This window comes from Pseudomonas sp. B22(2017), from assembly GCF_002113105.1.
GTDB classification, from domain to species: Bacteria; Pseudomonadota; Gammaproteobacteria; order Pseudomonadales; family Pseudomonadaceae; genus Aquipseudomonas; species Aquipseudomonas asiatica.
Genome location: NZ_NEJN01000018.1, coordinates 54,927 through 102,418, shown reverse-complemented (window position 1 = coordinate 102,418; position 47,492 = coordinate 54,927). Strand labels below are relative to the sequence as shown.

Below are 47,492 nucleotides of genomic sequence, written 5' to 3'. Positions count from 1 at the left end.
TCGCAGCGCAAGGCTGCTCCTACATCTGTTTCGGGCCAGTAACGCCTGTGCCAATGCGCGCGACCGCCTTGTTTGTCCGGCCCGATATCGAGGTGGACGCCAAGGGGCCGCGCGCCTTTGCCTCAGGAATAATTGGCCCGAAACAGATGTAGGAGCAGCCTTGCGCTGCGAAGCGCCGCGCGGGCGGCGCTCAATCCCACAGGCACTGAAAATGTAACGGCAAGCACCTGCAAGCCACTACACCTCACTGCACCCGAACCCGCCAAAACCGCCTCTGCCCCCGCACACCCTCCACCTCCCCCAGCCTCCCCAGCACCAACCGCAACGCCCCCTGCTCCGCCGTGTCATGCATCACCACCCCATGCCGCCGATAACGTTCGACCACCTGCGCATGCGGGTGCCCGAAGCTGTTGTTGCGCCCCCGCGAAATCAGTACCCCGCCCGGCGCCGTGGCGCGGATGAAGGCCTCGCTGGACGAACTGCGGCTGCCGTGATGCGGCGACTGCAACCAGTCGATCCGCGGTGCTTCCGTGGCCGCCAGCCAGGCCCGTTCGGCACCGGCCTCCATGTCTCCCGCCAGCAACAACCGCTCACCCTGCGCCTCGACCAACAACACACAGGAGCGGTCATTGCTGCTCTGCCCATCGGCCCAGCGCCACATCGAAAAGCGCACGCCATCCCACATCCACTGCTCGCCACTTACGCAAGGTTGCAGTTGCAGGTCATCCAGCAATTCGCCGCCGATCACCCGTTCGACCGGCAGGCCACGCATGATTGCGCCAGCACCACCGGCGTGGTCGGCATGGGCGTGGCTGACCAGCATCAGGTCCAGGCTGCCCACCCCCAGCTTGCGCAAGGTCGGCAACACCACCCGCTCGCCCAGGTCGCTCTCGCCCCTGGCCGGCCCGGCGTCGTACAGCAGGTTGTGATGCCGGGTGCGCAAAAGCACTGCCAGCCCCTGGCCGACGTCCAGCTGCCAGACCTCGACCTGGCCGAACGGCACCGTCTCCCGGGGTACCCACAGCGCCAGCAGCATTACGCCACCCAACCCGCGCAGTGGTACGCCACGGGGCATCAAAACCAGCAACGTACCCAGGCACACCAGCAGCCAGGCCCACAACGGCAGAACTGCTGGCAGCCACGCCGACTGCTGTTGCGCCACCAACTCCAGCAGCCGGAAAAGCACATCGAGCAAACCACCCGCCAGCCAGAGCAGCGCCTCCCCTACCCCGCCCAACGGCAGCAGCAAAGTGCCCAGCAATGCCAATGGCAGCACGGCCAGGCTGACCCAGGGCACCGCAACAAGGTTGGCCAGCGGCGCACTCAAGCTCACCGGCAAGCCCGTAGCCAGCAGTACCGGCAGCAAGCCGATCGCAATCACCCATTGCGCCCGCGTCCAGGCCTGCCAGGGCCGCCAGCTGCCCAGGCGGGCACTGAAGCAATAGACAAGCGTGGCCACGGCCGCGAACGACAGCCAGAACCCGGGCAGCAGCGCGGCCAACGGCTCCACCAACAGTACGGCAATCAGCGCCAGCAACAACGGCAAGGTCGCACCCAGTTGGCGAAAACGCAGGCGCCAGAGCAACACCACGGCCAGCATCAGGCAGGCACGCTGCACCGGTACACCGCCACCAGCCAACCAACCGTAGGCCAGTGCCGCAGCCATGGCCAAGCCACACGCCCAGGGCAGCCACGGCAACCGAGCGGGCCACAGCCCCCAACGCGCCAGCCCGGCAACCAGGCCATACAGCAAGCCGGCAACCAGGCCGATGTGCTGGCCAGAGATCACCAACAGGTGCACCGTGCCGGTGGCCTGCAACGTTTGCCAGTCCTCCCGGGCCAGGCCCGCCCCGTCGCCAAGCACCAGCGCCACCAACGCTGCCTGCCGGCCATTGGCCTCGACTGCCAGCAGGCGCTGGCGCAGCGTGTCGCGCCAGCCGCCGACAACCGGCGCCAGCAACTGCCCGGCCTTGACCGTACCGGTCGCACCGACCCGCCGCGCCAGCAATTGCGCCTCACGGTCCGGTCCATGCGGGTTGAGCAGCCCGGCCGGGCGCTGCAAGGTCACCGCCAGCCGCCACTGCTCGCCCGCGCGCAGCGGCGGGCCGTCGAACCAGCTCAGTTGCAGGCGCTGCGGCAGCTCTGCCCGCCGCGAGCGGGCCGCGTCCAGCTCGAAGCGCACACCCTGCGCAGTCCGGGTCGGCAGGCCGACCACCCGGCCCTCAAGCCACAAGGTGCGGCCATCCAGCCCGGTTGCCAGGCGGTCATCCAGCGCCTGCTGCGCAGACCAGCAGGCCCAACACAGGCCCAACAGAAAACAGCCCAGCGGCCACAGACGGGTGAACAGGCCGAGGCCACCGGCTACAGCCAGCAGCACCAGCCATCCGACCGATGGCAATGCGGGAAGAAAGCCCAGGCACAACAGCCCGAGCGCGAGCGCAAACATCCCTGTGCGCATGAAGTAGAGCTCCAGAAGCGAAATCACCTCCTGAGGCATAGCCCAATTGCCGGCAGCGCTTGCTCAACAATTGTCACAAACTCTAAACGAGGCTGAGCGGGAATCAGGGCATACTGCCCGGATCAACGCTCCGGGAGCCTACATGCCGCGCCGACTTTTCAAACGCTACATGCCGGACCCGATCAGTATTCGGGAACACAAGTCCTTACGCTTTTTCGGCAAGTTGCTGCATGACCCGAACCTCTGGCACCTGAACCGCCACTCGGTGGCGAGGGCCATGGGCGTTGGCCTGTTCGCGGCGCTGATCCCGATGCCGGCGCAAATGCTGCTGGCTGCCGCGCTGGCCATTCCGCTGCGCGGCAACCTGCCGATCGCGGTCAGCCTGGTTTGGCTGACCAACCCGCTGACCATGCCACCGGTGTTCTTCGTCACCTACATGACCGGCGCCTGGCTGATGCAGGTACCGCCGCGCACCCTGCCCGACGAGCTGACTTTCCAGTGGATAACCGACCAGCTGTCGACGTTGTGGCAACCTTTCCTGCTCGGCTCGGTAGTGTGTGGTGTGGTGCTGGGCATCCTTGGCTACTTCACCACCATGCTCTACTGGCGCTGGTGGGTGGGCCGGCAGTGGCGTCTGCGCCAATGCCGGTGCAAGGCTTCAGGCACGCATGCCGCGGCCGCTGACCAGCAGGCGAACGCACACCAGGTAGAGCACCGCGGTGGCGACCAGCATGAAGGTAATCGCCGTACCAATGCTGATATCCGACACCCCTAGGATGCCGTAGCGGAACGAGTTGACCATGTGCAGCACCGGGTTGGCCAACGACACGGTCTGCCAGAACGGCGGCAGCAGGTTGATCGAATAGAACACCCCGCCCAGGTACGTCAGCGGCGTCAGCACGAAGGTCGGGATGATCGAGATATCGTCGAAGTTGCGCGCGAACACCGCGTTGACGAAGCCCAGCAGCGAGAAAATGGTTGCGGTCAGCAGTACCACGACCACGGTCACGCCCAGGTGGTGCACCTGCAAATGGGTGAAGAACAGCGACAGGAAGGTCACGATCACGCCCACCGCCAAGCCGCGCAGCACGCCACCCAGCACATAACCGACGAGGATGGTGTGTGGCGAAACCGGCGACACCATCAACTCCTCGATAGAACGCTGGAACTTGCTGCCGAAGAAGCTCGACACCACGTTGCCGTAGGAGTTGGTGATCACCGACATCATGATCAACCCCGGCACGATGTACTCCATGTAGCTGAAGCCACCCATGTCGCCGATCTGCCGACCGATCAGGTTACCGAAGATGACGAAGTACAGAACCATGGTGATCGCTGGCGGCAGCAGGGTCTGCGGCCAGATACGCAGGAAGCGCCGCACTTCGCGGTAGACGATGGTATTCAGGGCGACCCAGTTGGTGCGCAGTTCCACACTCATACGGCCACCTTCGACAGGTTTTTTTCCACCAGGGACACGAACAGCTCCTCGAGTCGGTTGGTCTTGTTGCGCAGGCTCTGCACCTCGATGTTCTGCAGCGCCAGCTGGCCGAACAGCGCAGTGATGCCGATGTCCTTGTCCACCTGCACTTCCAGGGTGTGCGGGGTCAGCAACCGGCACGGGTAGCCCTGCAGCACCGGTGCAGTGGCCAGGTCCTGCCTGAGGTCGAGCACGAAGGTTTCGACATGCAGCTTGCCCAGCAACTGGCGCATGCTGGTGTTCTCGACGATGGTGCCGTGGTCGATGATGCCGATGTTACGGCACAGCTGCTCGGCCTCTTCCAGATAGTGGGTGGTGAGGATGATGGTGATGCCCTTCTGGTTCAGCTCGGTGAGGAAGCTCCACATCGAACGACGCAGTTCGATGTCCACACCGGCGGTGGGCTCGTCGAGAATCAGCAGGCGCGGTTCGTGGATCAGCGCGCGGGCAATCATCAGGCGGCGCTTCATGCCCCCCGACAGCGAACGCGACTGCACGTCACGCTTGTCCCACAGGCCGAGCTGGGTCAGGTACTGCTCGGCACGCTCCTTGGCCACCTTGGGCGGGATGCCGTAGTAACCGGCCTGGGTCACGACGATGTCGAAGGTTTTCTCGAACTGGTTGAAGTTGAACTCCTGCGGCACCACGCCCAGGCAGCGTTTGAGCGCCGACGGCTCGCGGTCCAGGTCGTGGCCGAACACGTTGACCGTGCCGCTGGTCTTGTTCACCAGGGTGGAGAGGATGCCGATGGTGGTGGACTTGCCCGCGCCGTTGGGGCCGAGCAAGGCGAAGAAGTCGCCTTCGGCAACATCCAGATCGATGCCCTTGAGGGCCTGGAAGCCGTTGCCGTAGGTCTTGGTCAGCTGTCGGATGGACAGGGCGGAACTCATAGCGGGTCACTTACCGAGAAAAAGGTGCAGGACACGCCAGGTAAAGGCACTGGCGCAGTGAGTGCGGCCAATGGTGCTTGGCCTGGCCGCACAAGTACAGTCATGTGTATTGATAATGACTATCGAAGTGGCCGTGGTGTTCGATCAGGTCAGCGCAGTCATTACCGCTGCCTGGTAGGCAGGGCGGGCCTTGAGGCGCTCGTACCAGGCCTCCAGGTGACGCATGGCCGGGCGCTCGATGGGCATTTCGAACCAGGCATAGATGAAGCTACCCAGTGGGATGTCGCCCATGCCGATCTGGTCACCGGAAAGGTACGGTTGTTTGGCCAGGGCTTCGTCGGCAATGGCCAGCAACTGGGCGCATTGCTTGTGCGCAGCGTTGATCGCCACCCAGTCGCGCTGGTCTTCCGGGGTGCGCAACAGGCCCCAGAACAGTGGGCGGAACGGCGTGGCGAAGGACGAGGTGGTCCAGTCCATCCACTTGTCCGCCAGGGAGCGCTGACGCGGGTCTTCCAGGTACCAGCCTTGCTCCGCACCGTACTCGGCGCACAGGTAGCGGACGATGGTGTTGGACTCCCACAGGGTCAGGTCGCCGTCTTCCAGCATCGGCACCAGGCCATTGGGGTTGCGCGCGCGGTAGTGCGGCTCGTTGACCACGCCGAAGGCGCCGCCGGCGTCGATCGACTCGAAATCCAGGCCCAGTTCGTGGGCGATCCATAGCGCCTTGCGCACATTGCTCGAATTCTTGCGACCCCAGATCTTCAGCATGGCAACGTCCTAATGAATGCGGAGGTGGTGCAGTCTACTCCAGACTTTCGTCGCCTGTACCGGCCTCTTCGCGGGTAAACCCGCACGGGGTTCTGCACCAGACCTGAGAGTGATGCAGTACCTGTGGGAGATTGCCCAGCCCTTTGGGCTGCGCTTTCGCGCAGAGAACCAATATCGCTCGTCTGACGCGTCCTTTGTAGGAGCAGCCTTGTGCTGCGAAGAGGCCGGTACAGCCAATAGACAGGCTTTGTCAGCCCCGGCCTCTTCGCAGCACAAGGCTGCTCCTACAGAACCTCGCCGAACCAATGAGTCATGTGTTGTTCTATGAGAGCGGGTTCACCCGCGAAGAGGCCGGCACAGACAAACAATGCCCTGAAACTCCCGCCGCCATACCCTGTCACTGTTCTGACCCGGCCATTCTCAGCATTGCGTCTAAGCTGTCTGGGACGGCTTACCCCCTGGTTCCAAGGAGGACCGATTATGTTGCTGTTGTGGTTGGTAGTGCTGGTGATCGGCGCGGCGTACCTCACGCACCGGCGCCTGGCGCCCTTGCAGATTCTTGGCATCATGGCGGCTTATGTACTGCTGATGGGCATTTTCAGCAGTGCTCCCGGCTGGCTGCTGACCCTGATCTGGATAGTGCTGGCCCTGAAAGTCGCCCTGGTGGCGCTGCCGGAATGGCGCCGCAAGGTATTCACCGATCCGGTGTTCAAGTGGTTCCAGCGCACCCTGCCGCCGATGTCGCAGACCGAGCGCGAGGCGATCGACGCCGGCACCGTGTGGTGGGACGGCGAACTGTTCAGCGGCCGTCCCGATTGGCGCACCCTGCTCGCCTACCCGGCTCCACAGCTGACCGAAGAAGAACAGGCATTCATCGACGGCCCGACGGAACAACTGTGCGCCATGGTCAGCGACTGGCAGATCGGCCAGGACATGGACCTGCCGCCCGAAGCCTGGGCGCATATCAAGCAGAATGGCTTCTTCGCCCTGATAATTCCCAAGGAGTACGGCGGCAAAGGCTTTTCGGCATACGCCCACTCCCAGGTGGCGATGAAACTGGCTACCCGCAGCGGCGACCTGGCTTCCACCGTGATGGTGCCCAACTCGCTCGGCCCGGCCGAACTGCTGTTGCATTACGGCACTGACGAACAACGCAACCACTACCTGCCACGCCTGGCGCGTGGCGATGAAATACCCTGCTTCGCCCTCACCGGCCCGCTGGCCGGCTCCGACGCAGGCGCCATGCCTGACACCGGCGTGGTCTGCAAAGGGCAATGGAACGGCGAAGAGGTCATCGGCCTGCGCCTGAACTGGGAAAAGCGCTACATCACCCTCGGGCCCGTCGCCACCCTGCTGGGCCTGGCCTTCAAGGCCTACGACCCGGACCACCTGCTGGGCGAGCAGGAAGAACTGGGTATCAGCCTGGCGCTGATCCCTACCGACACGCCCGGCGTCGAAATCGGCAAACGCCACCTGCCACTGGGCGCCGCGTTCATGAACGGCCCCAACAGCGGCAAGGATGTATTCGTGCCGCTGGATTTCCTCATCGGTGGCCAGGCCATGCTCGGCAAGGGCTGGATGATGCTGATGAACTGCCTGTCGGTAGGCCGCTCCATCTCCCTGCCGGCAGTGGGCACTGGCGCAGCCAAATACACCAGTCTGGTCACCGGCCAGTACGCCAACATCCGCGAACAGTTCAATGTCCCGCTGGCTGCATTCGAAGGTATCCAGGAGTCGCTGGCACGCATCGGCGGCAATGCCTGGCTGATGGACAGCGCGCGGTTGCTGACCGCCAAGGCCGTGGATCTGGGCGAGAAGCCTTCGGTGCTGTCGGCGATCCTCAAGTACCACCTCACCGAGCGTGGCCGCGAGTGCATCCAGCACGCTATGGACGTGCATGGCGGCAAGGCCATCATCATGGGGCCGAACAACTATCTGGGGCGCAACTGGCAAGGTGCGCCGATCTTCATCACCGTCGAGGGGGCGAACATCCTTTCGCGCAACCTGATGATCTTCGGCCAGGGCGCCATCCGCTGCCATCCGTTCGTGCTCAAGGAAATGGCTTTGGCCGGGCGCGAGGACGGTGACCAGGCATTGAGGGAATTCGATGACCTGCTGATGAAACACATCATGTTCGCCGCCGGCAATGCGGCCAGCACACTCATACTCAGCCTGGGGCTGGGGCGACTGGAATCCGTGCCCGGCGATGCCCTGAGCCAAGGCTATTTCCGTGCACTCAACCGCCAGGCAGCGGCCTTCGCCATGCTGGCTGACCTGTCGATGATGTTGCTGGGCGGCGCACTGAAACGCCGCGAACGGCTGAGCGCAAGGCTGGGGGATGTGCTGAGTTACCTGTACCTGGCCAGCGCCGCGCTCAAGCGCTATCACGACCTGGGCTCACCGGAACACATGCAGCCCTTGCTGCGCTGGGCGATGGAAGAAAGCCTGGGCCAGGCGGAAACAGCCCTGGACCGGCTGCTCGACAACTTCCCTAACCGCTTTGTCGGCTGCGCGTTGCGGATACTGGTGTTCCCCTTCGGCCGCCGTCATACCGGGCCGAGCGATGAACTGGATGCAGAGGTGGCGGCGCTGATCGGCCGCAGCAAGGGCGACCCGGCGCTGGAAGAGCTGCTTGCTGGTTGCTTCAGGCCGCAGGGCGAGGGCGACCCGGTGGCAGCGCTGCAACGGGCTTGCGACTTGCTGGATGAAACCGTGCCACTGTACAAGGCACTTCATCAGGCGATCAAGGAGGGCAAGGTGCAGCCGGCACCAGGGCAGTCGCTGATCGATGCGGCAGTCGAGCATGGTGCACTGCAGCCGACCGAGGGGCAACGATTGCGTGAAGCCGAGCAAGCCCGCCGCGCGATCATCGATGTGGACGCCTTCGACAAAACGCAGTTGCTACTGGGGCAGGGCAAGGTACGTTGACCTGCTGATTGCCAGACGCGATTTTGGAGTACAGCGGTCTTGTGTTTCGACGGGGCGCAAAGCGGCCCCGTCTCTTGGGAAATGTCCCACACCTTGGCGACACGTAATACAGCGCGTGTGCCTGAGGGCTGCTCAGGCACTGGGTGGGAACTTGGAAAGCTGAACTTCACAATCTATTTGATGGTTCGCTTTCATATCAGCCTGGAGGAGAGCTGAGCCCGTTTTGGCAATCACCTTCAGGCCCAGGCCTTCGCTGACGAAGTCGCCAACGGAATAGGTTCCCTGCAGATAGCTGTATTGGGTCCGGTCGAGCGACGCTGGCCTGTGAGTGGTCAAGAATGTGATGGATGAGTGCACAACCCAATCGTCTGGGGCCTTTCTATACTTCAACGTAATGGTCGAGGCAGAAGGGATGTCGCTCATCGCAATACCGCTGTTGGTCGCATCAACCGTCTTGTTGGCCCTTTCGCCACTGCCCTCTGCTGGCAAGGTCAGGCCATGGCTGACGTTGGACTCGTGCCAGAAGATGATGGCACCGTTCTGTGCCGGGGTGTTGCCCTTTTCCATGATACGCACCTCGCGTGGAAGATTGAGTGCCCTGAACGCCTATCACCGCCAGCAACGGTGCAGTGTCATTGTGTGGGCTTGAATCTAGATCAATACCCGTGCGTGCGCACCTGGCAGAATTGACAGGTCCATGGTTCGCACGCGGTGCTCGCCGACCATGCCGCATCGGGTAATCACAAGGCGCAATGGAGCGGAGCAGCCACCACCGTCCCCAACCCGCCCTCAACCGGCGTATACTCCGCCCCCGTTTCAACTACCCCGAGGACCGCCCCCATGGCCAACCCCCACCTGGAATACCACCTGCAACTGCTGAACCACCTGCGTACCATTCTGGTGGCTCTGGGTGAAGCCGAGCAGGTACCGGAGGAAAGCCACACCCTGTTTCTCGAGCGTTTCGACGAATTGCTGACCCTGCTACCGCAAGACCCGCTGGAAAGCCAGTACCTGGGCCAGGACCTGATCTGCCAGGTGATCCAGCGCTACCCGCAAATCGCCCACCTGGTGCCACGCGACCTGCTGTGGTTCTTCGGGGGTGACTGCCTGCACTACATGCCCGACGAAGAGCTGGACCTGTACCAGCAGCTGGAAGAACGTCGTTACGAAGCCGAGCAGAGCGGCGAAGCGTTCGACTGGCACCAGCAGAAGCGATTGATGAGCCAAGCTCATGGCGACAATACCCAGCACTGATATGCACAGCACACCACACGCTTGCGAGCGCGCCTTGCAATGTCTCCAATTACCTCACCAAAGGTAGACTTCGCCTACAGCTTCACCCCGCCCCCCTTTCTATCCTGCACGCCGAACAGTTTTTGTCTGTTCGGCCCGTTTTTTCGCCCCCAGGATCAGAAAATGAAAAAAACCCTTCTCGCCATCGCCTTTGGCCTGGCAAGCAGCACAGCATTTGCAGATACAGGCACGATCACCTTCGCCGGCTCGATCAAACCCGGTGGTACCTGCCCTATCGACCTGGTCATCCCAGGAACCGGAACCAGCATCCCCAGGCTTGAAATGGGCAGCCTGCGAGCGGAGGACTTCCCAGCTACAGGTAGCAAGTCCAAGCTGGTTCGTTTCGCCTTGAAGGTCACGCCAGGTGCCGGCTGTGTGGTCGGCACTCAAGATGGCTATGTCACGTACAAGCCCGTTTACGATACAGCAGGTACAAAGCTATATGGCCTTGACAGAATCGACCCGGATGCCGCGAAAGGAATAGCGCTTGCCATCCTGGATAGAGCACAAAACTACGTGGAGCCCAATAAGGAATCCATCGCGTATCCGCTCGACGATACCCTGCCCTCGGAGATGGACTTCTTTGCACACTACGAGTCCACCGCCAACACCGTAGAGCCTGGCCACGCAAACGTCCTGGTCGAATACACGTTCGCGCTCAAGTAGCAACAAGCCCCCAGGCTCGATCAGGGCCTGGGGCGCACGCAACGACCCCTGTAGAGACTCCCCATGCGCCATCCGACTTCAAGCAAGTTCAACCTGACCTCGGCCTATGCCCTGGCCATCTGCATGCTCCTGCTCGCCCCCTTCAGCGCCAATGCCGCCCTGACCATCAGCTCCACCCGTATCATCCAACCCAGTGACCGACAAAGCACCAGCATCGTCGTGGCCAACCCAAGCAACCGGGCCTATGCCGCACAAGCCTGGATCAATACTGAAGCCGATGACAGCACCACTGCGGTCCCCTTGATTGCCTCGCCAGCGCTATTCCGCATCGACCCGGGCAGCGAGCAGACCGTGCAGCTCAACCGCCTGCCGAATGACTTGCCAAAAGACCGCGAGTCACTGTTCTTCTTCAACCTGCAGGAAATCCCGCAAGCCAACGATAAACCTGACAATGTGCTGAACATCGCCCTGCGCACACGCATCAAGGTTTTCTTCCGCCCCAGCCAGCTAAAGGGTCGCCCACAGAATCATCTAAAAAACCTCACTTGGTCCGTGCAATCCATAGACGGCAAGCCGCACCTGGTGGTGGACAACCCTTCTCCCTACTACTTCACCTTCAACCAGCTGACCCTCATCAGCCCCAAGGGCAGCGAAAAAATCGATGCCAGGAAAATGGCCATCCCGCTGGGTAGGCAAACCTATCCGCTGAAAACACTGCCAGCCCAGGGCAACCTGAAGGTCGATTTCACCACCATCAATGACTACGGCGCCATAACGCCAGCAATGTCCAGCCCGGCAAGGCGCTCATGAGCCTGATCAGGCTCTCAGCACAGGGTGATATTCCGGGAAGTCGACCCAATGCGCCCCGTCATCGAAACTCACCTGCACATGCAGGGTGAACTGGGCGTCACGTTTGAGGGTGGCGAGAAACGTCTTCGGCACGGTGACGTCCTGGTTTGCCCCAACGCCCTGACGCACCTGCATTTCGTTTATGGCATGCGCGGTCAGGACATGATGCGGTCCAGCCTCGGCACCGCTCTGCAACACCCCCGTCACCCAGATACTGATGCGCTGCCCAACCGCAATCAATCGCCACGGAGCCAGCTGTACGGGCACCTTGGCCGGTGCACTTGCTAGACTGAAGCCATCGCCGATGACACCTATCAGTTCGATAAGAGGCAGTTTTTCTGTGAGAGCCGTGACTTTGAGATTGCGCGGGGTGGAGGGAAACTCATCGATGCCGTCATCAACCTTGTATGAAACCTTGAGTATCTGGTTACTGTAAGCCAGCAAATTCTTCTCAGGGATCAAGAACCGTTTATCTGTACCCGGCAACACTTCGGATGTTGTGAAATAACCCGCATCACCTGGCTCTCCCCAAATGACGGTCACCCGCTCCTCCGGATAAATCACGGCCTCTTCGGGAACGATGACCACCATCGGAGGCCGGTAGTCATTCAACTGCAACGACAACGCTTCTCCAGAGCCTGTTGCCTGGGGTATTTCAAGCCAAGGCAAGGTCCGGGGAATTGGAGCGGCAGCTATCTGCAACGGCACAGGCCTGGACCGGGCGCTGAGATTGCCCGCGCGGTCACGTATCTGATAGTGGACATAGCGCTCACCATCGCCTCGCGATCTTATATCGTCGCCTTCGATCGGCAGGAAAATCGGCTGAGAAGTGTCCTGCCTGGTAATCGTATATTCGCCAAGCTTGTCATTGGCAAAGGGGCGATCGTCCCAGTAGTAGATAATTACATCGCCTACCGCAACCTTCTGGTAAACAGGTACCTCAGCGAGTAAGCGATCTTCATGTTTTTCCAGATAGCGCGCCGTCACCCCCTCGCGCCCGACTTCCTCATCAAACAGCAAAAGCCCCTCATCGCCGCCGAGTACCGGGGGGACGGTGTCAATCGTAAGGGTCAGCGGACTGGAGTGTGTGACAACACCATTGAACCCATACACTTCATAAGTGACTTCCTGGGTGCCGTGCAGCAGCACTGCTACAGGGGCTTCCACGAAAAGATCGTCCTCGGGAATCTTATCCTCCCAACGCTTTGGCTCACCAACCGCCACTCCGTTCCAGTACAGCGTCAATACCTCTGGAAGACCAGGCATCGGGTTGGACTCTTGCCAGATGGGCACGTCGATCCTCAACGGCCGGCCAAGGGCCGCAACCGGCAACAAATTCAGCTCACCCTCAGGGATGTTCGCGAGCGCCGCCGGCGCAGAAGGAGGGTCGAGCAGGCGCTTGCGAAACAGGCTCGCTAACTTCTTTTGCAGCCAGAACAGAAAGCCCGCGGGTTTGATGTACATATCACCTCCTCTTTGAATCCGACCCACAAAAAAGGAAGGCCGAGGCCTTCCTTCCTTAGTGATCACCAGCTGTACCGGAACCCGACATTAGCCCCCCACGGCTGCTCGATCTTTTCTCCGTTGGCGTAATCGAAATCGGCATGCAGTTGCATGCGCTCGTTCAAACTGATGGCGACACCCATGCCGAATTCGGCGCGCGAGCCCGACAGATCGTTATCGAACCGATTGTCGTTGACCTTGACCTCATTGCTGCCGACGAATTCGTGGGCGTAGGCAAGACGTACGTAGGGCTGCACCTGCCGCCCTTTGCCAAGCTGCACGGTACGCCCCACTGTTGCCCCGGCCTTTCCAAGCAGCGAACGGGTATCGTCACCCTGAGCCTTCAGGCCATTGTCCAGGTGATAATCCTTACCCTGGATCGTGACCATGGCCCATTGGGTGTAGGGCTCGACAAAGTAACCCTGTCCCAGGTCGATGTTGCGCCCGAACTCTGCGGACATGCCCAGGCCCAGGTTGTCATAGTCACCTTTGCTGCGCTGGCCATCACTGAGAGCAACCTTGGCACTGTTATCGAAACGGTTGGCCTTCATCACACCATCGAAGTAGTAGCCACTTTGTGCATCGAGCCAGGTGGCGTAAAGCCCCAGATAATAGCTCTTGATCTCAGCGGAGCTGCCGCGAATCAGGTCCAGGTCAGATGAGCTGTGGCCCGCCATTACACCGGCCAGCCACTGGCCGTCACCGAATGGAAGTGGCGCATCAACCCCGATCGAGAACCCACGCTGCACCTGGCTGTAGGGGCTGCCCGCATTGTCCGAAACCTGGTACTTGTTGCCATAAGCCCTCGCCCATCCCCCTGCCTTGCGATCATCCAGGCGTAATTCGCCCATACGGCTGCGCAAGGTGGTCAATTCACCGTACCAAACGGTGGGCGCGGTATTGAACAGCGCCAGCACCGATGCAGTGCCAGGGCTGATCACTTTACGCGTACCATCAAGGAACCAATCGTTACCACGCTGTACCAACTCGTAGGAAAATGCACCGAGATCCACCGGGCCATTAACCAGAGAGAAGCTGGCATCACCTGCTGCCGCATGCACCAGGTGAAGGGCGTTCTCACTCACGGGGTCCGCACCACTGCTACCCACCAGCAGGCTATGGCTACCGGTAGCGTTGCCTACTTCAAGGAAGTCTGTCGCACCGGTTGTGAAGTCAGCATCCATGATGAAGGTACCGCTACCGGCCAGCGTACCCAGCGTCAAGCGCTGGTACTGCCCTGGCTCACCGAAACGGACCACGCCACCATTCATGGCCAGGCTGCCAACCTGACTGCTCTGTACCATGTTCCAGCGCGCCTGGTTGTTCAAAGTCAAACCGGCCACGTTCTCCAGGTGCCCGGTCAGGCTGGCCTGATTGTCCAGGATCAGGGCCGCACTGGAACCTGCCTCGACCCGTACATCCCCTACCAGGTGGCTATTGTCCACAGTCATGGTGGCCTCGGACCCTCCCACCACTTCAAGCAGGTTACCGTTGCTCGCCACCAGGCTCGAACCACTGGCAACGACGATGTCCGCCTTGGTCGGGCCGATCAGGGAGTGCCCCACGACAATCGCCGAACCATCCTGGCCCTCGACCCGCGAGCCAACCAAGTTGATCCTGGCGGCCCCCGAGAACGTGGGGTCGGCAAGTACCAGCAAGCCGTCAGTGGCGCCAACCACCGAGCTGCCCTGTGCCGAAAGCTCGGCGTTGCCAAACAACTGGGCTGCCGGTGCCGTGCCGTTGCCAACCAGCGTGCTGCCCTGCAGCACCAGACGTGATGCGGCGGACACCAGAGCCCCGGCCCTGCCACCCTCGACATGGCTGTCGGAGACCAAGGCCGAAGCACCTGTGCTGCCATCATGCTGCAAGCGTAAGCCAAAGCGGTCACTGACCACCCGAGAGTTGCCGGCGATGCTGGCAGAGGCGCCCGCCACCAGATCGACACCATCCGCCCGTTGGGCCTCGATCGTGCTGGCTTGCATGTTCAGGTGCGCACCAGTACCGACAGCAACATCATTCATTGAAGCGCCCACCGCATTGAGCCTGGCGTTGGGGTTCAGCCGATAGTTGTCGAGCGGGGTAGTACTGTCTATATCAAGCGTACCCTCGACGGTGGTCACTGCCGATACGCCAGGGGTGACCAAAAGCATCATAGGCGCCATGCAGAGCGCTTGCACTAAAGGGCTCAAAGACAGTTTCCGGCCTTTATTCATTAACTTCAAACCTCGTTCATGTCGGATCATCGTTGCCAAAGGAAAGCGATCACCGACAAGGCTACAAGGGAAATTCCCAAATCTCTGTAGGAAAAATCCTAAGCTCCAAATGAAACCAACGCCGATGCCAAGTTGGTTAGGCACCGCCATATTTCATTCAAGGTCTGAGAGGACAACTACCGGCTGCATTGTGCATGGAAACAACTTGCTCCGCCAACTCTGAATTAACAGTTTTTCCGTCGATAGAAAAACTGTAATAGACACGCCCTCGCCCATAATGAATGGTAGCGTGATAATTATAAATTGGCAGAATATACTCATTATACGGCTGCACACGCCACACCAACTCAGCAAGGTCTGCTTCCGTCAGAGCTATCACCTCGTCTAACACGGTATCGTCAATTTTCTCCTCACCGTTAAGGTTATGCACAGCATACCAATGCATGGTCAATTGGTCGCCTGCCTTCAAACCATAATCACCAAGGCCTTTTATCAATACTCTGATTGCCGGATCCAACGGACTAGGATTGTCATCATCGTACAGGGCTGCGCAGGTCAACCAACCTTCAGGCGGGTTCGCACTGGTATTCCCCCCCAAAAAGGCGGGCGCATCCGGGCGTAGAACAATGGCTTCGACATTGACGATGGTACTTGCAGACTTCGGACGATTGGGCACACCAGGGCGTTCAACCATATAACACACAGGCACACTGCCATTGTTACGCGCTTCGATATAAGCCCAGGGAACATCCACATTTATTTCCGCCCCCAAGTCTTTGGCTGCCAGCGTGTAGTCAATCTCGACGACATGTTCATCATCCCAATAAAAACTGACAATATCGCCCTCTTTGAAAGCCGCATCGATTGTGACTTTCAGCACAGCGTCCTGTTTCTCATCTTCCGGCAGCAATGTATTCAGCGTATCGGAACTTCTGCCAAAAACTTCAGCAAGCGAAAGTTTCGGATTGACTGGGTCTGGCCAGCCAGGGTCAGTGCCTGGATCAGTCGGCCCGATGACCTCCAGGTTCACATCCACATCAATGTCTTTACCGCCCTGCGGCACCGCACCGCGGCGCAGTTCATAACTGACGTTGGTTTCTACGTTGCCCGTGCTCGTAGCGCCATATTGATCCCACAATTGCTTGGGCAGGACCACGAATTCAAGCGGAAACTTGGGAGCGCTACCTATTTCACGCCAGCCGAGCCCCAACGCCCCCCACCTGACCTGCACCCAATCGGTCGATTTCCAGTTGTCAAAGCTCGGAACCTCCACCACTACCCCGGCCCAGGCATCCTCCTGATCAATCAAGCCATCTGCCGCCAACGGCACTGCCGGGTCCTGAAGCCCTGAGGGCAGCGGTCCCACGGCAACACCCACAGCCATCGGCAATGACAGCCTGCTGATATTGCCAGCCTTGTCGACCAGTGCATACAGTACATACACCCCGCCATCCCCCACCGCCTTGATCTCCTCAGCGGGTACCTTCAATGTCTTTGGCAATACATCTATCACATCGGAAGCAACCGGAGATATTGTGGATGGATCTTCCGGAACATGATTCAGCCAGTAAACATAAACCTTATCGCCAACCGCGTACGTGTCATAGTCCGGCAACTCGACCGACACATTGTTAATATTCGCGTCAATAACATCATAGCCCAACGCAGGAAGCGCGACAGGCGTGCTATTACCATAAGGAGGCATACGGTCAAAAATCAGGCTCAGCACTTCAGATTCCGTCGGGTCAGAGCCGTTCCATGGTTTGACCTTGTAGCTAAATAGCTGCGGCCCATCCACCCAACTCTCGACCTTATCTTTATCTATGACTACCGAAAGTGGGAACTTCCCAACATCAGCGCCTGTATACTCTTCACTCGACAGCAATGTAGACACACCGCTCGCGGAGGCATGATAGATTTCCAATACATCAAAAAAACCCGCCGGAGTGCCTTCCAGCAACGGCCACGCCTCGATGCTGAGCAGATTCTTCGTGGCGTCAGTCAAAACAGCGCTGAATACCGTACCATCCCGGGTGTCTGCCAACAGAGTCGGATCTATACCCGGCTTGACCAGCGCCTTGCCTTCCGAGTTCACGGCTCTTGCGCGCCTTACCGTTTGCCGAGTCGACTCAGCTGGTGTATGAATCTTGCTGCTCATTCCGATGGCCCACCCTGTCATGATTGACGTCAATATTAACTTCAAAGCCAATATCACAGGGACTATTCAATCACGCAACGCACACTCGGTGAACTGACAATTTTATCAGTTGACAACAAGTCAACCTGGACATCCAAGATAAGAAAAAGCCTGCGCAAAGGCAGGCTCCGACTACATTGTCGATTTAAAATACCGCTCTTTCGATTACCCGCGTGCTTCAAGCATCCTGCGACGCCAGACGGTCTAACGGGTCATAGCCGTAATTGGCTGTAATACCTTGTGCAGGTACAACCACCTGCGACAGGCGCCCCAGGGCATCATAGGTCAACTGACGCTTCTCTTCGTCAGTTTTCAAATTGCCATCGCCGTCATACTCCAACGGAATGTGTTCCGTTTTCCCATCGGCCCAAATCATGTCAATACCCGTCAACTGTGCCGGATCCGCCTCATTGCCGAACAGGTAAGTAGCGTCAATCTTCCCGCCATTGAAGGTGGTTCGAACCCGGGTGATATTATCGCGGCCATCGAAGCGGAAAAGCTGCTCCTCGATCTTGTTTCCATAGGGGTCGACAGGTACATAGTCAGTTACACCTCGGCAGGTATATTTCCGCAACCTGGCCCTCTCGTCGTATTCGAAGTCTTCGTGGCGCAGTTCCGCATCGCCCTCCTTCAGCGTTTTACTGATGATGCCATCTACCGCGTTGTAGGCTTGTGCCAAAGTCTGAACGGTATCGCCAAAGTCGAAACGTCGCAGGATTTCACGGTCGAAATCGTCATAGAACAGCTCGGTTCGCAGGCTGCGATGTGTCCCGTCCTCATCCTCGGTTTCGGTGAAAATGCTGGCCATCCTGCCCAATGCATCGTAGTCAAAAGTACTGGTGACATTCTCCAGGCTGGTCTGGCGCAACTGCCCTGCCGAGTCGTATTCATAGAACTGGGTCTTGCCAAGCACATCCGTGTACCTCAGCAACCGAGCATCGATGCTGTGCACATAGGCCATCTCATAGAGTTCCTCACCGGTTCGCTGACGCCTTTCCGTTTTCAGTTCGCCAGTGCTGAAATACTCACGCTCAAGCGCTTCGTCGTTCTCGGTGCAGTTAAGCAAACGCGCGTTCTGCTTGTCGTACACGTAGCTCGCGTCGTCACCCGCGAACGTACGACGCAGCGGTTCTTCACTCAATTGCGGCACATATTTGTAGTCGATGCGGTTACCGGCAGGTGTGATCACTACCGCCGGCTGGTGCTGCCCGAGATCATACAACAGAGTGCGCACCCGCCCGCCGGTTACCGACTCGATCATGCGATCCAGGCCATCGAAGGTTTGCGTACCCATCACATAATCCTTGCCATCCGTAACATCTTTCACCTTGATCAACGTCGGCAGATCGCCCTTGGCATGCGGGGCGTAGTCACGGTGCACCACCGATCCATCAGGCAGTATCTGGTCGACAAGCCGATCGTACTCATCGTAAACAGACGACGTTTCATACCCGCGTGCATCCACTTCCCGAACAGTACGCCCCCACCCATCGTAGTAATACCGATGCAAACTCTCGGTTTGTCCCCGGTTATCCACTCGCTCGACATCGACCGGCTGCTCGAACAGGTTCATGCGAGTAATAGTGGTACCACTGCGTAGCAATCGTGACTTGGACTCTCGCCACTCGCGAACAACTGGCCCCAGCCGATCCGGCAAACCGACCGGATCGGTCACTGTGTAGTTGCGTACGCCGTCCGGGCCGATTTCGCAGCTACGCTGGCGCCAATCGTCATACTCGTAACGGGTGGACAATGGCAGGTTCTTCAGCTCCAGCCATTCGTACTGGACCTCTTCCAGCAAATCGCCCAGTTCATCATAATGCGCGGTTTTCCTGAGCCGCGGCGTTGCCCTCGCTTTAGCGGTAGCGCCAAAATCCGGGTCCTGGCGTTCTACCCGCTGAACCCGATTGAGCCCATCCACATAGGTCCAGGTGGTCACCCCCTTCACATCAGTCTCTTCCTGGTAAGCCTGCTGACCATCAGAAGACAGGTAATAGTTGTAGCTGCGCCAAGCTTTGAACTCACCGAACGGGTCGACCGTTTCGCGGATGACACGCCGCAGTTCGTCATACAGATAGGCAATCTGCACCTGATTGTCGTCGTAGTTGAGCATTGGCTCACCGATCAAGAGCGAATGCTGGAGGGTGTTGACCTTCTGCGAATGCCGGCTCGCCCCACCCTTCACATGCGCCTGTTCGCGGGCGAGCAGCGGCTGGCCGTGATCGAACCCGGTCAGGGTTTCAACCGTCTGTACTGCCGGGTGACCTTCGATCGACACCTCGCCATAGACATACTCGGTAAGGGTCTTCTTGCCATTCAGCACTTGTGTCAGCGCCTTCGGCCTGCCATACGCAACTACATCGGTGGGGTCTGCGTAATATTCGATAGTGGTGTGCCACAGTGGCGCTTCATCACGCACCCGGACCTGTTGGTCGTGGTGACGCTGCAGGGTTCCCTTGCCTTGCTCTGCGAGCGACGAAAGCAAGCGGTAGGTGTACAGGTTGCGCAGCGCTTCGGCGCGGCCCTCTCCAACGGCCGGAATAACTTCCTCGGTCTTGATGTGGCGCACGAATTGCTCGGGGTCCTCATGGGCCGGATAATACGTCCATACCGTCGTTTTGCCATTGGCCTCGATCTTTTCCGTCAGGTTGCCATAAAGATCGTAGCGGGTAATTTCCTTCTCTTCCCGGGGGGCGCCCGACAGGCCTTGGCGCCAAGAAGTGATCGTGGTTTCAGCCAACTGGAAATTCGCTGGCTGATCCCCGAATTGCCTGTTCGGTACCTCAGGATAATGGACGGTTTGCGTTTCAATGCAATCGCTTTGCGTAGTGACCTGTTCGATCATCAAATGGAAACGGTTGAACGTGGACTTGACCGTTCGTACCCCTTTGCCGCCTTTGAAATGCGTGGCCGTGGCATTGTAGAGGTACGTCACGTCGGCATTCTTGTACAGGTTGTCCTCACCGTTGTCTTCCCAAGTGATACTTGTGTTGTTACCCAGGAAGTTATTCGAGCTGTAGCTGTAGTCCGTACGCATGTCAGGCTGCTTCGCACCCGGCTTGACCACATGACTTTTTACGCGTGGCAGTGTCCTGCCACCACTGCCGGGAAACTTGTGTCCTGCTTCGTCATAGATGATTTCTTCAGCGCCATTGACAGGCGTCTGCAGTGCTACGAGGCAACGCACCTCGCCCATCACCCTGTACTTGAACTGCCAACGTGCATTATCTTTGGTCGGCAGTATGACCTTCTCCAGTTCACTTCCATTGCGCAGCAGTGTATAACGCGCACGCGCCAGCGTGTCCGGGTTGATATCGATGAATATCCGGTCGCTGAGGGAATAATCGATCTTCAGCAGTTTGCGTCCGGTGTCATCCTCCATCTCGGCCAGGCAGGGCACCCGTTTCGCCGGGATACCTGGCATCGGTGATGGCACCTGCACAATGTCGTACCGCAAGGAAACACCATGCCCGGTCGGTGCCAGTACCTGCGCCGGGAACGCTACCCGTCGGTCCGGCAGCCCTGGCTCGGGAGCAGGAACCGTGTACACCTTGAGCAACTCGATCAAACCTGATTTGTGCGCGACGCGATAACGGGTTTCGCCTTCCACAAGAACATGTTCGAAATGGAAACTATCAATTTTGCGCTCCGGCACCCTACCTTTCCGGCCTGGCCCGTTGTCCACGACCTTGAATTGCTCACCGCTGTGCAGGCTGAGCATCTGGCTATCCAGATCATATTCGCTCAGGCCTAAACGCCAGCCGGCGCCGAACCCCGAGTCTTCCGGGTTCATGGGGTTGAACGTGATGTGTAAAGGCAAGTTGGGGCCGTTCAGGTAGTTGGCCGGCATACCAGGCAGCTCGATAGTCAGGCTATATTGCCCGGTCCGAGAGTCTACGCCACCTTGCACGAAGCTCATGAAGTTGAAAGCATTGGAGTGCACTACAGACTTCGTCGTCATATATATCCCTCAACAGGGCGTGGCTGCCCCTGACCGTAGGGGCAGCCAATACAGTAAAAGAACCAGCACAGTTCACTGTGCCCATCAACATTTCTCAAGCAGATATGATTTCGAAGTGCAAGAAGTTTCGCACATCCGATGAATCGATGGAGCCGTCGTTATTTTTTCGTCCCCACCTGACTTTCAGCGTGTGGGCTGAGCCGTAGTTGTCGATCAACGTGAGTTGCATCGGCTCTCCCAAGCCTTCGCGCCATCGAACGCCATTGTGGTCGTACCAGAACTTCATGTCCGCGACCCGCTCGATCACAAACAACACGGCGCCTTCTGCTGGTATCTCACTTTGCTTGATAACGCGATCCAACGGTGTACCGGCTTGCTGAATTGCCAGCAACTCCAATTCAGCCTGGTACTCCATGCGTCCGCCAACCGGTCGCTGACCGGGAAGAGCACGAGGAAAGTACGCAGTTCCCACGTAACTGCAGAATGCTTCGTCGAGCAGCTCACTTTCCCACTTCGCCATGGAAATCTGGTCGAAGAGTACATCTACAAACCTGCGCCTTATGCCCTTGAGCAGCCAATAGTCAGTTGTATAATGCCAGTAATTATGAATATCCAAGGTGCCATCTTTCCGTTCCTTATCGAACCCACCTTGCTCTCGTATCCGTTTACCTTTGAATACTTCTATATCCGCTTCAGTTAGTGGCTCAACTACTCGCCCCTCAAGTTCTACCTGGCCTCGTTCCTTGCTCTTGTCATATGACCTGTGGACTTGGTTATCATGGCCTCGGAACTCGGCACGGATGTGTGTCACTTCAGCCTGGGTGGTTTGAAGGTAGACCGTTACGCGACGTGTAGCCTGATCATCCTCTAGTACAGTGGAAGGTGCAGCGAGAGCGACTGGGTAATAATCGAAGCGATTGCGAGCTTTATTGCCTACCCACTTTCGACCGTCCGTCTTGAGGCTTTCCGTCCCCACAGGCAGCCAGTCGATCCTTGTCCCATCCCTGTGTGTCAATACCAGCGTGGCCAGTTCGGCATCGCTGATTGGAATAGGAACGGGGCCAACTTCAGTTTCAACCAGGTCAGTCTTGATTTCGATATCAATTCCCACCTGCTGCCTGCCATTAGCCAAGGCGACTTTTCTGGATGTATTGTTCAGGCTGACATAGAAATGCTGCAGGGATATCCAGCGCTGTTTGCTCAGGGCCATTTCCCGAGGCGACCCTGCATGATGCTCGATCACTGCGATACCCGCCTGGCCACCGTAGATACCCGCCACGACACTGGCTTGACCTGTGCTTTGCTCAGGCGCCGTATATTGACCGTTTTCCGCATCAAGTTCGCCTTCGCCATACAGCACCCATCGAGTACTTTGCACGACAGGGTGGTCGTCCCACGCCGTCTCAAGCGTCGTCGCTGCAGGCTCTTCTGGCAACTCAGGCATGGAAAAAGACACTTTGCCATCGGCCGGTAACGTGGATACATGGAAGGGCTGTACCTCCCAGGGTGCAATCTTGTCGAGGATGATCACGGTCGCATAACCTTCCTCCTCCCCCCAGTTCCTGACCCGGATGCGCTGCAGGCGAATCGGTGAGTTATCGGTAGGCGGAGCAGGCGTGAAAAGAGCATGGGGCGTATTCTGATCGCCCTCCGGGTCACGCTGGATGCTACCGAACGCATCGCCCTCGAGCGCCCACTCCAACCTGCCGCCTTCGGATGCAGTCAACCGAACAGGGTCATCCCCTTTCGCCCAGATAACCACCCGCGGGGAAACTGCCAGCTGCTCCGTTGACACCACCAGCAACGACGACCTGGACACCTCCCCATTGCCACTGGCCAAACTACCGGTAATCTTCACCAGGCGTTGCTGCGCCGGGAACGTGTGCACACTGGGAGCGGTGTACTTGGCATCTTCCATCTCGCCAGAATTTTGCGGATGATACACATCGGCCGCCGACCACCGGCTGACAGTGGCCCCAACGTCAAACCGCACCTCATTGCCAGCAGAGACCCTTGCGATATTCGGCAGTAGCTGCCGAGAGTAGCTACTGGCCCTGACATCGCCGAAAACGATCATGTCATGCGGGTTGTGCTCTTCCTGCTCCAGCACGACCTGATAGGCATCGGGCAAAACCAGTTGCTCCAGGGCGACAGACGGACGCGCTTTAGCGATGGGCGCACGCAGACGACTGATCAACAGTGCACTGGCATAGTTGTCCTTGTCAGTCTTGCGCGGCAACAAGTAAGGCAAGGGGCTGCCTGGCTGGCCCGCTTCCACACCCGCGACCAATTGCATCAGTACCAACAGTGCGCCATCATCTACCGGCGATGTACCCCCGCCTCCGCCAGCGGGCGCTTGTTGGGCCACGACCTCGATGCGGCTAGTGGACAATCCGTTACGACCGAATATATCGAATGCTAGCACCGGTATCTGACGGGCCAGCACGCCCTGCTGACGAAGCTGCTCGAGAATGAATTTTCCCATCGCGCTCGCAGCGGTGCTGCTGAAGCCCAAGGTACAGGTAGGGTTGTCGGCCTCGCTCAGGTCGAGCACCACCAAGCTCCTATCGAGGTGCTCGTGCGCCTGCACCTTCAGGCGGCCATAGACTTCGAACTGATAGCCCATGCCCATTTCCAGGGCATGGCTTCTTCTGAGGCGATTGACGTTGCCGATCATGAACGTCGAAGACACACAGTTCCCCGCGATCAGCTCCATCCGCACCCGCACCTGCGGCCCGCTGCCCGACGCGCCCTGGAAAGACAACTGCGTCGGGCCCAGGGTAAGGTTTTCGAAAGCTACCTTTTCAGTCCTGGTGCCAGGGTCAATATAGAACTCACCACTGATAGGCTGCAGCACACCAGAGTCGGTAAATGCCTCCACGAAGTTGCTTTGCAACCCCCTGTTGACTGCGTCCCGGCCAAGCGCCAGTACCGCGCCCCAGCGGCGCATGCTGTCGCCTTTGGCCAACTCATCGAGCAAGTCTTGTTTGGAATTGGCAGACATGATCATGACCTCGCTGCCTGCAGGCGATCGAAAGCCTCATTGACCTCAGCGAAAACCTGGGCTTCCACTTCGGTGTAAGGCATAGGCAGTACGCTGTAATTCCAGGACAGCCCACTCTGCTTGGCAACACCGGCAATAATCACGTAATCGCCCTCGTCCGCCCCTGGCGTGTAAGTACCCTTGGCGTCATCGATTTTCCCGGTGCCCAGAACCTTGTACCACTGCGTTTTCTCGGGTGGAAGAACCTCATCATCTCCCTCCCAGGATGCGACTGTCAGCGTCAGCTTGAGTGCATTACCCACTGCGTCGACCGTCATGGTTGCCGACGGCATGTCCCATGCAGTAATGATATCGATGGTTTCCGTGCGGCCCCCACCACTGACCCGCACCTGGTCCAGTTGCATGAGCCGGTCCTGGCCAGTGCCCGGATCTTTCTGAGGCGCGACATAGATCTTGCACTTCTTGTCCCGAGGGATGACAAGATCGTTGTAATCGGAAGGCTCCGGATCTCGCAAAATACCCTTGAAGTTGGCACTCTTCTCCCATGTCAGCGCCGAATCTACGCTCCCCCCCTCCAGTACATAGCGCTCCGGTTTGTCTTTAGTGAAGTTCGCACTCAGCAGGTTCGGGCTGACCGCCACCGGTTTGGGTACGATGGTCAGTTGGGCACTGCTGCTGTTCTCGCCAGCCGTGGCCGTGACAATGATGTTGCGGAATGTGCCGGGAACCTTGTCCGCTGCGGGTGCCTTGTATATATCCCCCACGATCTCGCCCACCAGTGTTTTATCGGTAGAGCCATCATCGGCAGCCTTGACGGTCCAGGTAACGGTTTCCTCCGGCCAGGGCACCAGCGTCAACTTCTGCTGGCCACCGGCGAGGAGGACCTTGTCAAGCGGATCGATTGCAAAAGATGTGAGCGCAGGGGCCAGGTCACCCAGCAATGAAAGGTCCCCAAAGGTCCAGGAAGTATCAATTACAGGTCGTGTATTGTTGCGGAACAACAAACCATTTAGACGCAGCAGGTCAATAAGCTCAAAGGTGCCATCTAGATGATCAAAAATATCGCTTATAAAAGCTTTGGTCTTCGCTTCGAAGTCAGAAGCCACTCTATCAAAAAGGGCTAGAAATAGCGGATTGGTATCCTTGAGCTTCATGTCACATGAAACCTTTGTTTCGCCTGGCCTCAGGATGAGCTTGCCTCCATCAACCTCGACGGCCACCCGGCAAATGGCCGATATGTTCACGTCTGTTTGCTTTTCAAGACGGAACGGCAAAAGCGAGCCAGCTATCCACTCCAGCCAAGCAATCTCCACATTTCCATAGGTACCGGCATCAGTCCATGTCAACAGAAGAGAGCCTTCCTCCAGTTTAAAACTGAAAATACCCATGGGCTGATTGAAGCTGGCAACGATATTCACATTTCTCATATCACCCAGCTCTTCTTTAAAAGCGTTAGCCATTACACTAACGTTGAACTGGCCGACAACCACAGTCCGCAAAAAGCCTAGATTATCATAAACAAACTCTGGACCTTTGACCTTTACATGCGGCAAAGCCGACATCAACGTGTTCACTGCAGAGCCCATCCAAACCTCATTATGCATACACAAATTCATTGTGTATGCACCACCGTCTCGCGAAGGAAGGAAATAAGGCATATCCTTATCATCGGCTGGAAAATCGCCATTCTTGTCGCCATTGAATGCGACACCGACAATAACCGCTCCCTCTTCCTGTTCTTCCTGCAGTGGACTCGAAACGGCACTCCCCGCTTTGGCCAGCGAATGCGTCCGTACCCTGAAGGACGTTGGGTTAAGGCCACCTTCAATCGGTGCCAGCCTGTTCAATTCCCAAACTTGTTCTCCCCTTTCAGGCTCTTTAAACTTCTCCTCAATCAACTCTCCCAGTTTTGTATTCAGTTCCTCCCACTGACTAACCTCGAAGTAATAACCCTCACTATTGGACAGGTCCAATGTCACCCGGCCATCCTCGCCCACAACTCCACCGCCGCCTTCGTTGAGCTTGATATTCATCTTCACACGTGGCGCGGTCAGGGGGTCAAAGTTGGTGATACCGATCAGACTCGGTTGGCTGGCCCCCTGCTGACGGCTCCACTCGGTCAGTTTGCCACCGAGCACGGGCATGCTCAGCATGGCCATCGAACTACCGATGTTCGCGTTCTCGAACGACAAGACCGGCGCACCGAAAGAAAAGTTGGAAAGACGGGAAATCTTGCCGTTCTCGGTAACTTTTTCACCGGAAACCGGTTCGATCCAAGCCCCTTGCTGCCCGCGTAGAATATGCTCCTGCATCAGCAGCATGTTGGTTTTCGCGCGATCATAGACCAACAAGGCCCCCCAACCTTTTGTACGTGGCGCCTTGCCCATATAAGTCAGATACTCGCTCAGTGTCGGCCTAGCCATGTTAGTTTCCTCGCTGTTTAAAAATCGAATATTCTGGACCGCCCCTATATTCACTCAGTGAACAACCTGTTAGTTGCGCAGCGGCAATGAATAAGGAATGAATTGAAAGAAATGTTCGCCTCCGTTAAAGCTCACCCGAGCGCTCAACGTGAAACGATCATCTATTTTCAATTTTCTAAGATGGTCTTTGGCGAGTAACTCCTTGACCCCATTATTCGCCTCGTCGACCGTGACGGCTTTAGCGTCCCTTACGATGACCCTGACCGGTTGTGACGCCTTGTCCACACCGGACATTTCGATAGTCAGCAACTGACCTGCGGCTACGAATGTCCAAGTATCCAACATCAGCCCAAGCCCCTTCTCGGGCACAGCGGCAAGGGATACTCCGCCGTCATCGAAACCCTCACATCTCACAGATGGGTAAGTAGATGTCGCCAAGGGTTTGATACGCAATTTGTAAGGTTGCGATTGGACGTAGTCGTCGCCTCGCGTCAAACGATAGAAAACATCGAAGCGCTCGGTAAAATCCTTCTCGCCTTTACCCATATTGGCCGGCACATATTCCGGGGGGATCCAGAACCGCAGCGGGTTGGCCGGGGAAGCCGGTTCCTGGGCGATATACTGGCCAAACGGGGTGCGTCCCCACCAATGAACGTGGGGCACTTCTCCTTCTTGCACCTCCGCCGCAGGCACATCGACATAAACACCAGCCGTAGACTCGCCCGCCAGTATGAGACCTCTATTTGCCGCACCATCAGAAGTAGCCTTGGCAACCGTCGGGGCATCAGGAAGACGTGCACGCTGCACATTCACTTCCAGTACTTGCGAGTGCAACGCGGCACCTTGGCGACCATACAGGAAAGAAACACTTACCTTGGAGCTTTGGCTCTCGACGAGTATTTCCTGGTCAACCTGGAAGACGATCGAGTCGGAAGCTCGCGTACTCGGGTCCACACGCAAGGATGGCAGCCACTGCCGCCCCCCGCCCGGGATCGACCACAACATGACGATGTAGTCCGAATCCGCAATGCCAGGATATTCCGGCACCTTGACCACCAAGCCATCAGGGTGTTTGCTGGGATCCAGCGGATCGCCCTCGGTGTACCCGTCAATTGACGGTTTATCGAGATAGCCGGGTAGCGTAGCGTCTGAGTCGACTGTCAGACGCTGTACCGGAGACTCCAGTTGCCCACCGTCGACGAAATCTATGGTGTAGGACGCCAACACGTAGCCCGGGTCGATCCAGTCGAAGAACCCCCTCCCGATCACTTCACTGATGGCTTGTTTATCGAAGTGGGTCTTGCCTACGGTGACCTGCCGTGTCCAGGTCTGATCCTCGGTACCGTCGGATTCATACCCTACGACCCTGAGGGTGACCTTGTCGCCCTCGCGCATGGCTTGATAGCGAGGCACCATTGCTGTCAGCCCGGCCCCAGGCAGCTTGTCTGGCTGGATGATCAGGCCGTGCGACTGAACCAGTTGCAGTACAGACAGCGTTTCACCTAAGCGCGGCCTCAGCCCGATGTAGCAAAACCTGCGCAACGACTCGGCCTCTTCAGACGAGCCAGGTTGAAAGGTGTAGGAATAAAATACCTCTCCGCCGGCAGCGTCGACCAGATATTGGTTCTGGATGCTTACTTCAAGCCCGTCGGGCAGGTCTTTATCCTCGATATAAAAATTACCTACATAGTCGAATGCCTTTCCCGTTGTACCTCGTCCTAACCAACGTACGCGCAACCTGTCGTCTTTCTTCATGCCGTCGTACTGAATCGTCGTGCGCAAGTCATTAGCACCCAACTTGTCCAGGTCAATCTCATTGGACGCAGTCAAGTCAGGAATGCTAGGCGCTGCAAGATCCTCCTTACGGTAACCACTATTTTTGATATCTCGTTCCAGACAATCCACAGAAGAGGATTTCAAAAGCCCAATATTCGGTTGGCCCGGTCGCTCAACCATATCAATACCTCCACTCCATACGCACCTCTCTTCACACCGAGATCAGATACGCAGGTCACAATAAGGGGAACATGGGGGAGTGAAACGCAAGACAGCGTTGCCGTAGCGCCACCCGCTGATATCCGATCACATGCCAGGTCATTTTTAGAGCAGGCCTGTGGCGCAGACAACTAGCAGAATTAACAGGTAGCCGGCAGCGCCACGCTGCTGTGCAGGCAAGGCGCACCTATCAGTTTTACCAGGTGCGCAGGCGTAGTTTTTTTCTTAGCCTTCGAGACAGGCTGAGCGCTTCTGATATTCGTAATGCCTGGGCAGCCCGCTGAAAAGACACGACTTGAAGAACCAGATAAGGCGGGCTTCATGCGCACGCAGAACCACTGCGCATTCAGGTTTTCTTTCTGGGCTACAGCGCGGCCAGCACATTAACCTCTCAGGACCTAACGCCATGGCAACCACATCGAATGCCTTCCATTTTTCCAGCTTCATGCAAAGTAGTGTCGACCCACGCACCGGCTTGTTTACCCAGTCCATTGCCCTGCCACCACTGAACGCCAATGACTTGTGTGGCCCGGATTATCCTGGGCAACTTGATTTCAACCCGATGAATAGTACGAATGCCGGTTTTGGTATTGGTTGGAACCTAAAGAACAGTCGCTTCAACTCCCTCACCGGCATGCTCGATCTTTACACCGGCGAGACATTTAAAGTTCACGATAACGGGCCCGGGCAAAAACCTGTAACTCCTGAAGTAAAGTTGGATAGTTTTCACTTCCAGAACATCAGCAAAGACAACAGGAAGCGCTATCGAATTGCCCACAAGTCTGGGTTGATCGAGATTCTTGAACCACAACGCAGCAACCCCGATATAGCAATAACGGCACGCGTCACCAATGCCTCTGGCCATGGCATCAGGTTCATGTACGACACAGAGAAAGATCACCCACGACTGACCTCGATCACGGACGATACGGGACGCAGTTTGCTCGAAATCGACTATTCGTTAACAGATCAGGTCAGTATCACAAGCAACCCGAAAACCCCCGACAGCGCGCGCTACACGCTGAAGCTGGACAGCGAACAACTCAGAAAAATAATCCTGCCCACCTCGACCGATGAATACTGGGACGTGAATTATCAAAGCCATGAACAAGGCACAGGCAATGAGAAAGTTACACTTTACTTCATAAATCGCATCAAAAACCCAGATGGCGGCGTGGAAACGATAAGGTACAAAGGTGATGGCCACAAATACCCGGGTATCGAGCGCACACTGCCCTGTGTCGAAGAGCATGTGGTCATGCCCGACCGGCTCGATACTAGCACTCACATGCGAACACGTTACCGTTTCTCAAGCAACAACTTCCTTGGCAATAACACTGGCCTTATTTATGGAGATGATGGCACAGATCAACTGTACAGGTACGCCAATTCCCATTATGAATACACTTCGACTGCCGAGCATTATCTCGGCAGTGCTATTCAGCGGACGGTCGTCAGCACATTCAACCGGTTTCATCTGATGACCCTGCAGACCACCACTGAGCAAGGCTGCATCGAAACGATAAGTACGAAGTACCACGAAAAAGAAAACACACAATTCGGCGACCAGCCTGCTTACTTCCAGCTACCACATAAAGTTATAAAAAGCTGGCGCCAGGCTGGCTCATCGGAACCAGGCGATAGCGAAGAAACGACTACCCTCTATGATAATTACGGCAACCTGCTGACAGAGATCAAACCCGACGGCTCGCGTATGGAGCGCACTTACTATCCTGGCACCGAAGACCCGGAAGGCTTCGTTCGCAACCTCATGACCGCCACCATTTACCCGGCCAGCACAGACAATCCAGAAGCACCGAAGGCGCAGGTCGTGAGCAACCTGTATAAATACATCGAACTGCCTGCAATTCCCCAAGCCAACATCGCCCCAGATTTGCCCAACCTGCCAAATTGGCTGGCGCTGCAGCAGGAAGACATGTACGAAGGTCCGGTAGAAGACGGGCGTTTACTCAACAGTAAAAAGCGCCACTACCTCAACAAGCCCGACCTGCCGTTCCTGCATGGTCGACTCGATAAGCAAGTCCTGGAAATCAATGACACTAAAGCTGTCAGCAGCTGGAAGTATGAGAAGGTCAAGGCAGATGATGGCACGCTGAGCTGGGGCCAAAACACCGAAACCTTCACTGACTACACAGGTACCCTGCAGAGAAAGACAACCAGCACCTTTGCCTTGCACACCGGGCAGTTAGTGCTGGAACAGGACGCCAATGGCGTGTTCACACGCTATCGACACGATCTGCTGGGGCGCGTCATCGGGCAAACTGCTAGCCCGGGCACGTCATTTGCCGCTACACACACGACGGTCTATAAGTTCCTTGAGGATGACGGAAAGATACGCGCTGCTGAAGAAATCACAGACAGCAAGGGGGTCATCACCCGCATCGTTTACGACGGCAACCGCCGCCCTATCAAGGAGCAGCGCACAGCCAAGCACCCACTCAGCGGCAACCCCATTACGCGCACCGTATCCCAAATGCGCTATGACTCGGCTGGCCGCCTGGCCAGCGAAACCAGCTTTGACTATCTGCCGGCCAACGATGGGTCACAAACAGAGCGCGTGCTGCAGTTGGTAAACCGCTACGCCTACGATGGCTGGGGACAACGGAGTGACGTTATTCGCCCGGATGGCGTAAGGGAACGCGTCGACACCTCGCCACTCGAGGCCGGTGGGCGACTGGTGACTCGCTGGATCGAAAGCCCGAAGTTGCCAGGCAAGCGTCTGCAGTTGCACATCAGCAAGCTGAACCGTTTCGGCAAGCCGGTCTACGAATACCGACAGGTGGAGGAAAAAGACAGACCTGTATTACAGGTCGGTCGCACCGACTACACCTATGACGGACTTGGCCGCTGCCTCAGCGAAACCGAGACCATCAGAGACCCTGTCGACAGCAGCAGGGTGATCACCCGTACCAACCAGTTCAGATATGACGCGCTGGGAAGAATGTTCAGCAACCAGCGGCCGAACGGAGCGACCTTGTTGCGCGAGTTCGCCAGCCATAGCGTGGGGGAACTGGTTACGCGACTTGAACTGAAAGTGGCTGGCAGTAACACCGGGCAGATCCTGTACCAACGAAACTTCGACGGCCTTGATCGGCTGGTGCGTCTGGCGGTGGGCTCACGGGAGGAATGTTATACCTACAGGGGCACAACTCAACTGGTCGAAACGCGCACGGCGTACAAGCTGGAAATGACCGGCAAAGGCAAGTGCAAGCATATCATCCGCTATGACTACGAGCCGGAACTGACCGAACAACCGAAAAAGCTCACGGCCACAGTGGAAGAACAAGGCCAGTTGCTGAGCACCGAGAACGCCGACTTCGAGTACGACGTCAGCAGCGCGGATATCAACACTGCCAGCAATGCCCTTGGGGTACGCAGTTATATTTACACCGACCAGGGTGACTTGGCAGAGGAACACTGGCAGGAGCACGGCGGCATGCCGTACAGCACGTTCTACCAGCAGTCCTGGCAAGGCCGGCCGCTACAACGCAAGTACAGTGATGGGTTGCCGTGCAATTATGAGTACGACGACCTCGGTCGAATCAGCAGTGTTGTACAAGGCCCACTGAAATCCACCTTGGCGTACAACGACATCGGTTTGCTCAAGTCGACCGAAACCCGCGATACAACCAACCCCATCCCGGAACAACAACCTGTTGCCCTTTGTAATCAGTACTACGATACGTTAGGACGAGAAATCAGCCGCACGCTGAGTGTAAACGGCCAGGAGCAGACTTTCACACAGGTATGGCAGGACGATGACATGCTGCATTCGCGTACACTGGAACGCGGTGGGCGGCGTGTTCGTCACGAAACATTCCAATACGACGAACTTGGCCGTCTGACGAAGTATGACTGCCCGGAAGACATCGCCCGAACCGTCGCGAATGGCCGACAGATCAAGACCCAGATATTCAGTTTCGACGACGTGGACAATATCAAGCGTTGCCGAACGACCTTCATCGATGGCCAACGAGACGATGCAAACTTCACCTATGCCAGCCATGACATTTATCAACTGGACAAGGTCACACACACTTTGCCGCCGGAGGGTTGCCCAGCCGAGCAGTCGTTCGGCTATGACGCACTGGGCAATATGCTCAACGACGAATGTGGTAACAAGCTGTACTACGACACCTTCGGGCGGCTGCAACAAGTGCTGGATGCGGCTGGCACGCTGAAAGCGCGGTATGGCTATGACGGCCATGACCAACTGGTTTATTCCAGTAACGACAACAGTCGGCAGCAGCGACGCTACCTGGGCTATGAAATGGACAGCGTCCTCGAGGACGGACTGCTGACACAGTACCTGCATACTGGCGGCCAACCCCGCGCGGAATTTCAACTGGACGTGGGCGAACAGAACGCGGTGGGGCCTGTCACCTTCCTGCTCACCGACCACACTGGTAGTGTGATTTGCGAAAGCGAAGAGCAAACCACGCGCTATGCATGCTACGCACCGTACGGCGAACAACTGCCTGAGGACAGCGCACAAGAACTGCGCAGCCTGTTGGCGTTCAATGGCGAAGCACGTGAGCGCGCTCTTGGCTGGTTGGGCTGGTTGGGCTGGTACCTGCTGGGTCTTGGGTATAGGGCCTACAACCCACGCCTGATGCGCTTCCATAGCCCAGATTCGCTCCCCCCCGAAGAAACCGGCATCAACCCGTACAGCTATGCCTTGGGTAACCCGGTCTACTGGCAAGACCCTACCGGCCACCGTGGCCAACCGGTGACACATGGCCGCGAAGCGCCGCTGGAGATCATCTCGGATAATAAACCCAAGATACCGTGGTACGTCTGGCTTGGTGTGGCTGCGACCGCCGCCATCTTCGTGGTCTCGGCCATCGCCATGCCATGGACGGCACCGGCTACCCTCGGCATCACGGCCGGCTATGTGGCGGGTGTTGTAGGGGTAGCGTCCAACGGTGTCGCTGCCGTGCTCCAGGGTGTGGGAACTGCAAAGAGGATTGAAAACCCTGAGCTGTCGGATGCGCTGTTCCACATCAGTACAGTGTTCAGCGTCATTGGCATGTATGCCGGCGGCTACGGTTCGGCAGCGACGAGGGCGGCAGTGAAGGCGGCGAAGTCGGCTAGTAGTTCCGCGGTCAACGTTGCGACTAAGGTTGAGGTAATCAATAACTCTGTTAAAAGTCTCAAAATCACGCCTCGCACACCCGTACGGGAAGTGAATTTTACTTCCTCAGCAACCCAAACCACTGCCCCAGGAAGCCCGCCCATTACACCTACGCCTACATCTACACCTACACCTTCGCCAAGGCTAGTAAGCGACGGACCAAGTACCTCAGCGGGCCTTCGTGCCGAAAATGCAACAAAGGCCGCGGCCCGCACTGGAACTAGGGCCCCAGCTCCCCCAGGCACCGGGCTGGGAGATCTAACACTGCTGGATGAACATAACAACTTCTTTTTCGGGAAAATGAAGAACGGAAAGTACGGTGTCGGCCGACTAGGCTAACGCCCATCGCACCGGTTCCCGCAGCTGATAAGCCGCGGGAACCGGCTAGCGGGTCACCTGCTTCGTCATCGACTCCTTCCACCACGACTACTGACTATTCCTACATTCCCGCCCCCTCTTCCCCCCCTACCCTGCCCTCGCCTGTAAACCGTGATCCCGCAGCGCAACCTGCCGTCACGCCACTCCCAATATCGCACCAGGCGCCTAGCACGAGCCCAACGGTGCATCGTCTGACGGCGCCACCCAGGACTCGCTCATGCTCCAGCTCGACCGGCGCAGGCTCATGCCGTTGCGCCCGCGCCTCGCCCCGCTGCCGCCGCTGCTCGGCGGTTGCCTGGCCCTGACCTTGGCCAGCCCGGCACCTGCCGAACAAATCGACATGGCCTTCCAATCTGGCTTCATGCGCCAGGCACCCGGCCAGCCCGCCGAAGCGGGTGCCCTGGCCCTGCGCCACCTAGCCACGCAGGCACGCCTGCCTCCCGGACGCTACCGGGTTAACCTCACGCTCAACTTCGACACCTTACCGGAACAGGAGCTCGACTTCGTCGAAGCCCCCCACGGCGACGGCCTGCAACCCTGCCTCACGGCCGAGTTGCTGCGCAGTCTGAACCTGCGTGAACAAGCGCTGGAGGCTCCCCTGCCCGACACCTCGCAGTGCCTGGACCTGGCGCAGTATCTCCCGCAGGCAACCGCCGAGTTCAACGCCGCACAATTGCACCTGGCTCTGTCGATCCCGCAGATCGCCCTGCGCCAGGACCGTTCGGGCAGCATTCCGGAAGAGCGCTGGAGCAATGGCATCAATGCCGCGTTCATCAACTACCAGGCCTCGGCCCAACACAGCAACCAGCGCGACGGCCGCAGCAGTAATAGCCAGGACCTGTACCTGAACAGTGGTATCAACCTGGGCGCCTGGCGCCTGCGCAGCAAGCAGGCCTTGCGCCAGACGCCCGACGGTGAACGCCAGTGGACACGTAGCGATACCTATGCCCAGCGCGACCTGCCTGGCCTGCAGGCCAACCTGACACTGGGTGAAACCTTCACCAATAGCGAGATGTTCCGTAGCGTGCGCTTCACCGGCGCGCAGCTGGCCTCGGACAGCGGCATGCTGCCCGACACCTTGCAGCAGTATGCGCCGGTAATCCGTGGCGTGGCGCAAAGCCGTGCCAAGGTCGAAGTGCTGCACAATGGCTACCCCATCTACGCTACCTACGTCGCCCCCGGCCCCTACGCCATCGACGACCTCAGCGTAGGGTCCAGCCATGGTGAGCTTGAAGTGGTCATCACCGAAGCCGATGGCCAGGTACGCCGCTTCACCCAACCCTACTCGACCATGGGCAGCCTGTTGCGCGAAGGCATCTGGCGCTACAGCGCCACCGTTGGCCAATATGAAAGTGCGCAGCAGCTGGACAACCCGGTCTTCTGGCAAGCCACCCTGGCCCGTGGCGGTGCCTGGGACACCACTCTGTACGGCGGCCTGCTTTCCAGCGAGTACTACAACGCCAGCGTGCTGGGTCTGGCCCGCGACGTCGGCAACCTGGGAGCACTGTCGTTCGATGTCACCCGTGCTACCAGCGAACTGGGCCATGAACAGGGCAAGGTTCAGGGACACAGCCTTGCCCTGCGCTACGGCAAAAGCTTCCAGACCCGTACCAGCCTGCGCTTCGCCGGCTACCGCTACTCGACCCAGGGTTACCGCGATTTCGACGAGGCCGTGCAACAGCGCAGCAGTAACATCGATTACCTTGGCAACCGACGTAGCCGACTGGAAGCTTCGGTCTACCAGAACGTAGGTGACCGCAGTTCGCTGAGTCTGACCTTCTCCCAGGACACCTACTGGCAAACCAATTACCAGCGCCGCCAGTACCAGTTGCAGTACAACACGCAACTGGGCAAGGTGGGGGTCAACCTGTTCGCCACCCAAGCCCTGGACACCAGCAACCACGCTAGCCGCTCTTTCGGCCTGAGCCTGAACCTGCCGCTGGACTTTCGCCGCCAGCAACAGGCCAGCTTCGACCTGCGCCATGAGAATGGCCACTACAGTGAACGGGCCAGCCTGAACGGCGGCTTGCTGGACAGCCGGCTCAGCTACAACACCGCACTGACCAATGATAACCAAGGGCGCAAGAGCGCCGCGCTGTCCATGGCCTATCAGGGCAGTCAGGCCAGTATTGGCATGGGCTATACCGAAGCCAGCGATTATCGCAGCCTGTCGTTGAATGCCAGTGGCGCCGTGCTGCTGCATGACGAGGGTGTGGCCTTCGGTAGCCATCTGGGGGAAACCATGGCGCTGGTTCATGTACCCGGCGTGCCAGGCGTTGGTGTACAGAACACCCCGGCGGCGCGTACCAATGCCGAAGGCTATGCATTGATCCCGTACCTGCGCCCCTACCGGCTCAATAATCTGGTGCTGCAGACCGACGACCTTTCACCAGAGGTGGTGATTGGCAATGCCAGCCAACAAGTCGTGCCACGGCGCGGTGCGGTGATGAAGGCATCGTTCAATGCCGAGCATGTATCCCGCCTGGTGCTGACGCTGCTACAGGCCAATGGCGCCCCCGTGCCATTCGGTGCCCAGGTAGTCGATGCCGATGGCGTGACGCTAGGGGTCGTCGGCCAGGCAGGCCAGGCCCTGGTGTCGGCGCGCAGGGCCGGTCACCAGCAGATACAGGTGATCTGGGGCGGTGCCGGTGACGACGTCTGCCAACTGAGCATCGACCCGCAAGTCCTCGAACAGGACGGCGGTTACCGCCTGAAAACCTTGAATTGCCCACTTCCCCAGGCGGGCGCAAGCGCAGCCCTGCCTGACGAAAAACCCCAGGAAACTCTTTTATGAAACTGCTCAGACTCACCCTGGACCGCAACCTGTGGCTCGCCGGTTGCAGCCTGGCCCTTGGGTTATGGACGACCGCCGCACAGGCAGGCTGCGCGTTTGATGCGGGCGGCAGCTACATGACCTACGAGCGCGACATGGGCACATTCTGGGTACCACGCGATGCGCCTGTCGGTACCGTCATCGCCCGCGGCGCAATGGACACGACAAACAATGAGGGCGCAGTCATCAATTGCTTCTGGAACGACCTCGACATACCTACCGCCCGCTTGCCCAACACCGCTCCGGTATTTCCTGGCAGCCTGCCACCTATAGATGGCAGGAACGTCGACGGCTATGTCATGCAGACCAATGTGGCGGGGGTGGGCGTGTACTTGGAATTGTTCGACCCTTTCGATGGCAGCGCCCCCAACACCTTTCGCCCGGACCATGGCAGGCCGACCATCCCTTATACCGGCACCATGGCCAGCGCCGGGCCATTCAACCTGAGAATTTCCAGGCTGTACGGCCAGGCATGGCTCATCAAGACAGGCCCGATCGCCTCAGGGACACAACGCATCGACGGTGAACTGTTCCATGGGTCCATCCATCACCTGGGCAAGGTCCTGGAGTATCGCCTGAGAGCGGAAGTCAACCAGGCACAATGCTCGCTGAAAGCCGATGCAGTCAGTGCCGACCCCGTACACTTGGGCGACTACAAGGCCGATGATTTCAAAGGGGTTGGCACAACGACGAAACCCGTCCCCTTCCACATCAACCTCGTTGACTGCAAAGATGCCAGCGCGCCCCTCCCCGGTACCGCCAATGTGTACATAGAGCTGGATGGTATCGATGGTTCGAAACCCACCGTACCCGCGCAAGGGCGCTTCAGCCTGACCAGCGCCTCGGACGCCGACGGGGTCGAAATCCAGTTGCTGCGCGGCGACACAAGCAACCCCATGCCCCTGCAAGCGGAAGTGCGCATGAAGCCCGTGGAAATCGGCATCACCCGCCTGGACTTTTACGCCCGCTACTACCAGAGCTCGCCGATAGTGAAGCCAGGTTCGGCCGAGGGAGCACTGAGCTTTACCGTAAGCTACAAATGACAGGCAAAAAAAAGACCGCAGGGCTAATACCCTGCGGTCTGGATGGCGAAGAAAAACAAACGACAAAAACGAAGAAAGGGACTTGCGTCCCTTTCTTCGTTCTTCGATTTGGAGCGGGAAACGAGACTCGAACTCGCGACCCCGACCTTGGCAAGGTCGTGCTCTACCAACTGAGCTATTCCCGCATTGTGAAACCTTACCGCTATCGGCGTGAAGCGCCTTTAAGACCTTCACCACCACTGCACCGCATAGACGCCACAGTATTTAAACTGGAGCGGGAAACGAGACTCGAACTCGCGACCCCGACCTTGGCAAGGTCGTGCTCTACCAACTGAGCTATTCCCGCAAATGGCGTCCCCTAGGGGACTCGAACCCCTGTTACCGCCGTGAAAGGGCGGTGTCCTAGGCCACTAGACGAAGGGGACACACGACACTTTTCAGTGCACCAGGTTTGAACCTCACGATTCAGCCTGGATTTTCTTTTCCTGCCTCGCCGAAGCGCTGCCGGAGAAACTGGAGCGGGAAACGAGACTCGAACTCGCGACCCCGACCTTGGCAAGGTCGTGCTCTACCAACTGAGCTATTCCCGCAATTTGGCGTCCCCTAGGGGACTCGAACCCCTGTTACCGCCGTGAAAGGGCGGTGTCCTAGGCCACTAGACGAAGGGGACACGCTGCTGGCATTACTGCCTGCTTTCACTCCCTGCCGCGTTTCGCTGTGTGCTTTACGCTGCAAGTGGCGCGCATTCTATGGATGGTTCGGACAGGCGTCAACCCCTTTGTAGAAATTTATTTAAATCAATGACTTCCGGGTGAGTTGGGGTGCAGATGGGGGATGGGGTGCCGATATAGAGAGAAGCAATCCTGTGCCGGCCCTTTCGCGGCTAAAGCCGCTATTCGCCCCCCGGCAAACTCACTACACTCAAAGCTGTAATTCTTCTTCAATGAGGCATTAACGGTGACACCACTTCTGATCACCCTGCTCATCGTGGCGGGTATCGCGTTGCTGATCGTGATCGGCTACCTAAACAATGTGGTCGAGAACGGTAAGCTCGAGCGCGCCCGGATGAAGGTCGAGCTGGCCGACCGCCTGCGCCGCTGTGGCGAAATCACCGAGACCTTCCCCGGCCAGTTCATGACCCCGGCCTTGAAGTTGCTGCTGACCCGCCTGGAGCTCAACCTCAACCAGCGTCAACTGGCGATGGACAAGCACAATGCCGAGATCAAGGCGCGCATCGCCGAACTGGAGAGGCTGATTGCCCTGGGTGCGCAAATCCCGGTGAACAACCCGCCCAACCCGATCCAGACCGAGATCAAGGCCAAGGATGTGCGCTTCCTGCTGGAGGCGTTGCACAACCAGGTGACCCGCGCCGCCCAGGAGGGCTTCCTGCCCACGCCCGAGGCCAAGCAATGGATCAAGGAAATCCGCCATATCCTGGTGCTGCTGCATATCGAGTTCTTCAACAACCTCGGCCAGCAGGCCCTGCAGAAAAACCAGCCAGGCCAGGCGCGCCTGGCCTTCGAGCGCGGCGTGCAGTACCTGCGCAAGCAGCCGGAACCGAAGGTGTATGAAGAGCAGCTGACGTACCTGGAGAAGCTGCTGGCCCGGGCCAACGCCCAGGTGCTGGACCGCATGGCCCCGGCGGAGGACGAGCAGAATGAACTGACCCAGGGGCTCAAGACCGATGAGGAAGAGACCTGGAAGAAGAAGGTGATGTACGACTGATGCTTCAACCTGTACCGGCCTCTTCGCGGCTAAAGCCGCTCCCACAGGGACCGCATCGCCCTCAGGCTTGGTGCGATCCTTGTAGGAGCGGCTTTAGCCGCGAAGAGGCCGGTACAGGCAACAAATATCAGCAGTCGGTCAACTCCAGAAAAATCGCCGCCAACCGCTCCAGCCCCACCTGATCCGCCTCGCTGAAGCGCCCAAGCTTCGGGCTGTCCAGGTCCAGCACACCAATCAACCTGCCCTCCTTCACCAGCGGGATCACCAGCTCGCTGTTGGACGCGCTGTCACAGGCAATGTGCCCCGGGAACGCATGCACGTCCTCTACCCGTTGGGTCTGCCGGGTGGCCGCTGCCGCCCCGCACACGCCTTTGCTGAACGGGATGCGCACGCATGCCACCTGGCCCTGGAACGGGCCCAGCACCAGTTCTTCGTTGCGGTTGAGGTAGAACCCCGCCCAGTTCAGGTCATCCACCTGGTTATAGAGGAACGCCGAAAACTGCGCGGCATTGGCGATGAAGTCACGCTCGTCGGCAAACAGCGCCTGCACTTGCGCCGCCAGCAGGTTGTAGCCGTCGAGGCCGGCGCCACTGGCATTGAGGTCGATCATTTACTTTTGCTCCAGCAATTGCAGCCCGACCCAGTAGCGGGCGAACTGATAGGCACAACGGCCATTACGGTTACCGCGGCCGGTGGCCCAGCGCACGGCGAGGATGTCGAGTTCTTCGCTGCGCTGCCAGGCCAGGCCGGCAGTTTGCGCAAGCTGGCCGATCCAGTGCTCGACCACGTTCAGGAAGTGTTCCTGGGTGAAGGGGTAGAACGACAGCCACAAGCCAAAACGGTCGGACAGGGCAATCTTGTCTTCCACCGCTTCACTGGGGTGCAGCTCGCCGTCCACGCGCTTCCAGTTCTCGTTGTCGCTCTCCTTCTCCGGCACCAAGTGGCGGCGGTTGGAGGTGGCGTACAGCAGCACATTGTCGGGGGCCTGCTCGAGCGAGCCGTCGAGCACGCTCTTGAGCACCCGGTAGTCGCCCTCCCCGGCTTCGAACGACAGGTCGTCGCAGAACAGGATGAAGCGCTGCGGCAGCTTCTGCAGCTGCTCGACTACACGCGGCAGGTCGGCCAGGTGATCACGTTCGATTTCGATCAGGCGCAGGCCGGCACCGGCGTGCTCGGCCAGCAGGGCACGTACCAGCGACGACTTGCCGGTGCCACGCGAGCCCCACAGCAGTGCATGGTTGGCTGGCATGCCGTTGATGAACTGATGGGTGTTGCGGCCCAGCTGGTCACGCTGCAGGTCGACGCCGATCAGGTCGCTGAGGCGAATGTCCAGGCTGACCTCCAGCGGCAGCAGGTAGCCGCTGCGGCCATCGCGCTGCCAGCGCGCGGCCAGGGTGGTGGCCCAGTCGATGTTCGGGCGCTGGGCCGGCAACAGGGGTTCGAGGCGGGCCAGTACCGATTCGGCGCGGTCCAGGAAAGCAATCAAGCGAGCGTCCATGACGACTCCTACGAATTTCAGTTTTTTGGGGCCGCTGCGCGCCCCTTCGCGGGCTTGCCCGCTCCCACAGGTACACTGCAAATCTCGAGAGCAGTGATATACCTGTGGGAGCGGGCAAGCCCGCGAAGGGGCGCAAAGCGGCCCCCGCTTGGCAATCAACTGAAATGAACAGACAGACCCACCAGCAGCCGGGGCTATTCGGCTATGCTTGCGCAGCGCAAGGGACGTGAAACCGGCTCGGGACACATGGATATAAAGTTCACCAATCGCCTGTCATACAAGCAAGCCCGGTTGACAGTCCTGGTCGGCTTCATCCTGGGAACATTGCTCAGTCTCATCCAGATCGGCATCGATTATGCCAGCGAAGACGCGTCCATCAACCGTGAAGTACGCGCCTTGCTGCAAATCAGCCACAACCCGGCCTCGCGCATCGCCTACAACATCGACTCGGAACTGGCGCTGGAGCTGACTCGCGGCCTGCTGGAGTCGCCGGCCATCATCCGTGCGCGGCTGATCGACAACAACGAAACGGTACTGGCCGACGTCGAACGGCCGCGCCTGGAGGACCGCTACCGGCCACTCAGCGACTTCCTGTTCGGCGATCAGCGCCAGTTCAAGGAACGCCTGTATCTGACCCACATGCCCGAGGAAAACCTCGGCACCCTCTACCTGGAGGTGGACACCTACGCCTTCGGCAGCCGCTTTCTCGACCGTGCCGGGATCACCCTGCTCAACGGCTTCGCCCGCAGCCTGGTGCTGACCGGCATCCTCCTGGCGCTGTTCTACATGATGCTGACCAAGCCGCTGGTGACGGTAATTGGCGCGCTCAGCGGCAGCGACCCGCGCAAACCCACGCAAACCCGCCTGCAATGCCCACCCGGACATGAACATGACGAAATCGGCGTACTGGTAAGGGTCGCCAATCAGCAGTTCGTCAGCATGGCCACCGAGATCGATCAGCGGCGCACCGCGGAAAACCGCCTGACCCAGTACCTCAACGAGCTGGAAGATATCGTCTCGGCACGCACCAACGAGCTGAAGGCCAGCAACAGCAGCCTGAGCCAGTCCAACCAGGAGCTGGAAGAAGCCCGCCGCCGGGCGCTGGACATGGCCCAGGCACGCGCTGCCTTCCTCGCCAACATGAGCCACGAAATCCGCACCCCGCTCAACGGCATGCTCGGCATGATCGCCCTCGCCCTGGACAGCCCGCTGCCCAGCGAGCAACGCCAGCAACTGGCGATTGCCCATGACTCGGGCAAGGTGCTGGTGGAGTTGCTCAACGATATTCTCGACCTGTCCAAGTTCGATGCAGGCCAACTGGAGCTGGAGCGCATTCCGTTCGACATGGGCTCGATGGTCGAGGACACTGCCAACCTGCTGTCGCAGAACACCGCGCAAAGCGTGGAGCTGACCTGCCTGATCGCCCGCGACTTCCCCAGCAGCGTGCTTGGCGACCCCACGCGGGTACGGCAGATCGTCAGCAACCTGCTGTCCAACGCCCTCAAGTTCACCCGCTTCGGCCGCGTGGATGTGCGCCTGGCGACCATTGTCGGTGGTGTGCGCCTGGAAGTGCGCGACACCGGCATCGGCATCCCCGAAGAAGCCCAGGCACGGATCTTCCAGCCATTCACCCAGGCCGGCGCCGGCATCACACGCCAGTACGGCGGCACCGGCCTGGGCCTGGCGCTGACACGCAACCTGTGCAAGGCCATGCAGGGCCACCTGCATATCAAGTCCGACCCTGGCTTCGGCAGCCGCTTTACCGCCGAACTGCCACTGGCCGTGCACACCGAGGCCATTGCGCCAGCACCGTTGCACGGGCGCGTGGCGGCGCTGAGCACGGCCGGCAGCGGGCTCGATGAACTATTGCAGGACCTGCTGCCTGCCTGGGGCCTTGCCTACCAGCACCATGACAGTTGCGCGGGGCTCGACGCCACGGCCATCGACCTGCTGATCACCGACAGCCTGGACCACCTGTTCGAACTGCGACCGGCATTGAAAACACCGATCTTGCTGGTGACCGCCTACGGCAACTTCCTGCCCAGCGAACAGTCGGTCGCCCTCGCCCCCCTGCACCAGCTGGCCCGGCCGCTGGCGCGCAACGCCCTGTACCAGACCTTGCGCCGCACCTTGCAGGGCCATGAGCCCGAACACCCGCTGGCGACCCCGGCCATCACCCTGGAACAAGGCCGCGCGCGCATCCTGCTGGTGGAGGACAACCCGGTGAACCAGCTGGTGGCCAAGGGCATGCTGGCCAAGCTCGGCTGCCAGGTACAGCTGGCCACCCAAGGCGCCGAGGCCCTGGAGCTACTGGAACAGGACGAATTCGACCTGGTCCTGATGGACTGCAACATGCCGGTGATGGACGGCTACGAGGCCAGCCGGCGTATCCGCCAAAGCGGTCGCTGGCCCGACCTGCCAATCGTCGCCCTCACCGCCAACGCCATGCCCGAAGAGCGCGAGCGCTGCCGGGCAGCCGGCATGAACGACTACCTGGCCAAGCCGTTCCGCCGTGAAGAGCTGCTGGCGCTGGTCGACCACTGGGTGCCGGTCAACGGCTGAGCAGGCGCTCGATGTCCGCTTCCAGGGCCTGCGGCTTGGTGGTGGGGGCGTAGCGCGTTACCTGGCCAGAGGCCGGGTCGACCAGGAACTTGGTGAAATTCCACTTGATCTTCTGGCTACCCAGAATGCCCGGGGCGCGCTGCTTGAGTTCGACGAACAGCGGGTGGCTGCCGGGGCCGTTGACCTCGACCTTGCGGAACAGCGGGAAGCTCACGCCGAAATTGCGTTCGCAGAACTGGGCAATTTCCCGTGCATCGCCCGGCTCCTGCTTGCCGAACTGGTTGCAGGGGAAGCCCAGCACCACCAGGCCACGCGCGCGATAGGCCTGCCACAGTTGCTCCAGGCCCTTGTACTGCGGGGTAAAGCCGCACTGGCTGGCGGTATTGACCACCAGCAGCGCCTTGCCGGGGAAGTCGCCGAGCTTCTTGTGCTCGCCGCCCAGGGTCACGCAGGGGATGTCCAGTATCGATCCAGCCATGGTCGGGCTCCGGTCAGTCGCGCGGGCGCAGGTCGATGCACACCGAGTTGATGCAGTAGCGCAGGCCGGTCGGTGGCGGGCCATCGGGGAACACGTGGCCTAGGTGCGCATCGCAGCGGGCACAGGTGACTTCGGTGCGGATCATGCCGTGGGAGGTGTCGCGAATCTCGATCATCGCGCTTTCCTCGATGGGTGCGTAGAAGCTCGGCCAGCCGCAGCCGGAATCGAACTTGGTCTGCGCATCGAACAGCGGCAGGCCGCAGCAGATGCAGTGGTAGATGCCGTCGCGGCGCTCGCTGTTGTACTTGCCGCTGAACGGCCGCTCAGTGCCCTTGAGGCGGCACACCTGGTACTGCTCGGGGTCGAGCATCGACCGCCATTGTTCCAGGGTTTTCTCGATCTTTTGCATGTAGGGACCTCGGCAGGCTGAATTTCACAGCGCACCGTCTTTTCCGGGGCGCGGGTGGCACGTATATTAGTTGGCTTCGTGTGCCAGGCGTTCAGTCTGGCACCCGCTTCCTGCCCTTTCAAACCTTTCGGCGGGGCGTAGCGCGTTTTCTCAATCGGGATCCCATCATGCAGTTCAGCAAATCGAACAAGCTCGCCAATGTCTGCTATGACATTCGCGGCCCAGTGCTCAAGCACGCCAAGCGCCTGGAAGAGGAAGGCCACCGCATCCTCAAGCTGAACATCGGCAACCCGGCGCCGTTTGGCTTCGAGGCGCCTGACGAAATCCTCCAGGATGTGATCCGCAACCTGCCCACCGCGCAGGGCTACAGCGACTCCAAGGGCCTGTTCAGCGCGCGCAAGGCGGTGATGCAGTACTGCCAGCAGAAGCAGATCGAAGGTGTCGGCATCGAGGACATCTACCTGGGTAACGGCGTGTCCGAGCTGATCGTGATGTCGATGCAGGCGCTGCTCAACAACGGCGATGAAGTGCTGATCCCTGCCCCCGACTACCCGCTGTGGACCGCCGCCGTGAGCCTGGCCGGCGGCAAGCCGGTGCACTACCTGTGCGACGAGCAGGCCGACTGGTTCCCCGACCTTGAGGACATCAAGGCCAAGATCACCTCGAACACCAAGGCCCTGGTAATCATCAACCCGAACAACCCGACCGGCGCGGTGTACTCCAAAGAGCTGCTGCTGGGCATGCTGGAACTGGCCCGCCAGCACAACCTGGTGGTGTTCTCCGACGAGATCTACGACAAGATCCTGTACGACGAAGCCGTGCACATCAGCACCGCCTCGCTGGCCCCCGACCTGCTGTGCCTGACCTTCAACGGCCTGTCCAAGTCGTACCGTGTGGCGGGCTTCCGCTCCGGCTGGTTGATCATCTCCGGGCCCAAGCACCACGCGCAAAGCTACATCGAAGGCATCGACATGCTGGCCAACATGCGCCTGTGCGCCAACGTGCCGGCCCAGCATGCCATCCAGACCGCGCTGGGCGGCTACCAGAGCATCAACGACCTGGTGCTGCCACCGGGCCGCCTGCTGGAGCAGCGCAACCGCACCTACGAGTTGCTGAACGACATCCCGGGCGTTAGCTGCGTGAAGCCGATGGGTGCGCTGTATGCATTCCCGAAGATCGACCCGAAGGTTTGCCCGATCCACAACGACGAGAAGTTCGTGCTCGACCTGCTGCTGTCGGAGAAGCTGCTGATCGTTCAAGGTACGGCGTTCAACTGGCCGTGGCCGGACCACTTCCGCGTGGTCACCTTGCCGCGGGTGGATGACCTGGAGGCGGCGATTGGCCGGATCGGGAATTTCCTGAAAGGTTATTCGCAGTAAGTGATGGCCTCTTCGCAGCGCAAGGCTGCTCCTACAGGAGAACGCATGCCCCTGTAGGAGCAGCCTTGCGCTGCGAATGGGCTGTAAAGCAGCCCCAAAAACCCCACAGGATGTTTCTTACATCCTGCAACGCTCTATCCCACAGCCCCTGCGCCATCCTCTGCCATACTCCGCCGTACACAGTTTGAAATAGTCGCCCGATTGAATCGGCACGGCCGGCCCCTTATATACCCCGCAGTAAGCGACAACTCATCCGTCAGGAGAACGTAACAACCATGATGCGCATTCTGTTGTTTGTAGCCACCAACCTCGCGGTGGTGCTGGTTGCAAGCATTACCCTGAGCCTGTTCGGTTTCAACGGGTTCATGGCCGCCAACGGGGTCGACCTGAACCTCAGCAGCCTGCTGGTGTTCTGCGCCGTGTTCGGCTTTGCCGGCTCCCTCGTTTCGCTGTTCATCTCCAAGTGGATGGCGAAGATGACCACCGGTACCCAGATCATCAGCCAGCCGCGCACCCGCCACGAGCAGTGGCTGCTGCAAACGGTCGAAGAGCTGTCCCGTGAAGCGGGCATCAAGATGCCCGAGGTGGGTATCTTCCCGGCGTACGAGGCCAACGCCTTCGCCACCGGCTGGAACCGCAACGACGCGCTGGTCGCCGTGTCCCAGGGCCTGCTGGAGCGTTTCTCGCCCGATGAAGTACGCGCAGTGCTGGCCCACGAGATCGGCCACGTGGCCAATGGCGACATGGTCACCCTGGCGCTGGTGCAAGGCGTGGTGAACACCTTCGTGATGTTCTTCGCACGCATCATCGGCAACTTCGTCGACAAGGTGATCTTCAAGAACGAAGAAGGCCAGGGCATTGCCTACTACGTGGCGACCATCGTTGCCGAGCTGATCCTGGGCATTCTGGCCAGCATGATCGTGATGTGGTTCTCGCGCCGCCGCGAATACCGCGCCGACGAAGCCGGTGCACAGCTGGCCGGTACCGCGGCGATGATCGGTGCGCTGCAGCGCCTGCGCGTGGAGCAAGGCCTGCCGGTGCACATGCCCGACACCATGAAGGCCTTCGGCATCAATGGTGGCCTGAAGCATGGCCTGGCCGGGCTGTTGATGAGCCACCCGCCGCTGGAAGACCGTATCGAGGCCCTGCGCCGTCGCGGTTGATCCAACCGGTAAAACAAAAGGGCGACTTCGGTCGCCCTTTTTTGTACACCTGTCAGCGGCTGACCCGGTAAACCCGCTCCAACAAACTCGATACCCCGGCCTGCGAAAACTTCGGGCTTTCTTCAATCACCTCCACAGCGTCCAGCTCATCCACCTGCCACCCGGTAAACCCCTGCCGCAGCTCTTCATCCCCGACCGAAAACGGCGGTCCGTCCAGCAAAGCCTGGTCATAATCCAGAGTCAC

General features: G+C 59.0%; 28 protein-coding genes, 5 tRNA genes and 1 pseudogene (1 of these 34 only partly in view). 12 read left to right on the top strand and 22 right to left on the bottom strand.

Translation table 11 applies throughout. The features are described from left to right. Positions 1 to 244 precede the first annotated feature (244 nt). Complete coding sequence (locus tag CAG18_RS24970) at positions 245 to 2,458, bottom strand: DNA internalization-related competence protein ComEC/Rec2 (RefSeq protein ID WP_085721766.1); 2,214 nt, start codon at positions 2,456 to 2,458, stop codon at positions 245 to 247. Between the two features lie 142 nt (positions 2,459 to 2,600). Between CAG18_RS24970 and CAG18_RS24965 the strand changes: the two are divergent. After that, positions 2,601 to 3,107: pseudogene (locus CAG18_RS24965) on the top strand (DUF2062 domain-containing protein); the annotation flags it as partial. Positions 3,108 to 3,116: 9 nt separating this feature from the next. Here CAG18_RS24965 and CAG18_RS24960 read toward each other — a convergent pair. The 3 genes from CAG18_RS24960 to CAG18_RS24950 form a co-directional block, all read right to left on the bottom strand. Continuing rightward, entirely contained in the window at positions 3,117 to 3,896 is a 780-nt protein-coding gene (locus CAG18_RS24960) for an ABC transporter permease (RefSeq protein ID WP_015269397.1), read from the bottom strand. Further along, positions 3,893 to 4,825, bottom strand: a complete 933-nt coding sequence (locus tag CAG18_RS24955; protein ID WP_013971560.1) for an ABC transporter ATP-binding protein — start codon at positions 4,823 to 4,825, stop codon at positions 3,893 to 3,895. Before CAG18_RS24955 ends, CAG18_RS24960 begins: the two co-directional genes overlap by 4 nt. 144 nt (positions 4,826 to 4,969) lie before the next feature. Next, positions 4,970 to 5,593 carry a glutathione S-transferase gene (locus CAG18_RS24950; protein WP_015269396.1) on the bottom strand — a complete coding sequence of 208 codons (624 nt, stop codon included), beginning with the start codon at positions 5,591 to 5,593 and terminating at the stop codon, positions 4,970 to 4,972. A gap of 480 nt (positions 5,594 to 6,073) precedes the next feature. Between CAG18_RS24950 and CAG18_RS24945 the strand changes: the two genes are divergently transcribed. Beyond that, positions 6,074 to 8,521 carry an acyl-CoA dehydrogenase gene (locus CAG18_RS24945; RefSeq protein ID WP_085721763.1) on the top strand — a complete coding sequence of 816 codons (2,448 nt, stop codon included), beginning with the start codon at positions 6,074 to 6,076 and terminating at the stop codon, positions 8,519 to 8,521. Positions 8,522 to 8,653: 132 nt separating this feature from the next. Here CAG18_RS24945 and CAG18_RS24940 read toward each other — a convergent pair whose 3' ends face one another. Beyond that, complete coding sequence (locus tag CAG18_RS24940; RefSeq protein ID WP_015269394.1) at positions 8,654 to 9,088, bottom strand: hypothetical protein; 435 nt, start codon at positions 9,086 to 9,088, stop codon at positions 8,654 to 8,656. Positions 9,089 to 9,361: 273 nt separating this feature from the next. Between CAG18_RS24940 and CAG18_RS24935 the strand changes: the two genes are divergently transcribed. The 3 genes from CAG18_RS24935 (at position 9,362) to CAG18_RS24925 (ending at position 11,290) form a co-directional block, all read left to right on the top strand. Continuing rightward, positions 9,362 to 9,775: a PA2817 family protein gene (locus tag CAG18_RS24935; RefSeq protein ID WP_015269393.1), complete on the top strand. Its 414-nt coding sequence runs from the start codon at positions 9,362 to 9,364 to the stop codon at positions 9,773 to 9,775. 162 nt (positions 9,776 to 9,937) lie between these two features. Next, positions 9,938 to 10,480, top strand: a complete 543-nt coding sequence (locus CAG18_RS24930) for a fimbrial protein (protein ID WP_015269392.1) — start codon at positions 9,938 to 9,940, stop codon at positions 10,478 to 10,480. Positions 10,481 to 10,543: 63 nt separating this feature from the next. After that, the gene (locus CAG18_RS24925) at positions 10,544 to 11,290 is read left to right on the top strand and encodes a molecular chaperone (RefSeq protein ID WP_015269391.1); all 747 of its coding nucleotides are present in this window, start codon (positions 10,544 to 10,546) and stop codon (positions 11,288 to 11,290) included. A gap of 6 nt (positions 11,291 to 11,296) precedes the next feature. Here the strand turns inward: CAG18_RS24925 and CAG18_RS24920 are convergent, their stop codons facing one another. The 7 genes from CAG18_RS24920 to CAG18_RS24890 all read right to left on the bottom strand — a co-directional run bounded on the left by CAG18_RS24920 (position 11,297) and on the right by CAG18_RS24890 (position 28,586). Next, positions 11,297 to 12,793, bottom strand: a complete 1,497-nt coding sequence (locus tag CAG18_RS24920; RefSeq protein WP_256573447.1) for a hypothetical protein — start codon at positions 12,791 to 12,793, stop codon at positions 11,297 to 11,299. Positions 12,794 to 12,855: 62 nt separating this feature from the next. Further along, the gene (locus CAG18_RS24915) at positions 12,856 to 14,985 is read right to left on the bottom strand and encodes an autotransporter outer membrane beta-barrel domain-containing protein (RefSeq protein WP_256573446.1); all 2,130 of its coding nucleotides are present in this window, start codon (positions 14,983 to 14,985) and stop codon (positions 12,856 to 12,858) included. Between the two features lie 217 nt (positions 14,986 to 15,202). Then, the gene (locus tag CAG18_RS24910; RefSeq protein WP_085721764.1) at positions 15,203 to 17,203 is read right to left on the bottom strand and encodes a hypothetical protein; all 2,001 of its coding nucleotides are present in this window, start codon (positions 17,201 to 17,203) and stop codon (positions 15,203 to 15,205) included. Between the two features lie 217 nt (positions 17,204 to 17,420). Beyond that, complete coding sequence (locus CAG18_RS24905; protein ID WP_085721761.1) at positions 17,421 to 21,203, bottom strand: RHS repeat domain-containing protein; 3,783 nt, start codon at positions 21,201 to 21,203, stop codon at positions 17,421 to 17,423. Between the two features lie 94 nt (positions 21,204 to 21,297). After that, positions 21,298 to 24,213: a hypothetical protein gene (locus CAG18_RS24900; protein WP_085721760.1), complete on the bottom strand. Its 2,916-nt coding sequence runs from the start codon at positions 24,211 to 24,213 to the stop codon at positions 21,298 to 21,300. Further along, positions 24,210 to 26,630: a hypothetical protein gene (locus CAG18_RS24895; RefSeq protein WP_085721759.1), complete on the bottom strand. Its 2,421-nt coding sequence runs from the start codon at positions 26,628 to 26,630 to the stop codon at positions 24,210 to 24,212. The genes CAG18_RS24900 and CAG18_RS24895 overlap by 4 nt, the downstream gene beginning before the upstream one ends. A 69-nt stretch (positions 26,631 to 26,699) precedes the next feature. Further along, positions 26,700 to 28,586 carry a hypothetical protein gene (locus CAG18_RS24890; RefSeq protein ID WP_143492691.1) on the bottom strand — a complete coding sequence of 629 codons (1,887 nt, stop codon included), beginning with the start codon at positions 28,584 to 28,586 and terminating at the stop codon, positions 26,700 to 26,702. Positions 28,587 to 29,031: 445 nt separating this feature from the next. Between CAG18_RS24890 and CAG18_RS24885 the strand changes: the two genes are divergently transcribed. From CAG18_RS24885 to CAG18_RS24875, 3 genes are all read left to right on the top strand, one after another. Beyond that, positions 29,032 to 34,119: an RHS repeat domain-containing protein gene (locus tag CAG18_RS24885; protein WP_085721757.1), complete on the top strand. Its 5,088-nt coding sequence runs from the start codon at positions 29,032 to 29,034 to the stop codon at positions 34,117 to 34,119. 256 nt (positions 34,120 to 34,375) lie between these two features. After that, positions 34,376 to 36,952 (top strand): fimbria/pilus outer membrane usher protein, encoded by a 2,577-nt coding sequence (locus tag CAG18_RS24880; RefSeq protein WP_085721756.1) that lies wholly within the window; start codon positions 34,376 to 34,378, stop codon positions 36,950 to 36,952. Further along, a complete protein-coding gene (locus tag CAG18_RS24875; RefSeq protein WP_085721755.1) occupies positions 36,949 to 38,034 on the top strand; it encodes a fimbrial protein in 1,086 nt (361 codons plus the stop codon). Before CAG18_RS24880 ends, CAG18_RS24875 begins: the two co-directional genes overlap by 4 nt. Before the next feature lie 109 nt (positions 38,035 to 38,143). Here CAG18_RS24875 and CAG18_RS24870 read toward each other — a convergent pair. The 5 genes from CAG18_RS24870 to CAG18_RS24850 all read right to left on the bottom strand — a co-directional run bounded on the left by CAG18_RS24870 (position 38,144) and on the right by CAG18_RS24850 (position 38,704). After that, positions 38,144 to 38,219 (bottom strand) — tRNA-Gly (locus tag CAG18_RS24870). 85 nt (positions 38,220 to 38,304) lie between these two features. Further along, positions 38,305 to 38,380, bottom strand: a tRNA-Gly gene (locus CAG18_RS24865). Between the two features lie 3 nt (positions 38,381 to 38,383). After that, positions 38,384 to 38,459 (bottom strand) — tRNA-Glu (locus CAG18_RS24860). Positions 38,460 to 38,548: 89 nt separating this feature from the next. Next, a tRNA-Gly gene (locus tag CAG18_RS24855) sits at positions 38,549 to 38,624 on the bottom strand. 4 nt (positions 38,625 to 38,628) lie between these two features. Next, positions 38,629 to 38,704 (bottom strand) — tRNA-Glu (locus CAG18_RS24850). A gap of 287 nt (positions 38,705 to 38,991) precedes the next feature. On the opposite strand from CAG18_RS24850, the gene CAG18_RS24845 reads away from it, so the two are divergent. Beyond that, positions 38,992 to 39,759: a hypothetical protein gene (locus CAG18_RS24845; RefSeq protein ID WP_015269386.1), complete on the top strand. Its 768-nt coding sequence runs from the start codon at positions 38,992 to 38,994 to the stop codon at positions 39,757 to 39,759. A 127-nt stretch (positions 39,760 to 39,886) separates the two neighbouring features. On the opposite strand, the gene CAG18_RS24840 is transcribed toward CAG18_RS24845, so the two are convergent. Together CAG18_RS24840 and CAG18_RS24835 are read right to left on the bottom strand one after the other, a co-directional pair. Continuing rightward, the gene (locus CAG18_RS24840) at positions 39,887 to 40,369 is read right to left on the bottom strand and encodes a GAF domain-containing protein (protein ID WP_003260813.1); all 483 of its coding nucleotides are present in this window, start codon (positions 40,367 to 40,369) and stop codon (positions 39,887 to 39,889) included. After that, positions 40,370 to 41,257 (bottom strand): ATP-binding protein, encoded by an 888-nt coding sequence (locus tag CAG18_RS24835; RefSeq protein WP_015269384.1) that lies wholly within the window; start codon positions 41,255 to 41,257, stop codon positions 40,370 to 40,372. Positions 41,258 to 41,461: 204 nt separating this feature from the next. Between CAG18_RS24835 and CAG18_RS24830 the strand changes: the two genes are divergently transcribed. Beyond that, positions 41,462 to 43,819 (top strand): response regulator, encoded by a 2,358-nt coding sequence (locus CAG18_RS24830; RefSeq protein ID WP_085721754.1) that lies wholly within the window; start codon positions 41,462 to 41,464, stop codon positions 43,817 to 43,819. Here CAG18_RS24830 and CAG18_RS24825 read toward each other — a convergent pair. Together CAG18_RS24825 and msrB are read right to left on the bottom strand one after the other, a co-directional pair. Then, positions 43,809 to 44,297 (bottom strand): glutathione peroxidase, encoded by a 489-nt coding sequence (locus tag CAG18_RS24825; protein ID WP_015269382.1) that lies wholly within the window; start codon positions 44,295 to 44,297, stop codon positions 43,809 to 43,811. The genes CAG18_RS24830 and CAG18_RS24825 overlap by 11 nt on opposite strands. Before the next feature lie 13 nt (positions 44,298 to 44,310). Then, positions 44,311 to 44,706: a peptide-methionine (R)-S-oxide reductase MsrB gene (gene msrB / locus CAG18_RS24820; RefSeq protein ID WP_015269381.1), complete on the bottom strand. Its 396-nt coding sequence runs from the start codon at positions 44,704 to 44,706 to the stop codon at positions 44,311 to 44,313. Positions 44,707 to 44,873: 167 nt separating this feature from the next. On the opposite strand from msrB, the gene CAG18_RS24815 reads away from it, so the two are divergent. After that, a complete protein-coding gene (locus CAG18_RS24815; RefSeq protein ID WP_061552373.1) occupies positions 44,874 to 46,085 on the top strand; it encodes a pyridoxal phosphate-dependent aminotransferase in 1,212 nt (403 codons plus the stop codon). A 275-nt stretch (positions 46,086 to 46,360) separates the two neighbouring features. Next, entirely contained in the window at positions 46,361 to 47,248 is an 888-nt protein-coding gene (htpX, locus tag CAG18_RS24810; RefSeq protein WP_003259721.1) for a protease HtpX, read from the top strand. A 52-nt stretch (positions 47,249 to 47,300) separates the two neighbouring features. Here the strand turns inward: htpX and CAG18_RS24805 are convergent, their stop codons facing one another. Next, positions 47,301 to 47,492, bottom strand: the 3' end of a protein-coding gene (locus CAG18_RS24805; protein WP_061302956.1) for a thiopurine S-methyltransferase. 459 nt of this gene lie beyond the right edge of the window; the window shows 192 of its 651 coding nt (coding positions 460-651); its start codon lies off the right edge, out of view; it ends in the stop codon at positions 47,301 to 47,303.

Excerpts from the sequence above, each read along its gene's own strand:
- CAG18_RS24950 (WP_015269396.1), bottom strand. The coding sequence starts at position 5,593 with ATGCTGAAGATCTGGGGTCGCAAGAATTCGAGCAATGTGCGCAAGGCG.
- CAG18_RS24885 (WP_085721757.1), top strand. The coding sequence starts at position 29,032 with ATGGCAACCACATCGAATGCCTTCCATTTTTCCAGCTTCATGCAAAGT.
- CAG18_RS24920 (WP_256573447.1), bottom strand. The coding sequence starts at position 12,793 with ATGTACATCAAACCCGCGGGCTTTCTGTTCTGGCTGCAAAAGAAGTTA.
- CAG18_RS24900 (WP_085721760.1), bottom strand. The coding sequence starts at position 24,213 with ATGATCATGTCTGCCAATTCCAAACAAGACTTGCTCGATGAGTTGGCC.
- CAG18_RS24945 (WP_085721763.1), top strand. The coding sequence starts at position 6,074 with ATGTTGCTGTTGTGGTTGGTAGTGCTGGTGATCGGCGCGGCGTACCTC.
- CAG18_RS24955 (WP_013971560.1), bottom strand. The coding sequence starts at position 4,825 with ATGAGTTCCGCCCTGTCCATCCGACAGCTGACCAAGACCTACGGCAAC.
- CAG18_RS24915 (WP_256573446.1), bottom strand. The coding sequence starts at position 14,985 with ATGATGCTTTTGGTCACCCCTGGCGTATCGGCAGTGACCACCGTCGAG.
- CAG18_RS24825 (WP_015269382.1), bottom strand. The coding sequence starts at position 44,297 with ATGGCTGGATCGATACTGGACATCCCCTGCGTGACCCTGGGCGGCGAG.
- CAG18_RS24895 (WP_085721759.1), bottom strand. The coding sequence starts at position 26,630 with ATGGCTAGGCCGACACTGAGCGAGTATCTGACTTATATGGGCAAGGCG.
- CAG18_RS24890 (WP_143492691.1), bottom strand. The coding sequence starts at position 28,586 with ATGGTTGAGCGACCGGGCCAACCGAATATTGGGCTTTTGAAATCCTCT.
- msrB (WP_015269381.1), bottom strand. The coding sequence starts at position 44,706 with ATGCAAAAGATCGAGAAAACCCTGGAACAATGGCGGTCGATGCTCGAC.
- CAG18_RS24875 (WP_085721755.1), top strand. The coding sequence starts at position 36,949 with ATGAAACTGCTCAGACTCACCCTGGACCGCAACCTGTGGCTCGCCGGT.
- CAG18_RS24840 (WP_003260813.1), bottom strand. The coding sequence starts at position 40,369 with ATGATCGACCTCAATGCCAGTGGCGCCGGCCTCGACGGCTACAACCTG.
- CAG18_RS24930 (WP_015269392.1), top strand. The coding sequence starts at position 9,938 with ATGAAAAAAACCCTTCTCGCCATCGCCTTTGGCCTGGCAAGCAGCACA.
- CAG18_RS24905 (WP_085721761.1), bottom strand. The coding sequence starts at position 21,203 with ATGACGACGAAGTCTGTAGTGCACTCCAATGCTTTCAACTTCATGAGC.
- htpX (WP_003259721.1), top strand. The coding sequence starts at position 46,361 with ATGATGCGCATTCTGTTGTTTGTAGCCACCAACCTCGCGGTGGTGCTG.
- CAG18_RS24940 (WP_015269394.1), bottom strand. The coding sequence starts at position 9,088 with ATGGAAAAGGGCAACACCCCGGCACAGAACGGTGCCATCATCTTCTGG.
- CAG18_RS24815 (WP_061552373.1), top strand. The coding sequence starts at position 44,874 with ATGCAGTTCAGCAAATCGAACAAGCTCGCCAATGTCTGCTATGACATT.
- CAG18_RS24925 (WP_015269391.1), top strand. The coding sequence starts at position 10,544 with ATGCGCCATCCGACTTCAAGCAAGTTCAACCTGACCTCGGCCTATGCC.
- CAG18_RS24830 (WP_085721754.1), top strand. The coding sequence starts at position 41,462 with ATGCTTGCGCAGCGCAAGGGACGTGAAACCGGCTCGGGACACATGGAT.
- CAG18_RS24880 (WP_085721756.1), top strand. The coding sequence starts at position 34,376 with ATGCTCCAGCTCGACCGGCGCAGGCTCATGCCGTTGCGCCCGCGCCTC.
- CAG18_RS24960 (WP_015269397.1), bottom strand. The coding sequence starts at position 3,896 with ATGAGTGTGGAACTGCGCACCAACTGGGTCGCCCTGAATACCATCGTC.
- CAG18_RS24835 (WP_015269384.1), bottom strand. The coding sequence starts at position 41,257 with ATGGACGCTCGCTTGATTGCTTTCCTGGACCGCGCCGAATCGGTACTG.
- CAG18_RS24910 (WP_085721764.1), bottom strand. The coding sequence starts at position 17,203 with ATGAGCAGCAAGATTCATACACCAGCTGAGTCGACTCGGCAAACGGTA.
- CAG18_RS24970 (WP_085721766.1), bottom strand. The coding sequence starts at position 2,458 with ATGCGCACAGGGATGTTTGCGCTCGCGCTCGGGCTGTTGTGCCTGGGC.
- CAG18_RS24935 (WP_015269393.1), top strand. The coding sequence starts at position 9,362 with ATGGCCAACCCCCACCTGGAATACCACCTGCAACTGCTGAACCACCTG.